Here is a 57671-nt window from a genome sequence, read left to right on the forward strand (position 1 = left end):
AGATCAGGACGAACGTACGATAGGAGAAATCTTCTATGTACTGTTACAGGAAATGGAAGACATTACATTCCAACATTCTCTTTTCATACTCGTAGAGGCTATGACTGCAAGTATAAAGAACATACTTCATATCACAGACGAACAGGTTGAAGAAATCTATAAGGATTTCTTTTTCAGATTGCCTGAATATATGCAGGATGCTCTGACAAGTGATTACAAAGTGGCGTAATTGTATTTTTATAGTCTAGAATATAGAGTTTTCAAGGTACGATGCCCACTATTTATGTGGGAAGTTTAAGAACCTTATAAAATCAATAAAACCACAAATAATACGGAAAACCAAAGAAAAACAGGGCGTAATATGGTATCATACATTCATAAGAGTCGTGATGTGCTGTAAATCAGATTGCTTTCATAAAGTCGTTAGAATTGTGTACCGGGCAATTGTGATTATCAGTACAATTTAAAAAATAACAGGGAGGCATGGTGGTTATGAAAGGCAGGATAAAAGTCGACCGTAAACTGGCTATTGTGGGCGTACTGCTCATTATATGTCTTGCTGCCGCACTGGTAATGTTCAAAGGAAACCCGGGAGGCAGCGTAGACGATGAAGCAGCTACCCGCAGCAGACCCAAAACCACACCGGCAGGTATGGTGGACCCAAATATAATCTCAAAGGGAACAAATTCGTGGCAGGGTCAGAATTATATTAATACCGCAAAAAGCGCACTTAATCTGGTGAACCAGCAAAGAGCCAACAACGGACTGGCCGCGCTCCAATGGGACGACAGCCTGGCAGCCTGCGCGATGATAAGGGCAACGGAGCTTCCGGCGGCCTTTTCCCATACAAGACCGGATGGCACCGACTGGTTTACCGTATGCCCGAATATCATGTATGGTGAAAACCTGGCACAGGGCTATACCTCTGCAGATGCCGCTGTAAACGCATGGATGAACTCTACCATGCATCGGGAAAACATTCTAAAGGCAGGCTTTGTGTCTTGTGGAATAGGCATATATGAAAAAGGCGGAAAGTGGTACTGGGTACAGGAATTTGGATACTACTAAAATAAGAAACAGAATATTCACACTGATAATAACGGCAATCCTTTCGACTGCCGTTTTATCGTGTACCTCTTGTTTTAAAAAAACTGTTGACGGAACAAAGGAAACAGGAACAGAAGAGGCTTCGGTCATAAAGACAGAGGGAAACGACACTTCAGGCGATTCTGTGGGAAGCTTCGATTTGCTTGTCTATATGATAGGCTCCGACCTGGAAAGCTTTGATGCTGCCGCAAGTAAGGATATACAGGAAATGCTCGGAGCGGCATCGGGCGACAAGCTGAACATTATAATCCAGACCGGCGGCTCAAAAAGCTGGCATCTCAACGGGATTGCGGGTGACAAGATAGGCAGGTACAGAATACGGAACGGAGAGTTAGAGACTATTGAACTCCTGGACAATGTAAGAATGTCAGAACCCGAAACACTCGCAGACTTTATCTCCTGGGCCGAAAAAAACCATCCGGCAGAAAGGTATGGACTGGTGCTTTGGGATCACGGCGGCGGAACTTTACTCGGTTATGGTCTTGATGAATACTATCCCGATGAAACAATGTGCATAGACCAGCTTCATGAGGCGCTCTCTGCGGGTGGACTGCATTTTGATTTTATCGGCTTCGACGCATGTCTTATGTGTACGGTTGAAACAGCTATGGCTCTGTCAGGACACGCCGATTATATGATAGCATCGGAGGAAACGGAACCTTCGACGGGCTGGTATTACACTGAATGGATAAAGCAGCTTTCCGGAAATCCCGGACTGCCCATTCCGGATCTAGCGGGAACCATAATTGACAGCTTTGTTTCCGGCCCTGATTTCAACAAATATGATTTTTATACACTGTCACTTGTTGATCTGAAAAAAATAGGCGGGCTTTACCTTGCATTAAGCGAATACTTTAAAGAAGAGGAGGCTGTCCTCAACGAACAGTACCAGAATACTTTAATAGCGAGAAAAACTACAAAAAGCTTCGGAAACGATGGCTATGAGCAGATAGATCTCTTTGACTACCTTAATTCTGCCGAAGAGGAATCACAAAACGAAAGAACCCGGAAAGTGATTGAAAAAGCAGAGGAGGCGGTCTGCTATTATAAGGGAACGGTAGCCGGCTCAAACGGCATAGCGCTATATTATCCTTATTTATATCCCGAACGTTTTGATCAGGTTATGGAAATGCTTTATGCTCTTGATTACGATGAAAGCTATTTTGATTTTTACAGACATTTTCTGAATGTTCTTGTAAAAACAAGGCTCACCGCATCGGAAGAAGGCGGCAAGGAGGAAAAAGCCGCATCAAATGTAAAGAAAATCCGTGATATTACCGTTGATTTGGGATTCAGCGAAGAGGATCTTTTAAAAACAAGTTGGTACGACCCGGACACCAAGCTTCCCGAAAACCTGCTTATACCGGATGTCAACGTGTTCCAGATGATAAAAAAAGATGATTTCGGCAAATTCGGACTGCATCTTCCGGATGAGCAATGGGAGCTGATATCAGATATATGGGTTGATTACTGGCTCGATTTGGATAATGGATGGCTGATAGACTGCGGAACCGACAAGTTTTACGAATGGGACTGGGACGACGACCTTACGATTGATTACGATGGCAAGTGGATGGCGCTGAACGGCGAGATCGTACCGTATTATTTAACCGGAGTCGTGCATGGCGAGACCTTTGCAGAGGACTACGCCTTTGGGTATGTTCCGGCAACACTGAACGACAAACCCATACAGATACAGATAGTCAATGATGCAGAAACTCCATATGGACGCTATGTCGGCTATAAATACAATTACGAAAAAGCTGATTCCAGATCCGAGAATGATCCAAAGATCAGTGCAAAGGGCCTGCACCAGTTTAAGGACGGCGATGAAATCAGAACGTATTATGCGAGATACAAAAAAGTGGACGGCATCGGTACAAGCACCTTTGACTCACTTGTTTATAACGGCGGCGATCCTATCATCTATAACGGCGGTCTCGAAGTAAGCTACGAGCCATTTGACAGGGATGGAAACAGGGATGTTCGTGTACTTGTGAATTTCCGTCTTAACGACATATACGGAAATACATACTATACCTATTCCATTGAATATAGCCTTTAAACATTATTGACTTAATAAAACATACCGCCACGATACCGTTTTATCCCGGTATTACGGCGGTGTTTTATTACAGTATCATTATCTTCCTGAATCTCACATTATCCCGACAGATCCCTTCGCCAGCTTATCTACAAGCTCATTAAATCTGACACCGGTATGGGCAGCGACTTTTTGGAAGCGGATTTCCATGCTGTTTCTCATTTCCGAAATAAAAGCCTTGTACTCAATGGTACCTTCTTTATTGGCTTTCCACTTATTGTCAGCCCACATTTCGATACCCATGTAATCGTAAAAAACAGTAATGCTTTTGATTCCCTGTTTTCCGGCTGCGCTGATTGCCGCCATGGATCCGTGAATCTCGCCGGCAACATTTCTCATGGATGCGAGAGATGCATCGGTACCGGAGCCCTGCAGAGTCTCAAAAGTTCCGTCTCTTCTCATGAGGATTCCGCCATAGCCGAATTTCTTTGATCTTATATTGTAGCTTCCGTCAACATAGGCAAGAGCTTCGGTGTCAACACCTGTGAATTCCGAAGTTATGTCCTCTGGTTTAATGTCACTGACGGAGTGAAACTGTGGACCCTGAGGAACCGAAACAGAAGCCGAAGTACCACCTGCTGTATTCCTGCATGATGATGCAGCAGATCCGGATGAACCTGCTATTCCGGATGATTCATATCTGTTGTTTCCAGCCGAACCGGTGCTTTTACTCGTTCCGCCTGCACTTCCGTATCCGCCGCCTGCTCCTGCAAATGCCTCTGCCTCCGCACGGGTGCTGAATTTCTTATATACTGCTCCGGAAAATCTCATAACCTGCGCTTTACAATCATTCCAGTTACTGTAGACTCCCGGTTTCTTTCCTCTTTGAACTGCGTAATAAAATGCCATATGTCACCTTCCATAAAATAAACTATAGTAATAATCAGTTCTATTCAGTTCATAATTTACTTGACTGATCAGAAACGGAAGAAAATGCAAGGGATGTGTGCCAAGGCTTGCGAGTTGAAAGAACAGCTGCGCAGACATGTACGAGACGGATGCACCTTGTGCATCAGGAACGAACATGTCGAGCAGGATGTACTTTCAACCGAGTGAGCCGGCACGCGCCCTGCATTTTCTGTGTTATATCCATACTGAACAGCAACTTATTCTACCCGAAAGTCCGGTTTAATACCACATAATCAGAAGTTAATGTTTTATAAAGATTTCAAATTCTCTTTAGATGACGTATATTACGTGTTATAATGCAGCAGACTTATAAATATGAAAGGACCTTCACTATGTCTCAAAAATTCAATGCAATTCTTTTAGACCTCGATGGTACACTTGTAAATACTCTTTACAGTCTTCAGGATACCATGAATAAAACCATGGAAAAGTTTAACTTTGACCCTATTTCCATGGAGCAGACAAAAAAATATGTCGGCGTTGGAAGCTACAGATTTGTTGAGCGTTCTGTTGAAGCTACCGCCAATCGTCTGTACAGAGAAGCTGAAAAGTGGGAAGAGAAGGACGAGGATAAGGCATTTGACCTTGATCAGCAGGCTGACGAGGTAATGGAGCAGATTGACGATGCCTATGAGACATACATGGAGATTTTCAGAGAAAACTGCACCTTTAAGGCTGAACCTTATCCCGGAATGAGAGAATCTCTTGATGCACTTAAAGCAAAGGGATGGAAGATTGCCTGCATTACAAACAAGCCTATGGAAGAGGCTGTTCTGGTTCTTAATCATGCCTTCGGGGAAGGATACTTTGATTACATATCAGGTGATGACGGAACACATCCTCTGAAGCCGGACACAGGAGTTGTGGATGATACATTGAGCCACATAGGCTGCAGCAAAGAAGAGTGTGTTTATGTAGGAGACACAAACACAGATATGGAGACAGCAAAGCGCGCCGGAATCAGATCCATCGGCTGCATCTATGGTTTCAGAACCCAGCAGGAGCTTGAAGAATCAGGAGCTGATGTTCTCATAAAGAGTGCAGAAGATATAGAGAAGGCAATCGGGTATCTTGAGGATAACTGAATGACTCGCTGTCACATGTAAAGCTGATAGGAACACCGGGCAAAGATTTATTCTCAATTCAGTTGTGTAAAACTGATTTTACAAAATTTTCATTATTTAAGCCATTTTATGGCAGTTTCGTCTGTTGACAATAAATTTTCATAAATCTATAATTAGCAATGCTGAATTCAGAGTGCTAATTTTGTATACACATTCTATCAGCCTGACCAGGTGGTGGTTTTTCCTCTTCCGGGATTAAGCTGTCATCATCGACATAGATTATTCTCATTACTGGAAGGAGTAATTATGACAAGTATAGATATCGTTTCCGGTTTCCTTGGAGCCGGTAAGACAACATTCATCCAGAGACTTCTGGACGAGGCATTGAAAACAGAAAAGGTCGTTCTCATCGAGAACGAGTTCGGTGAGATAGGAATCGACAGCGGTTTCCTCAAAGATTCCGGAATCCAGATCCGTGAGATGAACCAGGGTTGTATCTGCTGCTCACTTGTAGGTAATTTCGAGCAGTCTCTTACAGAGGTTGTTGAGACTTATCACCCTGACCGTATCATCATTGAGCCTTCAGGTGTAGGTAAGCTTTCAGATATCATCGGTGCAGTCAAGTCTGTTTCCGGAAATCTTGAGGTAGAGCTTCACGCTGCAGTTACTGTTGTGGATGCAAAGAAGGCAAAGATGTACTCAAAGAACTTCGGTGAGTTCTTCAACAATCAGATCGAGTACGCAGGAACAGTAGTGCTTTCAAGAACAGACATTGCTGACGAAGCAAAGGTTGGTGAGGCTGTTGCCATCATCAAGACCATTAATCCAAGAGCCACAGTTATCACAACACCTGAGGCTGAGCTCACAGGCGAGCAGCTGGTAAACATTATCTCAAAGAAGTATGATCTCGCTGATGAGATGCTTAAGGATGTTATGGAGCGTGTTCACGAGCACGAGGGTCATGACCACGAGGATGAGCATGACGAGGTAGAGACACTTCCTAACGGTGTTCAGATTCATCACAGCCATTCACATCATCACCATCATCACCATGATGAGCATGAGCATGATGAACACGATCACCACCACGAGGATGGCGAGGAGTGCTGCTGCCACCACCATGACGAAGATGAGCACGAGCACCATCACCATGACGAGCATGAGCATCACCATCATGAGGACGGTGAGGAGTGCTGCTGCCACCACCATGACGAGGATGAGCACGAGCACCATCACCATGACGAGCATGAGCATCACCATCATGAGGACGGTGAGGAGTGCTGCTGCCACCACCATGACGAGGATGAGCACGAGCATCATCACCATGATCACGAGCACCATCACGGATGCTGCTGCGGTCATGATCACGATGCCGATGAGATATTTACGACCTGGGGCGTTGAGACTCCTCATTCATTTGAGAAGGACAAGCTCTCCCATATTCTTGAAGAGATGGCTCATTCTGAGAAGTTCGGTAAGGTTGTAAGATGTAAGGGAATGCTTCCCACAAAGGACGGAGAGTGGATGTACTTTGATCTGGTTCCCGAGCAGACTGAGATCAGAACAGGCTCACCTGATTACACCGGCAAGGTTGTGGTAATCGGTGCAGAGCTTAACGAGAGTGCACTTCGCGAGGCATTCGCAGGAATGTAAAAATAACGACGGTGATTTCAATCACCGTCGATTTGTTATATGATGAATGAACCCTGATATTAATAAATGAATGGAGGCCCTATGGCTACAAGTGATAATTATGAATTAAATGACGATCAGATTCCCGTATTCCTCATTAACGGATTTCTTGAGGCAGGAAAGTCTGATTTTATAAAGTTTACCATGGCACAGGATTACTTCCAGACAGAGGGCACAACTCTTTTGCTTCTCTGTGAGGAAGGTGAATCTGAATATGATGACGCAACTCTTGAAAAGTATCATACCATTAAGATCCCTATGGAGAAGGAGACCGACTTTAACAAAGAGAATCTTCAGGCTCTTCAGGACAAGTACAATCCGGAGCGTATCATCATAGAGTGGAACGGAATGTGGAATCAGGATGATCTTCTGGACGGTCCTATGTCAGAGACTGCTCTCGCTGAACAGCAGGGACGTGCTCCTGAATATGAGCTTTCCATGCCTGAATCATGGGAAGTGTATCAGATCATTACTATCATAAATGGAGAGACGCTTGACCTTTATCTCGGAAACATGAAGAGCTTCATGGGTCAGATGCTTCGTAATGCAGAGCTTTGTATCGTAAACCGCTGCGATAACATCCCTAAGGAAAAGCTTGTGGATTACAGAAGAAAGATAAGAGCCATGGGTCAGAATGCCATGCTTGTCCTTGAGGGCAAGGATGGAGAGATTCCACAGGATACTCTTCCTGAGGACCTTCCTTATGACATAAATGAGCCGTCTATCGCTATCAGAAACGAAGATTACGGCACATGGTTCGTTGACTGCATGGATAATCCTGACAGATATGTAGGTAAGGAACTTTCATTCACCGCTATGATCTTAAACAGAAACGGAAGTCCCGAAAATGAAATCGTTCCGGGACGTATGGCCATGACATGCTGCGCACAGGATATGACCTTCCTCGGATATGTGGCAAAGGGCGAGCCTTCATTACTGTCCCAATTCAAGACCAGAGACTGGGCAAAGGTTACAGCTGTAGTAAACATGGAAGAAAGAGAAGAGTACGGCGGAGAGGGTCCTGTCCTTGAGATAAAGTCTCTCGTTCATACAGGTCCTATCGAAGAGACTGTGACTTTCTGATATAAATATCATAAGTCTGTCATCCACTTGTGCTTAGAACGCGCAGCGTTCCGATATAATCTTTATATACTCATATCATCAGAGTTCATTGTGTACATTCACACAATGAACTCTTTTTTTATCTCTTACATAACTCGTAGTAATGACGCAAAAAATTATCATAAATCCTTCTTGATATCCCTCTCCCCTTGGCATATAATAACCATAACTAGTACGATTTAAAGTGCTAAAGTAAAGTAGTGCTTTACTATCAAAAAAGAAGGGCGAAACAGTGTATAGGGTACTAATTTTCAGCACTGTTCGTGCCGCCGGAAAAGCGGTGGCGGAATGGAGAATATTATGAAGAGAATGACAAAATTAACAGCAGTTTCCATGGCAGCTGTAATTGCAGTTGCTTCACTGACAGCCTGTGGTTCATCCACTGCATCTTCTTCCACAGAGAAGGCAGCTGAAACCACTGCAAAGGCAGAAGAGGGTGCAAAGGATACAGCAGCAGCTCCTGCAGCCGAGTCCGGCGACAAGAAGTTCAAGGTTGGTATCTGCCAGCTGGTTCAGCACAGCGCACTTGATGCAGCAACAAAGGGCTTCGTTGACGTTCTCAAGGAGAAGTATGGCGATAATGTAGTCATTGACGAGCAGAACGCACAGGGTGACTCAGCAACATGTACCACAATCATAAACGGTTTCGTTTCCAATGAGTATGACCTTATCCTTGCCAATGCCACACCTGCTCTTCAGGCAGCCATGAATGCAACTCAGGACATTCCTATTCTCGGAACTTCTGTTACAGATTATGGTACAGCACTGGCTATGGACAACTTTGATGCCACAAAGGGAACAGGTATCAATGTTTCCGGAACTTCAGATCTGGCTCCTCTCGGACAGCAGGAAGATATGATTCTTGAACTGGTTCCTGATGTAAAGAAGGTTTCCATCCTTTACTGCTCAGCTGAAGCAAACTCAAAGTTCCAGGCTACAGAAATCGGCAAATACCTTAAGGAAGACGGAATCGACTACCAGGAATTCACATTTGCAGATTCCAACGATCTTCAGTCAGTAGTTCAGACAGCAGTGGCAGACTGTGATGCACTTTATATTCCTACAGACAATACAGCAGCTTCAAACATGACTGTTGTTACAAATATCGTTCAGCCTGCAGGTATCCCTATCATCTGCGGTGAGGAGAACATGATGATGTCCGGCGGACTTGCAACTCTTTCCATCAGCTATGAGGACCTTGGCCGTGCAACAGGTGAGCAGGCTATCGAGATCCTTTCAAACGGCGCAGATGTAAAGACCATGCCTATCGCTTACGCTTCCGCAACAACAAAGGAATACAACAAGGCATACGCTGATGCCATCGGAATCAAGATTCCGGATGACTACAAAGCAGTAGAGTGATATAGACATTATCACATATATGATAGTTCATCATGTATCTGAAATGATTTACCTTTAAATCAATTATACTCAGCACAGTGTTGTGTTTCTGATACTGTGCTGGGTTATTTTTACTTCAAAGCACACGGCCCTTTCATGCAGTACCTGATATTAACTGCTTACCGGGAATGAGGTGTCAGAGGTATATATTTTATATTTACGGAGATTTACAGATAATGGCAGCTTACTTTTCATCACTAAATCCGATAGCCTTATGGAATGCAGCACCCGGCGGTATTGCACAGGGTCTTATATGGGGTATCATGGCTCTCGGTGTTTATATTACCTTCAGAGTCCTAAACTTCGCTGATATGACTGTTGACGGTTCATTTTCACTGGGAGGCGCGGTTGCGGTCATGCTGATGCTTAACGGCGCTGATCCTTCCATAGTTCTTTTTGCCTCACTGGGTGCGGGACTCCTTTCCGGACTTATAACCGGAATACTTCACACAAAGCTCGGTATACCTGATATCCTTGCAGGTATTCTTACACAGATTTCCCTTTATTCCATAAACTTAAATATCATGGGTAAAGCAAATCAGGCTGTTCCTATAAACTCTGTACGGGTTTTCTTCACATCCAATATACGTTACCTCGGTCAGACACTTGCCCTTACGCTGGTTGTTGATATCATTATCGTTTCCATCATTTACTGGTTCCTGGGAACAGAACTGGGAAGCTCTATTCGTGCCACAGGTATAAACCCAGATATGTCAAGAGCACAGGGTATCGACACTAACAAAATGAAGATCATAGCTCTTATGCTTGGAAACGGTCTTGTAGCTCTTTCAGGCGGAATCCTTTCTGAGTATCAGGGATTTGCGGATGTCAAGATGGGACAGGGTTCCATCGTTATCGGTCTTGCCGCCGTAATCATAGGAGAGGTACTTGCCGAAGCACTGGTTGGAAAACGTCTTAATTTCGTAATGCGTTTAAGCTTCACCATCATCGGTGCCATCATTTACTACATGGTTTATGTCTTCGTTCTCTGGCTCAAGTTCCCTGCAGACGATATGAAGCTTCTCACAGCCATAGTGGTTGCAGCATTCCTTGCTGTTCCTTATCTTAAAGAGAAACGTATCAATTCATTTTCAGGACTCCAGAAGCGTAATGCGAAGCTTCAGGCAGAATCCTTAAATAACGATGAGGAGGCAGAATAATGCTGGAGATCAGAAACATTTGCAAAACATTTAATGCAGGCACCATCAATGAGAAGGTCGCTTTATCCAATGTAAGCATTACCCTTAATGATGGTGATTTCTGTACTGTTATCGGCGGTAACGGAGCCGGAAAATCCACCATCATGAACGCTGTCGCCGGTGTATGGCCCATTGATTCGGGAATGATCCTGGTAGACGGAACCGATGTTTCCGGTCTTTCAGAGTACCAGAGAGCGCCTTTCTTCGGCCGTGTTTTCCAGGATCCGAGAACAGGTACCGCAGGTGATATGCAGATTGACGAAAACCTGGCCCTTGCCGCAAGACGCGGACAGCGCCGAACTCTTCGCTGGGGCGTTACCAGAAAAGAGCAGGAGAAGTACAGAGATTATCTGAAAACTCTGGATCTGGGACTCGAGGACAGACTCACCGCCAAGGTAGGACTTCTTTCCGGAGGTCAGCGTCAGGCCCTGACACTTATTATGGCCACCATGAAAAAGCCAAAGGTTCTTCTTCTCGACGAGCACACAGCGGCTCTTGACCCGAAGACCGCTTCCAAGGTTCTTGCAGCTACAGACAGAATAGTGGAAGAGAATCATCTCACCACTCTTATGGTCACTCACAATATGCGTGATGCCATCATTCATGGAAATCGTCTCATCATGATGAACGAAGGCAAGGTTGCTTTGGATATCTCAGGTGAAGAAAAGAAGAAACTAACCGTTGAAGACCTTCTTCATAAATTTGAGGAAGTTACAGGCGGATCATTCGCAAATGACAGAATGCTGCTTTCGAAGTAAATGATAAAGAAAGAAAACATCACCCGCTTAAGAACACATATTCAGAAATTATATTGAATGTTCTTGAGGCAACTGTGCAGTTTATGTACAGTTGCCTTTTTTATGGTCGTGAAGTGAGTGTCTGAAACTGATATCACATCATAATTTTTTAATAATTACAGGAGAAACTATATGATATAATGATGGTTACGCAAAAATGTTATGTTGATTTCCAAGGAGTACCAATTAATGGAAAATTCTAAATTTAATTTTGATTTTCATATTGACCCCAAAAGAGACCGCGAAAGAAATATCATGTTTGTCGCGGCAGGTGTCCTTACGGTAATTGTTATCGGACTTGTGGCGGCCCTGGCGATAAACGGACAGAAATCCACCTATACAGAGTCTCTTGAACAGGAGACCGAAGTTCAGGCTTCTCAGGATGAAAGTTCTGCCGCTTCCGCCGAACCAAAGAAAGAGATGACCACTCTTGAAGAGGTTCAGGTCTTCACAAAAAATATCCAGATGGAAGCCATCATGAATTCCATCGCTCAGTACGGAAGCCTCGGAATCGTAAAGTGTGACAGTTACATAAACTTCCGAAGCGCTCCGAACCAGAATGACCTGACAACCATTGTTGGTATGCTTGCAAACGGTTCTGCGGTTGATGTACTGGAGGCTTCTCCCGAAGGAGCTGAAGGATGGATGCATGTCAGATCCGGCGGTATGGAAGGTTATGTTTCTTCAGCATATATAGTTACCGGTGACGAAGCCGTAACTCTGGCAGGCAGTCTCATAAAACCGAGAGCCACAGTTCTTGCCGATAAACTCCGTATACGTTCAACTCCTGAGATTATAGACGGCAATACCGTAGGTTCTGCCGCCAAGGGCGAAAAATACGAAGTGGTTAAGAGAGTCAGCAAAGACTGGATCATGATTGCCACCACCAACATTGACAATGTTGACCTCGCTTATATGTCAGCCTCCGATGAGAATGTCTCTCTCGGATACGGACTTGATGAAGCCAAGTCTCTGAATCTCAAGCAGAAGGTTCTCAATATGTACGATAACCTTGGTGTATCCCTTGCATCCGATTACATCAATGTACGCTCATCACCCAAGGAAGACGGAATAGCCAATATCATCGGTAAGTTCCCGGGCTACGGCGGATGTAATATCCTCGGTGAAGAGAACGGTTGGTATCATATCAAGTCCGGCGGCATCGACGGATACGTTCGCGCCGATCTTCTTGCAACAGGTCAGACAGCTCAGGATCTGGCTTTACAGAATGCCCACGTTATGGCCCTCATAAACACCCAGTCCCTTAACGTAAGATCACAGCCATCCACCGATTCGGAAGCCTGGACCCAGGTAACCAGCGGTCAGCGTTATGACGTACTGAATCAGCTGGACGGCTGGGTAGAGCTTGACCTCGGTGACGGTGATGACAGCGATTCATCTCAGGGTTCCTTCGTATCCACAAGAGATAACAATGTCTCCGTAACCTACGCTCTTCAGGAAGCCATAGAGTATTATCCGGCAGTAGAAGCTGCCAATGCAGCCGCAGCTTTCAGAAACAAGATTGTAAACTTCGCATGTCAGTACGTAGGTAATCCTTATGTATGGGGCGGTACATCCCTTACTCATGGTGCCGACTGTTCAGGTTTCGTTCAGTCAGTTCTCAAGAACTTCGGAATCTACGTTCCGCGAGTTTCCAGAGATCAGGCTCAGGCAGGCGTAAAGGTAACAAGCGAAAACATGAAGCCGGGAGACCTGGTATTCTATGCAAACAGCGGCGGAACCATCAACCACGTTGGTATGTACATAGGTAACGGTCAGATCGTAAATGCCGCTTCAAGAAAGTCAGGTATCAGAATTTACCGTTGGAACTACCGTACTCCTGTTGCCATAAGAAATGTAATCGGAGACTGATATACCTTTATACTGAATCTGACAGGAACTGGATCCTGCCGGATTTGGAATTCATTAACTGTTTAAAAAAAGCCGGATGGAAAACGTTTTTATGCATCGTTTCCACCCGGCTTTATGCTATAATGAAACAGTTTAGATTTTTTAATATTCAGGAGTCCTTCCTGAAGATCTTTATCTCACATAAAATGAAACTGATTGGAGATTATCATGAACGAATATATCATTAGCTGCTGTACTCCTATAGATACCTCTATGGAGTGGGTGGAGCAGAAGAAGGTTTATCCCTGCTACTTTCATTTGAGCCTTGGTACCGACGAGTACATTGATGATTTTGAACAGTCCATAACCACTGATGAGATCTACAGACGCATGCTTGCAGGAGAGAGATCAAAAACCTCCCAGGTCAATGTTCAGGAATACGAGGATCATTTCCGTAAGTTCTTTAATGAAGGAAAAGATATCATCCATGTGACTCTTTCCGGAGGAATCTCAGGAACCTACAATTCCGCAAGAATAGCAGCTGATAATCTGAGGGAGGAATTCCCCGACAGAAAGATCTTCATCATAGATTCCATAGGAGCCACCGGCGGCTATGCACTTCTTGTAGATAAGATGTGTGATTTAAGAGATGAAGGCATGGGCATAGATGAACTCGCTGCCTGGGCTGAGGAGCGTAAGCATTATATCCAGTCATGGTTCTTCACATCCGACCTTAAGTTCCTTATCATGGGCGGACGTGTTTCCAAGGCATCCGGTTTCATCGGCAATGTTTTAAACATTTGTCCTCTACTTGAGATCTGCTATGACGGATCCCTTAAGACAAGAGAGAAGATAAGAACCAAGAAAAAGGTAATGGAACGCATCCTGAAGAAAATGGAAGAAACCGCTGATGACCGTCTTATGTATTCTGATAAATGTTTCATCAATCAGGCAGGCTGTCTTGAAGACGGAGAAAAGATGGCTGCAATGATTGCAGAAAGATTCCCTAATCTCAAGGGCGGAAAGCCTTCCCTCTTTAAGGTTGGTCCTACCATAAGCTGTCATACCGGACCCGGAACCATCGCAGTATTCTGGTGGGGAGACAGGAGAATAGAAGATTAATATCAAAAAGACCCGTAACCGCCTTGGGGGAAGCATCACCTCAAAGCATTACGGGTCTTTTTTCATTATCACTTTAACTGACATAATCACCCGCTTTCAGGCAAGCCTGCTGTGGGTGATTATTCATTAATTGCAGTCACATAAGCGCATTTCTAAACTCTATGAGATTGAAATTATAGTAGTGTGTCGGTCTACCCTGTCTTACGGATTTGTCCTGAGCATCATTTTCGGTAAGCCTGATGATATTGAGATCCAGAAGCTTCGCAAGAATACGGCTGGCGGATCTCGGTGTGATGCCAAGTATAACTGAAAGCTCATGGGAGCTTATGATCTGCTTGTCATCCTGTTCAAACATACTTATGAGTTTCAGTATATTGGTTTCGTTGATTCCGTTCTCCCGTGAGAAGTTCAAAGCCTTCTCATTGGAATAGTTGTACATGAGCTGGGTGTCGGAACTTAGCGGTCCTGTCACCTTTCCTTCCTCACCGACAAAAAACGCATCATTTCTTCCGTATCTGTTGGCCTCCATGAGGGCATGCTCTGCAAAATATCTGGAACGTTCCTTTGAAGAGCTTACGCCTGCGCCTATTCTGAAAGCAAATCCAAGTTCTTTCTTCATTCTGAGAAGGAAAGGTCTCAGCTTATCAATCTCAAATGTTCCTGCCTCCAGTCTGTCATGTATCTCAAACTGGTTGAATCCCTGGGAAATGGAGAAATGCCGGTGTGTATCCTTACGATAATCCGCAAGCATCTTATACACAGTGGCCTCACGGTATTCCTGCTCCTCCTGTTCGATGTCTTCACCGAAAGGAAGTCTGATGAGAATGCTTATCTCGTCCTTCTGTTCGATCTGATTAAGTCTCAGCTCCTTCATGGCGGATCTTATGGACTTTACGATCATATCCTCTGAAGGAAATACTGCAACATAAGGAATATGAAGCTCATCCAGTCTTTTCAGATTGTTGATGGAGCGGGAGAGTATGTAGTCTATCTTTCCTTCATCCCAAAGCTTCTTTGCGTAAGCGGTAATATGCTTATAGTCATAATGGGTATCCTCAAAGAAATACGGACAGTCTTCCTTCCTTATATACTGTCTGATTCCCATGTAGTTATTTGTGGAAGTCAGGAAATCACAAAAGATACGGTTAAGAGAAGTTGCAGGATGCTCGATCTTGAACTGAAGGAGTATGGACAGCACATCTATAGGCTCATAGGCCGTAAAGGTACAGGGTATCCTGATATCCGGAAACTTATTCTTTATATAATGATATCCAAGCTCTCCCGAGAAGAAGATGACATCACATTTCCCCTTACAGTCCTGATATATCTCATCTATATCGGACATCTTCTTATAAATATATTTATAGAACTGACATCCGAAATCATGTTCGGCTATAACTTTGTCAACAGGCTCAAGGGAATGATCCGGGCTTACAATAGCAACATTTGTCATAGTGTTCTCCATGTTACTGATTATCTCAGCAGAATTAGTACTAAACCCATATAATTCAATATGGACACAAGCACCTCGGCATGCTCTGATCCCGGTGCTTTGTATTTAAAGACATGCAATTTTATGTCTTTAAGCATAAGGTATCACCCCAGGTTTTTAAAGTCAAATGAAACATGTTCAAATTTCATAAATACAATATAAAATCAAACTTTACACGGTGTCACATTTCATCAAAATAGAACATGAGTTTTTAGGAGATGGATTTTATGAATATTTTGGTCTATACTATATGAGTTATATTTTGCAATTTTAAGGTGGAATAAATGGGTAGACCAAAGGGTAGTAAAAATAAAACCAAGAAGGCCGCTTCAAAAAGCAGCCGTTCCAAAAAGAACACTTATGATGCGCCTATGATGGGTGATGAAGTTGCGATCATTATCACATTCGCAGTTTCTGCATTTTTATTTTTAGCTAATTTAGGACTTTGCGGACCCGTAGGAGCTGTACTCAAGAGTGTACAGCTTGGACTCTTCGGTATCATGGGTTTCCTTTTTCCTATATTATTAAGCTTCGTAGTTGTATTCATTCTGTCAAATCTTGACAATCCATACGCAACTTTTCGCATGACAACAGCCCTGTTTATGCTGATTTTTATCTCGGCTATTTTTCAGCTTACCTTCGGGGGCGGTGTCACCAATATGAGTCTCGCTGATTTTTACAAAGAAGGCTCCCAGCAGGGAACCGGCGGCGGAATCATTGGCGGAGCGCTTGCCATGGTACTTTTCACCATAGCAGGAAATGTAGGCTCCATGCTCATACTTCTGGCTGCCTGCTTCATATGTCTCATTTACATAACAGGCAAGCCTCTCGCAAGGATGCTTGCCGAAAGCTCAAGCCTTGCAGCACTTCGTGCCACAGAGCGTGCAAAGGAGGACTGGAACAATGTTACCGAATCTGCACGTATCCACAGAGAAGAGAGGAGACTGGCCAGAGAAGCACAGCAGCGTGAAATGGCGCAAAGACGTGTTGACTTTACTCTTACAGATCAGTCATCAGCTGCTCAGGAATCACCTTACACTCCGGAGACTCAGGAGAATACCGGCTATGATGATCTTCCGTATTTTGATGAGCCTACAGGTAATGAAGCTTCACAGTATGATGCCGGTTATCCTGAAACCGGGGAGCAGTATACTGATGATAAAAACCTTCTTGGGCCTGACGAGTACAGAGACAACACAGTGGAGCTTCCTCTCAATGTAAAGCACACGCCTGTTATGCTTATGAATCCGTCTCCGCTGCCGAAATCCAAAGCTTCAAAATACAACATCAAGCCTCGTCCGGAAACTCTTTCCGCAGCTTCTCCGGTTACATCAGAGGTTCCTTCAGATCCTGCTTTTGATGAAGAAGAGCTTCCTGACACAAACGGAAACACGGATTCCTACGATGAAGTTGAAGCAGCTCTTGACGCTGCATTTAACCGCATGTCATCTGTCACTACAGGGCCAAAGGCTGGGGATATAGACTCCGGGTCTTTTGGATCAGATCCTGTACCTTCACAGGAAGACAGGTCAGATATACAGTCCGCTGTAAGAGTTCCTCACTTCGGCGAAGATAATGAGCCTGAGATAACAGTAACAGATATCACCGACGATTTCTCTTCCGACATCGAAAAAGCGAATGTCACCTTTGAAGAGGAAAGTGCACCGAAATCCGAAGATTTTAACAGCTCTGTTTCCGGAAATATCATTTCGGGAGCATTTGACAACAGAAATACGGATTCCTATGAGTCGGATTATTACGACGATGAATCAGGGGACTCTGATGAGATTCCGGACAATATCCTCACCATAGCACCGGCAGAAGAGAGTATATCCATTGATTCTCCGGCGGATCATGATACTTATGATTCCGATGAAGAATACTATACAGAGGACTTTAAAGAAGCTCCTGAAGTTTCAGACAAACCTGCCGTATTATCAAGCGGCGATATGACTGAGGCCGGTACACGACGCATCGTAACTTCCGGCGGTCAGGTCATCGAAGTCGATGTTGAGCCTGTGATCAAGAAGCCTCAGACTCAGCTCGATCGTGAAAAGATAGAAAACACTCCGACAGAAGCAGACAACAGGAAGGTAGAGCAGGAGATAAAGCAGAAGAAGCCTCAGAAGCCTTATGTTATTCCTCCTCTCAGCCTGCTGTCTACAGGCGGAGCTCAGGATATGGATTCAAGAGAAGAAATCCGTCAGAATGCAGTGATACTTCAGGAGACTCTGAAGAGCTTCGACATCGAAGTGAAGATCACGGACATTTCTGTAGGACCTTCTGTTACACGATATGAAATCCAGCCGGATATAGGTGTCAAGGTCTCCAAGATCGTTTCTCTTACAGACGATATCAAAATGAGACTTGCAGCAACAGATATCCGTATCGAAGCTCCTATCCCCGGAAAATCAGCTGTGGGTATAGAAGTCCCCAACAAGCACAGCTCCGTGGTTCATCTCGGTGATGTGCTTAGAAGTCCTGACTTTGCCGACTCGAAGTCAAAGATTGCCTTTGGTGTAGGTAAAGACATTTCAGGAAAGACCATCGTTACAGACATTGCAAAGATGCCTCATCTTCTCATCGCCGGATCAACAGGTTCAGGTAAGTCTGTTTGTATCAACACACTTATCATGTCCATGCTCTTCAAGTACAAGCCTGAGGAGCTTCGTATGATCATGGTGGATCCGAAGGTGGTTGAGCTTAGTGTGTATAACGGTATACCTCACCTTCTCATCCCTGTAGTAGTGGATCCAAAGAAGGCTGCTGCCGCTCTCAACTGGGCCGTGGCAGAAATGACAGAACGATATAAGAAATTTGCCGAAACAGGTTCCAGAGACCTGAAGGGCTATAACGAAAAAATAGAAAGAATAATTAACGATCCTGAGATTCCTGAAGATCAGAAGCCTGAAAAGCTTCCTCAGATAGTCATCATTATCGATGAGCTTGCCGACCTTATGATGGTCTCAAGCCAGGAAGTGGAAGATGCCATCTGCCGTATCGCACAGCTTGCAAGAGCTGCGGGTATGCACCTTGTTATCGCAACCCAGCGTCCTACCGTCAATGTCATCACAGGTCTTATCAAGGCCAATGTTCCCAGCCGTATCGCATTTGCGGTATCTTCCGGAACCGATTCCCGTACCATCATCGATATGAACGGTGCGGAGAAGCTTCTCGGAAAGGGAGATATGCTTTTCTTCCCTCAGGGTATACCGAAGCCTATTCGTGTTCAGGGCGCCTTTGTTTCCGATCAGGAAGTATCAGCTGTAACAGAATACATCAAAAAGACCATGGGTGAAGTGGAGTACAGCGAAGACATTCAGGCAAAGGTACAGTCCGGCGGAGGTTCAGGAAGCTCAGGCGGAGCCCAGAACGACATGGACGAGCTTTTCCATGATGCCGGTCAGCTCATCATAGAGTCTGAAAAAGCATCCATAGGTATGCTTCAGCGAAAGTTCCGTATAGGATTCAACCGTGCCGCAAGAATCATGGATCAGCTTGCGGATGCCAATGTTGTCGGCCCGGAAGAGGGCACCAAACCCCGTAAGATACTTATGACTCTTGCGGAATTTGATTCATTGTTTTCATAATTTCTTACTAAGTGTTGATATAGAAGAAGGACTTAAGGGTAAGGGCCTCTGTATAGGTTCTTAACCCCGGTCCGGTCTTCTGCATCATAGATTTTCTGTTGTCTATCAAAGAGGAGAAAGAGGTAAAAAATGAAGTCTGATATTCAAATCGCACAGGAAGCCATGATGGAGCGCATCACAGATGTTGCGGCAAGATACAACATCGATGCCGATGATCTTGAGCAGTACGGAAAGTACAAGGCAAAGCTAAGCAACGAGCTCTGGTCAAAGATCAAGGACAGACCGGACGGAAAGCTGGTACTTGTCACAGCCATCAACCCTACACCGGCAGGAGAGGGTAAGACTACCACATCTATCGGTCTTGCAGATGCCTTAAATCATATCGGAAAGAAAACCGTAGTGGCATTGAGAGAGCCGTCTCTCGGACCATGCTTCGGAATCAAGGGCGGTGCCGCCGGCGGCGGTTACGCTCAGGTAGTTCCCATGGAGGACCTGAATCTTCATTTCACAGGAGATTTCCACGCTATAACCAGCGCCAACAATCTCCTTGCCGCACTCCTCGACAATCATATACAGCAGGGCAACGAGCTTCGCATCGACTTAAAGAGCATCAACTGGAAGAGATGTGAAGACATGAACGACCGTCAGCTCCGTAATATCATCATCGGTATGGGAAGAAAAACTGACGGTGTGGTAAGAGAAGACCACTTCGTCATAACCGTGGCATCAGAGATCATGGCAGTTCTGTGTCTTGCAGATAACATGGATGATCTTAAGGTACGCCTTGCACGTATCATAGTTGCATACGATGTAGACGGAAAGCCTGTAACAGCAGAAGATCTTCATGCCACAGGTTCTATGGCAGCTCTTCTCAAGGATGCCATCAAGCCTAACATCATTCAGACTCTTGAGCACAACATGGCCATAGTTCACGGCGGTCCCTTTGCAAACATTGCCCACGGCTGCAATTCAGTGCAGGCTACAAGATTTGCCATGAAGCTCGGCGAAATCGCAGTTACCGAGGCAGGCTTCGGCGCGGATCTCGGTGCAGAGAAGTTCTTCGACATCAAGTGCCAGATGGCAGGCTTCGTTCCAAACGCAGTTGTTCTTGTAGCAACAGTTCGTGCCCTCAAGTATAACGGCGGTGTTCCGAAGGCAGAGCTCGGCACTGAGAACATCGAGGCTCTCAAAAAGGGTATCGTGAACCTCGAAAAGCACATCGAGAATCTCCAGACCTACGGAATCCCTGTAGTAGTCGCTATCAATCAGTTCGCATCAGATACAGAAGCAGAGCTTCAGTTCGTTGAAAACTTCTGCCGTGATAAGGGTGCAGAGTTCGCTCTTTCAAAGGTTCACGGAGAAGGCGGAAAGGGCGGCGCAGAGCTTGCAGAGGCTGTAGTCAGAACTCTCGAAACAAAGGTATCAGACTTCACCCCTGTACAGAAGCTTTCCGATTCTCTTTACGATAAGATAGAAGCTGTTGCCACAAAGATTTACGGAGCAGACGGTGTTGACTTTGATGCAAAGGCAAAGAAAGCTCTTGACCGCCTTACAGAACTTGGATTCGGCAATGTCCCTGTATGTATGGCAAAGACCCAGTACAGTCTGAGTGATGACCCGAAGAAGCTCGGAAGACCTGAAAATTTCCGTATCACAGTAAGAGATGCTTATGTATCCGCAGGCGCCGGTTTCATCGTATGCCTCACAGGAGATATCATGACCATGCCGGGTCTTCCCAAGAAGCCTGCAGCCTTCGATATCGACGTAGTAGACGGAAAGATCGTAGGTCTGTTCTAAACAGGATAGTGTTTTGCTGCGGCAGCCTGAATATGTGTATGAGGATAAAAGCTATGCGACTGAAACGAGCATTGCGATTCCGAATATACATTCAGGATTGCTGAAGCGGGAAGCAAGAAGCAATCCTTACTATCAACTAAAATATTTTTCAAAAAGAAAGCGATATTTGTCATGGCTATTTTTTCAGATTGGCTTAAAGAATTATCATATGAAACTTTACACGGAGATACCTCTTCACAGGAAGTAACTGAAGTCGTATTTGACTCACGAAAGGCCGGACCCGATACAGTTTTTGTATGTATGAAGGGTGCCAATACAGATTCACACAGCTTTATTCCCGATGTAATCTCAAAAGGCTGTACTGCCATAGTTGTTGAGGATGAAGCTTCCGCTCTTCCCGTAGACATTTCCGAGATAAACGAGGATATAACCATCGTAAAGGTTTTCAACACCCGTGAAGCTCTTGCCTGTATCAGTGCTGCACGTTTCGGGTATCCTTCAAAGGAGATGACTGTTATCGGCATCACCGGAACAAAAGGAAAGACCACAACTGCACACATGATAAAGCAGATCATCGAAGCTGACGGAAAATCGGCAGGCTATATCGGTACAACAGGAGTGGAGTACTGCGGAAATCATATAGAGACAAAGAACACCACTCCAGAGTCCTATGATCTTCAGAAATATTTCAGAGATATGGTGAACGCAGGCTGCAGCTACGTTGTTCTTGAAGCCTCTTCACAGGCATTTAAACTCAACAGGGTTTCAGCCATCACCTTTGATTACGGTATCTTCACAAATATCGAGCCCGATCACATCGGACCTAATGAGCATGCGGATTTCGAAGAATACAAGTACTATAAGAGCTGTATCTTCAAACAGTCAAAGGTCGGAATCATCAATATGGATGCCGACTATGCCGCCGAGCTTATTGAAGGCTCGCCCTGCAAGATGTACACCTTCTCATTGAATAAGACTTCAGACTTTATGGCGGACAATCTTCATGCTGTCAACAGCGGTGATTTTGTGGGTATCGATTTCCATGTGCTCGGACATACAGAGCTTGATGTAAAGCTTGATCTTCCGGGTAAGTACAATGTCTACAATGCCCTTGCAGCCATCAGCTGTCTCACTCTTGCAGGCATAGATAAAAAAGCCATTCTCCGTGCTCTCCGAAAGGTACATGTTGCCGGAAGAACAGAGGTAGCATTTAAGAATGACAACATGTCTGTTCTCGTAGACTATGCACACAATGAGATGGCTATGGAGAACCTCTTAAGCACACTTAGAGAGTATGAGCCCAAACGTCTTGTTGTGGTATTCGGCTGCGGAGGAAACAGAGCCAAGGACAGAAGATACGGTATGGGAAAGGCTGCCGCAGAATTTGCGGATCTCAGCATCCTCACTTCCGACAACTCCCGTTTTGAAGAACCTCAGGATATCATCAATGATATCAAGTCAACCCTTGTTCCTGCAGGCGGAAAGTTTGTTGAGATACCGGACCGCCGCGAAGCCATCGAATATGCCATGACTCATGCGGAAAAGGGTGATATGATCGCCGTTATCGGAAAGGGGCATGAGGACTATCAGGAAGTAAAGGGCGTCAGAACCCATTTCCTTGACAGTGAAGTTATTGAAGAGACCGCTGAAAAATACCATTTATAATATAAGCGGTCCTATATCGATTTTTCATCAATTAATACTATAAAGAGGACGTTTTATGATAGCTGCAGATAAAAGCTTTGGATTTACAGATGAAGGGATCGGGGAGATAGTACTTGATTCCAGAAAAGAGATGCATAACGCACTGTTCGTTCCCATCATCGGCGAGCGCAGTGACGGACATGACTACATTGATATGGCTATAAAGAACGGAGCCGTTGCTGTACTTTCCTCCAGAGACATTGAACCTCTTAAGGAAAAGTATCCGGATGTAAAGTTCTATCAGGTTCCTGATACGAAAACCGCTCTTCAGGAAATAGGCTACATGGAGCGTCTCAAGTTCCGTGGAAAGGTCATCGGTGTCACTGGCTCCGTAGGAAAAACCACCACCAGAAACATGATCGCTGAAGCTCTCAGTGCCGGCATGAAGGTATTTCAGACTGCGGGAAATGCGAACTCTCAGGTGGGGGTTCCCATCACCATGTTCCAGATGGCCCGTTCAGGAGCTGATATCGCAGTTATCGAACTCGGTATTTCAGAGCCCGGTGAGATGACAAAGATTGCCAATGTTGCCTGCGTAGACATTGCCGCAGTCACAAACATCGGCATCGCCCATATCGAATATCTGAAAACCCAGGAAAACATCATGAAGGAGAAGCTTCATATTCTTGACGGTTCACAGGAGGATATCATTCTTTACACAAACGATGATGACCCGCTTCTCAGAACCCTTAGTGTGGAAAAGCTTCACGACTTCGGCATCGCTGTGAACAAGCATGTGGAAATCAGACATTATTCACTTAATGATTACTCCTTATCACTGCTCATGAAAGGTAATCACATGCTTCAGAATGCCTCTGCAGCCATGCATATTTCCGTGGATGTGGGAGTGGATTCCGAGGGGGCAAAGGCTAAGCTTGAATCCTTTACAGGGGTTCAGGGCCGCGGAGAGACTTTCCGTACCTCATCAGGTGTCACAATCATAGATGACGCTTACAATGCTTCTCCTGTTTCCATGAAGGCAGGTCTTGAAGCGTTATCACAAATCGAAGGCACGAGAAAGATAGCTGTCCTTGCAGATATGCTGGAGCTCGGCGACAAGACCCTTGACTACCACAGAGAGGTGGGAGAATACCTTGCGGGCCTTCCTATAGATGTGGTATTCCTTCTTGGAGAAAAAGCATCCTACATAGGTACAGGCATAAACTCTGTATTTGATTCTTCAGACAAGGACAACTCAAAAAAGCCTACCATCGAGTATTTTAATGACTTTTCAGAGCTTGATAACACCATTCATGCAGTTGCCAAGGACGGAGACGTTGTTTTATTCAAAGGTTCTAACAGTATGAAATTGTCTGAAATCGTCAAGGAGTTCAGACAGGAAAAAGTTTGATGTACGCACAGATAATAATTGATATTACAAGTGATGCTCTGGACAGGGCATACACTTATCGCATCCCTGAGGGGATGGAGGTTTGCACAGGGGATAGAGTTTCTATCCCTTTTGGTGTTTCAAACGCCATAAAAACAGGATATGTCGTAGGTCTCACGGAGCATGTGGACTATGATCCATCCAGAGTGAAGGAAATACACAGTGTCATGCATGATGCCATCTCAGTAAAGGAACAGCTCATACATCTTGCCTCATGGATGTCGGCGGAATACGGCACCACCATGAACCAGTGTCTAAAGACTGTTCTTCCTGTAAAGCGTGCAGTAAGAAAGAATTCCCGCCGCATCGATCCGCTTCTTCGATATGTTGACGAAAAGGATGAATACCATGAGCTGAATCCTGAACAGCAGGCGGCTGCAGACCGTATCATCGAAGGCTTCCGGAAATGCGTGGAGCAGATGGCATCCGGAGGCTTCCATGTAGCAGACACCTTCTCCGGAGACACTATTTCCATTCCAGCATCAGTTCGTTCAGGAATTTCATTATCTTGTGAGGGCTCAGGAGATTATATGCCGAAAGCTCATGAATCCGTTCCCCGCTACCTCCTTCACGGAATCACCGGTTCCGGAAAGACCGAAGTCTATCTTCATGTTATGGAAGAGGTCATTAAGGCGGGATATAAGGTGATAATGCTTATCCCGGAAATATCTCTCACATATCAGACAGTAATAAGAGTTTCCACCAGATTCAAAGGCCGGGTTGCCATACTTAATTCCCGAATGAGCATAGGTGAACGTTTCGAACAGTACATGAAATGCGAAACGGGAGAGGTGGATATCCTGGTGGGACCCCGTTCTGCGGTATTCGCCCCATTTGAAAAGCTGGGAATCATAATCATGGACGAGGAACACGAGGGTGCCTACAAATCGGAAACCGCACCGAGATATGAAACAAGGGATGTGGCATATCAGAGAGCAAAGCTCTGCCACTGTCCGGTACTTTACGGTTCAGCCACACCCTCCGTAAACATTTACACCAAGGCTTTAAACAATGAAGTCTCCCTCATAGAGCTTCATCGAAGGGCCAAATCCGGTTCCAGTCTGGCAGCTGCCGAAATCATAGATCTAAGGGCAGAACTCGAAAAGGGAAACCGCAGCATCTTTTCAGACCGTCTTTATGAACTCATTCGAGAAAAACTGAGCAAGCATGAGCAAATCATGCTCTTCATGAACAGGAGAGGATACAGTAATTTTGTTTCCTGCCGAAGCTGCGGCAAGGCCGTAAAGTGTCCCCACTGTGACGTATCTCTGACCCTGCACAGGGACGGTGTCATGAGATGTCATTATTGCGGATATGAGATCCCACTCATGAAAAAATGTCCCTCCTGCGGAAGTCCCTATCTGGCTCCCTTCGGTTTTGGAACCGAAAAGCTGGAGACCCTGGTAAAACAGACTTTTCCTGAGGCAGTGGTCCTCAGAATGGATGCGGACACCACAAAAAACAAGGGCGGACACGAAAAGATACTGGAACAGTTCCGTAACCATAAGGCAGATATCCTTATAGGAACACAGATGATAGTAAAGGGACATGATTTCCCGGATGTGACTCTGGTTGGTCTCATTGCAGCGGATCTCAGCCTTTCAGCACCGGATTTCCATGCATCGGAAAAAACCTTCCAGCTCATAACCCAGGCAGCGGGAAGAGCAGGCCGGGACAAGGATTCTGGTCAGGTCATCATCCAGACATATCAGCCGGATCATTATTCCATCGCCCTTTCCGCCGCCCAGAACTACAAACTGTTCTATGAGAAGGAGATCGGATTCAGAAAGCTCATGGGATATCCTCCTATGGAACATCTCATGACCATACAGCTTCTGTCCGGGGACGAGGATATGCTGAGTATGATAAGCGGCGCGGCGTCAGATGCATTTAAACCGGAATGTGAGGCTGAGAAGGCTGAATTTATCGGTCCTCTCAATGCAAGTGTATACAAGGTAAATGACATATACCGAAAAATCGTGTATATTAAACATCCCGAGCATGATATAATTATTCGGTTAAGGGACAAATTCACCGCTTCTGTCAGAAATATTGACAAGCGTGGATTAGTTATGCTTAATTATGACATACAATGAACGGATTCTGCCGGTTCCGGATAAATTCAGATCCGTTCTTCATTAATCAATATAAACCACAAATATCAGGGAGTATAAAAATGGCATTAAGAACAATCAGAGTAATCGGAGATCCTATTCTTGAGAAGGAGTGCAAGCCCATAAAGGCAGTATCTGACCGTACAAAGGAGCTCATCATGGATATGTTTGAGACCATGTATGATGCTAACGGCGTAGGTCTTGCAGCACCTCAGGTAGGTATCCTTCGTCAGCTTTTCGTTGTGGATATCGGAGACGGAAAGCGTTATGTATGTATCAATCCGACAGTAACAGCCATCGGCGAAGAAGAGCAGACCGGTGAAGAGGGCTGTCTTTCAGTTCCCGGCAAGGAGGGTGTGGTAACCCGTCCTATGAAGGTTCATGTAAAGGCTTATGACATCAACATGGAGCCCTACGAGTTCGATGCTGAGGGTCTTCTTGCAAGAGCCATGGCTCACGAGAACGATCACCTGCACGGAGTTCTTTACACCACAAAGGTTGAGGGCGAACTTGAGGACGTAACATACGAAAACCTTGAGGAGTATGATTTCGATGAGGAAGAAGAGGAAGCCTGAAACTTCTCATTCCTTTTATACCCCTTCGTATCTCAGGAATACTCAGTAACATAATGACACGTATCAAAGTGCTCAGTATATTTAGCCTATCAGGAGGATAGATATGAAAGTTATATTCATGGGAACACCTGATTTTGCGGTGTCAACTTTAGAGTATCTTTATAAGGCAGGTCATGAAATATCGCTTGTTGTAACACAGCCTGACCGTCCGAAGGGACGTCACGGAGAGGCTCAGAAGAGCGATGTAAGGATCGCTGCCGAAAAGCTCAACATACCTGTGATAACTCCCGTTAAGATCCGATCCGACGAAGAAGCAAAACAGCTTCTCAGGGAACAGGCTCCGGACGTTATCGTAGTCACAGCCTTCGGACAGATACTTCCTCAGGATATCCTGGATATCCCGAAGTACGGCTGCATAAATGTTCACGCATCACTGCTTCCGAAGTACCGCGGAGCCGCACCTATACAGTGGGCAGTGCTTAACGGTGATGAGGAATCCGGTGTTACAACTATGATGATGGATGCAGGTCTCGATACAGGAGACATTCTTATGACAAAGAAACTCCGCCTTGATAAAAAAGAGACCGGCGGAAGCCTTTTTGATAAGCTTGCCGCTCTTGGCGGAGAGCTTATAGTTGAAACTCTGGAGGCATTGGAAAAGGGCACACTTACACGTACCCCACAGGATGCTTCTCTTGCAACAAAAGTAGGTCTCTTTACAAAATCATCCGGTCTCATAGACTGGTCACGTCCGGCTGTTGAGATCGAGCGGCAGATCCGTGGTCTCAACCCATGGCCTTCAGCATACTCCTTCCTTTCGGGGAAACAGCTGAAGCTTTGGGATGCTGATGTGCTTACATCCGGGAATATAAAGGACTATGATCTTCAGGAGATCTCTGTTCTTACTTCTGACAGAGAAACAGATAAAGCAGATTCTGAAAAGTCAGCAAAGCTTTTCAGTGATAGAAAGAAGTATCTCATCGCAGCCTGCGGAGATGATTATTTAATGCTAAACGAGCTCCAGCTTGAAGGCAAGAAGCGCATGACTGCAGAGGATTTCCTCAGAGGTTATAGATTTTAACCCGGTTTCTGCGAAACAGGGTTGACGCATTTTTATTATGGGAGGATTTGCTATGTACGGTTACGGATATCCGATGTATTTGGATTGGACATATATTCTTGTTCTCATCGGTGCGGCTTTAAGCCTGATTGCCAGCGCCAATGTTAAATCGACCTTCGAAAAGTATTCAAGAATCCCATCCGGTTCAGGTCTCACAGGTGCACAGGCAGCCGAGATGATACTTCAAAGAAACGGCATAAACAATGTCAGAGTTCAGGGCATCGCAGGACACCTTACGGATAACTACGTGCCGAGTAAGAAAGTCCTGAATTTAAGCGATTCAACCATCGGCAGCACTTCCATAGCAGCCATCGGTGTCGCAGCCCACGAGTGCGGACATGCCATTCAGGATGCAAGAAGTTATTCACCTCTTGTTCTTACCAGGACCATTTCTCCGGCCTGCGCCCTCGCTTCAAAGTTTTCTATTCCTCTGATCATCTTTGGTATGATCATAGGTATGACACCTCTTATCAATTTCGGTATCATAGCTTTTGCTGTGGCTATCTCATTCCAGATTCTTACTCTTCCCGTAGAGTTTGACGCTTCAAGAAGAGCAGTTCAGACCCTTCAGGAAAACGGCATGATGACACCGGAAGAAATCTCAGGTGTAAAGGCTGTTCTTACTGCAGCAGCCCTTACATACGTTGCCGCTGCTGCATCATCGATTTTACAGCTTTTACGTTTGATCCTTATCTCAAAGGGAAGAAGCAGAAGAAGATAAAATAATTAAATGGATAATAAAAAGAAAAATATCACAGGAAGAACCGGACAGAAAAGCTTCGGTTCTTCCTATAAAAATACTTCCGGAAGCAGACGGAAGGACAAAAAACCGGATACGATTCAGAAAAAGACCGCAGTAACACCGCGGTCTATTGCCATTTCTGGTCTCATTAAAATTCTGGAAGAAAAGCAGTTCTCCCATATCATTCTGAGAGAACTGCTTCATCAATATACAAATCTGACAGAGCGGGACAGAGCATTTATCACCCGTCTCGTTGAGGGAACCATAGAGTACACCATTCAGCTGGACTTTATTCTCAACAAATTCAGCAAGACCCATACAAAGAACATGGATCCTCTCATAAGGACAGTTCTTCGCATGTCTTCATATCAGATCCTTTACATGGACAAGGTTCCCGACAGTGCAGCCATCAATGAGGCTGTCAAATTCATAAAAGAGCAGAATGAAAACAGTATTTTCTTCCTGTCAGGCTATGTAAACGGTGTTCTCCGTTCTGTTTCCAGAGAAAAGGAGAACATATTTGCAGATCTTGCCCACACAGGAAAGACTCCGGCATATATAAGACTCAGCACGCCTCTATGGCTCTATGACTATCTCCGTAAGATCTACGGAAAAGAAGAGACGGAAAAAATGCTTCAGTGGTTCCTCACCGGATCAAAGGAAAATTATGTCCGCTTTAAAGACGGTCATTCCGAAGTCATGGATGGCAATATCTCAAAGACAAAGCTGTTTAAGACCGGCGAGATAAGCATTCAGGATTATGCTTCCCAGCAGGTGGGCATAGAAGCTGCCCCAAAGGACAATGACTATATCCTTGATGTATGCGCAGCTCCCGGAGGAAAGAGCTGTCATGTTGCAGAACTCCTTAAGGGAACCGGACATGTGGATGCAAGAGACTTAACAGAGGATAAGGTCAGACTTATTCAGGAAAATATCGACAGACTGGGGCTTAAAAACATTTCAGCCAGGGCCTTTGATGCGAGAACCCCTGATGAGTCCCTCATTAATGAAAAGGGTGAAGGTAAGGCAGATATAGTGCTTGCAGACCTCCCCTGTTCCGGTCTCGGCATCATAGGCAAGAAGCCGGATATTCGTTTCGGCGCATCTCTTGATGGTATAAAAGAGCTTCAGGCACTTCAGAGAGAAATCCTCACCACTGTGGTACGTTATGTAAAACCGGGCGGAAAGCTGGTTTACTCAACCTGTACTCTCAGTAAAGAGGAAAATGAAGACAACAGGGATTTCATCCTGGAGCTTCCGGGATTCACCCTTTTGAAGGAGCGGAAGTTCCTGCCGGGTGAGCCTTCAGACGGATTCTACCTCTGTGTTTTCAGAAAAGATTGAAAATAAGTATGTGACCGGGCACAGAAGACTTCTATCTGCTTCATCACATCACTTAAACCATTACTATTAACAGGAAAAGAATGAAGAACTTACGAGATCTTGAATATAAAGATTTAGAAACACTTTTGGCGGAAATGGGCGAAAAGCCCTTCCGTGCAAAACAGATTTACCAATGGCTTCATGTAAAGCTGGTGGATGGCTTTGATGAGATGACCAATGTCTCAAAAAATCTCCGGGACAGACTTTCCGAGAACTACTCAGCTTCACTGCCAAAGGCAGTAGAGGTCCTTACTTCGAAAATCGACGGCACAAAGAAGTTCATTAACCGCATGCATGACGGTCATGTCATAGAATCGGTATGGATGAAATACCAGCATGGTAATTCTGTCTGTATCTCCAGTCAGGTGGGATGCCGCATGGGATGCAGATTCTGTGCTTCCACAATAGACGGACTGGCACGTAACCTTACTTCAGGAGAGATGCTGGGACAGGTCTACCGTATGCAGCGTGACACCGGTGAAAGAGTCGACAACATAGTCATCATGGGTTCAGGCGAACCTCTGGATAACTATGAAGAGTTCACCAGATTTATCCGTATGATATCAGATGAGAACGGGCTCAATATTTCAAGAAGAAACATTACCGTTTCCACCTGCGGTCTCGTGCCTCGTATAAGAGAGCTTGCAGATGAGAACTATGGCATAACTCTTGCCCTCAGTCTCCACGCCCCTAACGACGAGACCCGTAAGACACTTATGCCTATCGCAAATAAGTATTCTCTTTCGGAGATCATGCCTGCCATAGAGTATTATTTCGAAAAGACCGGCAGACGTGTCACCTTCGAGTATTCGGTAGTTGAAGGTGTGAACGATAACAAGGATGAGGCACAGCAGCTGGTCCGTCTCATAAGAGGCATGAAAAACCAGGGCAAACTTCAGTGCCATGTGAATCTCATCCCCGTAAACCCTATAAAGGAGCGTGACTGGAAGAGGCCTGACCGTACAAAGATCGAGGCTTTTCAGCATACTCTTGAAAAGAACGGTATCGCCGCTACCATACGCCGCGAGATGGGATCCGACATTTCCGGATCCTGCGGACAGTTACGACGTAACTACCTTGAGAATGAAACCTGATTAATCATTCTTCACCAGTGTTTCCGACATTAACTGATTATAGACTTGTATTTTTAAGGAGTGACCGATGGTCTTTTTTGCAAAAACTGATAAGGGCCGCAAAAGACGCATGAATCAGGATTATGTTTTTGCGACCGATCAATCTGTAGGTGCATTGCCCAACCTTTTCCTTCTTGCCGACGGCATGGGAGGCCATAAGGCGGGAGACTATGCATCACGTTTCGCTGTGGAAGAGTTAAAGCAGTACATTGCCGATGCTCCCGAAAACATCCCCTGCATTCAGCTCATACAGAACGGTATCCAGGATGTAAATGAACGTCTTTATAAGCTGTCTCAGGAGGATGAGAATCTCAACGGCATGGGTACCACTCTCGTTACTGCATTTTTTGAGGGCAGCAATCTGACAGTCAGCAATATAGGTGACTCCAGAGCTTATCTCATACACGGTAACAGTATCAGACAGATCACCAGAGACCACTCCTATGTAGAAGAAATGATCAGACGCGGATTTATGCGCCGTGGTTCTATGGACTACTTAAACTCCAGAAACATTATCACCCGTGCTGTGGGAATCGAGTCAAGGGTAACTGCGGATTTCTTTGAGGTGGAGCTTTCAGAGGGTGATTATCTTCTTATGTGCTCCGATGGTCTCACCAATATGGTGGACAACGAAAGCATACGTAATATAATCCGTGAACGCAGCTCTGTTCCCGAAAAGGTTCAGGCGCTCATAGATATGGCCAATATTAATGGCGGTAAGGACAACATAGGTATCGTACTTGTTGATCCCTTCAGAGAGGAGGCTGAATCATGATGGTTCGTGAAGGACAGGTTCTGGATGACCGTTATAGTATCACTTCCCTCATAGGTCAGGGAGGAATGAGCTATGTATACCGCGCAACCGATACAAAAATGGGGCGCGAGGTTGCCATCAAGGTTCTGAAGGAAGAGTACTGTGAGGATAAGGAATTTATCCGCAAATTCCAAAATGAAGCCCAGGCGGCGGCAAAACTCAATCACCCGAATATAGTCGGTGTATATGACATCATAGACAATCATAAGGATAAGCTTCACTATATAGTAATGGAGCTTGTGGAAGGCATCACTCTCAAATCCTATATTCAGAGAAAGGGCCGTATGGATTCCAAGGAAGCCATCGCCATCGCTCTTCAGGTGGTAGGAGGCATAGAGCAGGCCCATAAGAACGGTATAGTTCACAGAGATATCAAGCCTCAGAATATGATAGTCTCCGGCGACGGTACCGTAAAGGTGGCGGATTTCGGAATCGCAAGAGCTGCCACACAGCAGACTGTCAATACCACAGTCATGGGATCAGTACATTATATTTCTCCCGAACAGGCCCGCTCAGGTCAGGCTGATGAACGTTCCGATATTTACAGTTTCGGATGTACACTTTATGAAATGCTGACAGGAAAGGTACCTTACGACGGAAGCACCTCTGTTGCCGTTGTTTTCGCGCATTTGGAGAATCCCGTACCTAAGGTTTCAAAACTTGTGCCCGATGTGTACCCGGTTCTGGATATCATAGTTTCCAAATGTATGCAGAAGCTTCCTGAAAAACGTTACCAGCATGTAGATGAGCTTTCCAGGGACCTTCAGAAAGCCATAAAGGATCCTTCCGGTTCTTTCATGAAAGGACGCATTCCTGAGGATCTGGGTGAAACAAGAGTCCTTTCTCAGGAAGAGCTTTCGGATATAAAGGCTCTTCAAAAGAGTTCTGAAGCCGGAGACTCTGAAGTTCAGGATGAGCATAAGTTCATCAATGACAGAACTCTCATGATATACCGGATGATCGTCATTGCCTGCGGAATATGTATACTCATTATCATTCTGATCATAGCAAGGAACATGATCAGCTTTTTCCGGGAAGCCCATGCGCCTCTCGAAACAAGCACTGCTGCCGTAACCGAAGAGTCAGTCGAGACCAGCGAGGTAAATATCACCATCTCTGCTCTGGAAACACATCTCCAAAGTATAATCGGTCTTTCGATTGAAGATGCCAGGGAAGCGCTTCGTGAATATAACATAAACATCGTGGTTGAGAAGGAAGCTTACTCCGACAAATACAATGAGGGCCTCATAATCAGTTATCCTGACGGAAGTTATTCTGTAGGAGACACCATAGGTGTAACTGTGTCAAAGGGCGAATTCACCATAGTTTTCTATGATAAGAATGACCCTGCAACTCTCGATGCCCTCCATTCAATGAACATTCAGGATCTTAAGAAAGAGCTTTCGGACCGTGACATAGAGTACAATATCGTGGAAGCCTTCTCGGATACTATTCCTGCCGGATACATAATCAGCACCAACAAGCCTGATTCCTCCGGTCTTGATCCTCTTGAGATCTATGTTTCCAAGGGTCCTGATGCCAACATGGTCACTGTTCCGGATCTTACAGGTTATTCGGAGGCTGATGCTGTCACAACACTTTCCCTTCTGGATCTTGTGCCGGGAGACATAACTTACATTCCCGATGCGGAAAAAGAAGAGGGCAAAGTCATTGATCAGTCCGTAAAGGGCGGAACTCCGGCTCAAAAGAAAAGCACAGTAAATCTGACAGTTTCCTCCGGTCCTAACGGAGAGTCCAGTGTAAAAACTGCGGAAGTCCAGAACCCGACTAACGGTGCCTCCTCAGGGGATTCCTCCTGGTACGGTTCTGTCAACACAGTTGTTCCTCTGGGCGGAGCTTCAGAGCCTGGAGCCAGCGGAACCACACTTGTATCCATAAGACTCCGTCAGGATGTGAACGGAGAGGAGAGGTACAAGACCCTTCAGGGAGCGCGTTCTTACGAAGTAGGAACAGAGCTTCAGGTCGTATTCCCGAAGATCAAGGGAGAAGCAGGTGTACCTGTCGGTACTGTTGAAGTTGTGGATGCAGCCACCGATACAGTCATTGCATCATTTGTATGCAACTTCGCTCCGGCGGGTTAAAAAAACGGATAAAGAACCTTCACATTTTCTGTACATCCCGAAAGGTGGTTCTTTATCCCTTAAAGCTTAATGTAAAATGAGGTAAAAATGCCGTTAAAAGGAAAAATATACAAAGGAATAGGCGGATTCTACTACGTCCACACACCTGAGGGCGATTATGAGTGCCGTGCAAAGGGCATATTCAGAAATCGTAACGAAAAGCCCCTTGTGGGGGACGATGCTGAAATCGAGCCTGTTCAGGACAGCGAAAAGGAAAGAGAAGGCTCTGTCATACGCATTCTTCCCAGAAAAAATCAGCTGATACGCCCGGAGGTTGCCAATATCGATCAGGCTGTGGTGGTTTTCGCCCTTAAACATCCTGATCCAAACCTGAGTCTTCTGGACAGATTCCTGATCAACATGGAACAAAAGGATATACCTGTTGTGATCTTCTTCAACAAAGTTGATCTCATAGATTCCAAAGAGCCGGAAGAAGAACCGGAGGAAGATGATATTCCATCCTATAAAAGAAAAAAGAAAGACAGATCCCAGTTTATCCCCGAGATTCACTCGGATCATCCCGAGCTCATTCCTGAGATTTACAGGGCAGCAGGCTATAAGGTTCTTGAGATCAGCACCAGATCCGGTGACTGCTATAAACAGATCATGGAAATTCTACAGGGAAAGACAACTGTTCTGTCCGGTCCCAGCGGAGTGGGTAAATCCTCTATAACAAATCTTATTCACCCCGAAGCCAATATGGAGATAGGAGAACTCAGCCGTAAGATTGAAAGAGGAAAGAACACCACGAGACATACTGAGTTTTTTTACATAGATGACGACACCTATGTTCTGGACACTCCGGGTTTCACATCCCTCTACATTAACGATATAGAGCCTGACCGGCTCATGTACTATTTTCCGGAATTTGAGGACTATAGACATGACTGCCGTTTCAAGACCTGTATACATATCGGCGAAAATGACTGCGCCGTAAAAAGAGCTGTGCAGGAGGGACGCATTTCCAAAGAACGTTATGAAAGCTATGTCCTGCTCTATGACGAACTAAAATCACAAAGGAGATACTAATATTTATGAAGAGCTATCTGTCACCATCCATCTTATCTGCTGATTTCGGTAACCTGACAAAAAGCATCAAGGCTGCCGAGGAAGCAGGCGCAGCGTACATTCATTTCGACATGATGGATGGAACATTTGTACCCAATATATCCTTCGGCGCACCTGTTATAAAGGCTGTACGTAAGGATATCAAAAGCTTCTTTGATGTCCACATGATGGTGGAAGAGCCGGGAAGATATATCACTGATGTTAAAAATGCCGGTGCAGATGGAATCACAGTTCATCAGGAGGCATGTCTTCATCTTGATCGTACCCTGAACCAGATAAAGGAAGCAGGTCTCAAGGCAGGTGTGGCACTTAATCCCGCAACACCCATAAGCACCCTTGACTGTGTACTGCCCATGCTTGATCTCGTTCTCATAATGACGGTTAATCCGGGATTCGGCGGTCAGAAGTTCATTCCTTATACCCTTGATAAGATCCGTGATCTGAGAAAAAAAGCAGATAGCCTGGGGCTTCAGCTAAACATCGGTGTTGACGGCGGTGTAACCCTTGACAACATTGCTGCTATCAGGGATGCCGGTGCCAATTTCTTTATTGCAGGCTCTGCGGTATTTAAGCCTGAAGACAAGATTGCCGAGAATGTCAGGGCATTCAACAGGATACTTGAAGGATAATATTTCATATCAGCGTGAATTTATGAGGGTTTGATTTATAATTCCCTGAACATATATCTATATAATATCTATATCATACATGACCTATTCTGATCCGTTTTTCACCGGAAGGAATAGGTCATAAATCTATATTTAAAACGAAAATATATTATATTGGGAGAATGACCAGATAATGAAAAAATTAGCTATCATCAATGATCTCAGCGGTGTAGGCAGAAGCTCTCTTTCAATTCAGCTTCCGGTGGTATCCGCCCTGGGAGTTACAGCATGTCCCGTTCCCACCGCAATCCTCAGCAGTCATACCGCATTTACTGAAGTTTCAAAAGTAACCTTCAGTGATTACATGAAAGCCTACTTCGATGCCTGGAACAAAAATAGCTTTAAATTTGACGGAATACTCATAGGATATCTGGGGGATGAAAAAGAGCAGGAGATAATTGAACAATTTATATTAAGACAAAAAGAAATAAACCCTGATGTCAAGGTAATTCTTGACCCTGTTATGGCAGACCACGGGAAGCTCTACAGACACATGTCTGACAGAAACATAGAGGCCCTTCGTTCTTTGGCGCGTCACGCAGACCTGATTTGTCCGAACCTCACAGAGGCCGCTTTTTTAGTGGACTATGACTATGACGGAATAAGAGAAACATTGGACAGCTGCAGCCACGACTCTGCAAAGGCTATAGTTTTCAATGCCTTACTTTCAGCGCTCCATCACATAACGAATGGGACTGTGATCATCACCGGAGCAGAAGACATTTCGGAGAACAATGAGGACTGTCTTTTAAATATACTTTCAGAGTCTGATGGTGATGTACGATTCATCAGAAACCCGAAAACAGGACAAAACCGCCCGGGCACCGGAGATCTTTTCAGCTCCATTCTGGCAGCTGAATTTGTAAAGGGTATTGACACGGAAAAATCCTGCCGACTTGCATCCGACTTCATAGGCCGCGCCATAAAGCACTCGGAAGAAGCGCAGGTACCGGTTATAGAGGGTGTACAGTTCGAGGATTTGCTGAATCAACTGACTTTATAAAACAAAGGAAGCTTCATCGCCCTTGAAAAACCGATGAATTAACGCTATAGTAATTAGGTGTGTATTCTCATATACCTATTTTGTATATGATGATTTCTACACATACTTTTATTCAGATATTTCCGGGAGGAGAGAGGATCTTATGTTAGACATTAAATTTGTCAGAGAGAATCCTGAACTTGTAAAAGAGAATATAAAGAAAAAGTTCCAGGATGAGAAGCTTCCACTGGTTGATGAGGTTATCAAGTACGATGCGGAAGCCAGAAAGTGCCAGCAGGAGGCTGACGATCTTCGTGCAAAGAAGAATTCTGTTTCAAAGCAGATTGGTGCACTTATGGCACAGGGAAAGAAAGAAGAAGCTGAGCAGGTAAAGGCTGAGGTATCTCAGTATTCTGACAGACTTAAGGAGCTTGAGGAGTTACAGCCAAAGCTCAATGAAGAGATCACCAAGAGAATGATGGTGATTCCTAACATCATCGATCCATCTGTTCCTATCGGTCCGGATGACACACACAATGTTGAGAATCAGCGTTACGGAGAGCCGGTAGTTCCTGCATTTGAGGTTCCTTATCACACAGATATCATGGAGTCCTTCGGCGGTGTTGATATGGATGCTGCAGGACGTGTTGCAGGAAACGGTTTCTACTATCTTGTAGGCGACATCGCACGTCTTCACTCAGCAGTGCTCAGCTATGCCCGTGATTTCATGATCAACAGAGGCTTCACTTATGTCATCCCTCCATATATGATCCGTTCAAAGGTAGTTGACGGTGTAATGTCTTTCGCAGAAATGGATGCCATGATGTACAAAATCGAAGGCGAGGATCTTTACCTTATCGGTACATCAGAGCACTCAATGATCGGTCGTTTCATCGATCAGATCCTTCCTGCAGATACATTACCTCTTACACTTACATCATATTCACCTTGCTTCCGTAAGGAGAAGGGTTCTCATGGTCTTGAGGAGCGCGGAGTTTATCGTATCCACCAGTTTGAAAAGCAGGAGATGATCGTTGTATGTGAGCCTGAGGAGTCCATGAACTGGTACGAGAAGTTATGGCAGAACACTGTTGATTTCTTCCGTTCCATGGATATCCCTGTAAGAACTCTTGAGTGCTGTTCAGGAGATCTTGCAGACCTTAAGGTTAAGTCATGTGACGTTGAGGCCTGGTCACCACGTCAGAAGAAGTATTTCGAGGTTGGCTCATGCTCTAACCTTGGAGATGCTCAGGCAAGACGTCTCAAGATCCGTATCAAGGGCAAGGACGGCAAGATTCACCTTGCTCACACTCTTAACAATACCTGCGTAGCACCTCCACGTATGCTTATCGCATTCCTTGAGAATCACCTTCAGGCAGACGGCAGTGTTACCATCCCTGAGGTTCTTCAGCCTTACATGGGCGGAGCAAAGGTTCTCACTCCGAAGTGGAACTCAATCGAGGGCAAGAAGAAATAATCCTTTTCAGGCCTATGGTCAGTCAATCTGACAATAAGGTTCCGGGATATCATTCTCCGGACACATAATTTAAAATTTTACCTCCGAACACTTTAACCGGTGTCCGGAGGTTTTTTTAATTCTTTAGGTTTACTTCAGGTTTTTCAAAAATTCGTCCGTTGTATATTGGAAAGCCTTGTCCTATAATGAGAAAATAGTTTGAAGATGGGATACTCTTACATGATTTCACCGGAATATTTTCCACACTGAATCAATTTTCAATAGATGAATCCCGACTACAGTAAGAACTTCCATGTCAGATCATAAGTGAGTGTGAGATCCTGTTTACATTCAAATCATAAATTATTTCAAGAAAGAAGGAGCAATCTTGGAACCACTTATAAAGGTTAGAGACTTATATAAAATCTTTAATATTGGATCCAATAAAGTCTATGCTCTTAACGGAGTATCTTTTGATATATACAAAGGAGAATTCATAGCCATAGTCGGCACCTCCGGCTCAGGCAAGTCTACCTGCCTGAATATGCTGGCAGGACTGGAAGCACCAAGCAAGGGTGTCATCCAGATCGCCAACAAACGTATAGATCGTATGAACGAGGCTCAGCTGGTTAAATTCCGAAGGCAAAATGTCGGTTTTATATTCCAGAGCTATAATCTTATTCCTTCCATGAATGCCATAGAAAACGTAGCCATGCCGCTGATGTTCAGAGGTGTGAGCTATGAAAAGCGCATGAAAGCAGCAAAACACTATATGGAACTCATAGGCATAGGCGATCAGGGTAAGCACATGCCAAACCAGATGTCCGGTGGACAGCAGCAGCGTGTAGGCATTGCAAGAGCACTGGTTATAGATCCTCAAATCATCTTTGCGGATGAACCTACGGGAAATCTGGATTCCCATACCACAGATGATGTTCTTGACCTGATGAAAAAGATCGTTTCCGAGGAACAGCGCACCATGGTCATGGTCACTCATGATCCCCACATCGCATCATGGGCAGACAGACAGCTAAGAGTTGTGGACGGTCACATAGTTGAGACTGTTATAAACGATTCAAGCCCCATTGAAATAAAAATAAAAGAAGAGAACGGAGAGCCCCCATTCTGTGTAGTGACTCCCATAACATAGATAATTGACGATTCACCGTCAATCGCTCAATATTTTAACGGAAGCAACATTTGCCCGTATATCCTATGAATATTGGATGTTCCGAACAGTGATCTTCGGGCCATTCGGAGGAAGTATGAAATATAATAAATCAGAAAATTTCTTTAATATAAATTCTCATAGATTGAAATCAGTGCTTAGCTTATGTCTGAGCCTTTTTGTTATGCTTTGGGCGCTCATGGTGTTTGCACCGAAAACAGCAGAAGCATCCTACGTTGATACGAACCTTAACACCTTCGTTCATGATGCCGACCCGACACCTGAAGGCATAGTCGGTCAGGACATGCAGCTCACGGTCAGGATCGGATACAACGGCGTCAACGGTCTCTACAATCCGAACAGCAACGAGATCCACAACGTAAGAGTACGTCTTTCCCAGGATCAGAACCTCATAAACACAAACGGTATCGTTCCCAATGCCAACAGGACAAACCCCTATGATTCAGATGAAGAGTCTGCAGAATCAGAAGCCTACAATGAAGGTTATCAGGCCGGTGCTGCCCGTGCTTACAATGCTTCTCTCGGACTTACTTATCCTGTGGACGGCGGTACCTATCCCCTTGAGATCAATGCCTCTACCATGACTCAGGAGAAGAAACTGGGCACTCTTAAAAAAGGAGAGTATCAGGAGATCACCTTCAATGTTCACATAAGAAGTGACATCGAGCCCGGCTACTATGCTGTACCTCTTTCTATCTTTTACGATGTTCCTTACAACACATCAGGCTCCTACGGAAGCCTGAACAGAGCTGAATTCATAAACATTGCCGTTCTTTCCGCCGGTGATGTCAAGAATCCTGCCACTACAGAAAAACAGTCTGCATTTGCAGTCGGAGAGAATCAGACCACTCCTGCTGCAAATTATCCTGAACCCATGAACTACTCTGTGAATTTCAGGAATCAGACCAACCGTACTCTGTACGACGTTACCGTACATATAGAAAGCTCTCTGGATGACAGCTCGGAAATGCAGAACACAGCATTGGCAAAAACAGCAGCATCAAAGCAGTTTCCTTTCGAGATAACCCAGTCAAACTATGATCAGATATTTACATCCGTAGAACCTGATCAGACCATAAGCCCGGTCTATTCCATGAATATAAAGAGAAACGCAGCCAGCGGATATTATCCTATCAGCTATACTGTGACATATAAGAGCACTCCGGATGCAACTCTTTTATCCAAGGAAAAGCACATTTTCTACGTAAACATCAACAATCAGGGTATGAATGATACGGAAGATACAGACAGAACCAGAGAGTTCAATGCCAACGACCGTACCAAAGCCCGTCTTGTTGTGGGTTCCTATCATACAGAGCCGGAATCCGTATATGCCGGTCAGGCTTTCAAACTGGTAGTTGAGATACAGAATGCAAGCAGTGATATAAATGCCAGCAATATACTTCTTACCCTGGATTCGGAAAAAACAGACAATTCCGCAGTGTTCTCCACAGAGAACGGCGCAAACTCCATGGTCATAAATGAGCTTAAAGCAGGCGAGTCAAAGGAAGTATCCTGGACTATGATAGCTGCTGCAGGCGTGACTCCAAAGGCCTATGGTCTCACAGTTAATGAAAAGTATGATTCTCCCGAGTTCAAGAATGCGGAAGAGAAGGTAGCACTGGATATCATGGTTAAGCAGGTGGCACGTTTATCCTGCACCGGATACGATATTTCCCCGAATCCTGTGGATGCAGGAAGCGAGTCCAATGTTATGTTCAACATAAACAATACCGGAAAGGTCATCCTTTACAATGTCACAGTAGACTTTTCCGCTGACTCCATACAGAGCACAAGCACCTACGTCGGAAACATTAAACCGGGAGAATCCGGCTCGGTAGACGCCATGATCCAGGGACTAACCCCTACAGCGGATGACGGCACCGTCAATGTTCTCATAACTTACGAAGATATTAACGGTGAGCAGTCCACCCAGAACGAGACCATAAATCTCTTTGTGACGGAACCCATGGAGGAAGATATGAGCATGTTTGAGGAGGAAAACGATCAGGTTGAAACTCCCGGAGTTTTTGACCGCATAAAGATTCCTGGTGCAATCCTTCTTACAGCTGCTTTGGTAACCGGTGGTGTTATCTTTTACAAAAAGAAAAAGAAGTCTAAAGAGAAGGATATAGATGAGACTGTATGATTTATTCAAATTAGCTTTAAGCAATCTCACAAGGCGAAAGACCAGGACCTTTCTCACCATACTGGGTGTCGTCATAGGTACGGCATCCATTGTTGTCATGGTCAGTCTCGGTCTCGGAATGAGTCAGATGATGCTTAAGTCCTATCAGGACGAGGGATCTCTCACCATGATCCGGGTATACGAGAGCTATGAGCGGAGTGACAGCAACGATAAGAACAAGTCCCAGACCGAACTTACAGACGAAAACATGGAGCGTTTTAAGACTCTTGATCATGTAGTCGAAGTAAGTCCGGCTCTTGATGTGAGTGTTACCGCAAAAGCCAAGGGTGGTGAAGGTGACTTCACGATCAGAGGGGTTTCCCAGTATTATCTTTCACAGCTCAGCTTAAGAGACGGAGGCGAGATCCCGAAAAAGGATCAGAACGAGCTTAGTCTCATTTACGGAAACCAGCTTTTATACAATTCCTTTTACAAGCCAAAAAGCTACGAGAATATCGAAATAGACCCTCTAAAGGACACTGTTTTCCTCACTTTTCCGGCCTCAAGCTATTCTGACAAAAAAAACACTGTGGACACAGATGACCAGACAGCAAAAAAACAGAAGAAGTACATTATCCCGGTATCCGGAATCCTGAAAGGCGGAAGAGATGACTGGAACCAGAACAGCTACAACGCCTTCGCGGACATAGATACTCTGAAACGTTTTTTGCGAAAGATCTATAAAAAAGCTCTGGTCCCCAATCCGAGGACCACAAAAAACGGAAAAGCATATACCTACTATGTTTATGACACCATATACGTTTTTGTTGATGATATGAACAATGTCAAAGATGTTCAGAAGCAGATATCCGATATGGGCTTCAGCGTGAACTCCAATATGGAATGGCTGGAGTCTGCCCAGGAGCAGCTTGGTATGGTCCAGATGGTTCTTGGGGGAATAGGAGGCGTATCCCTTCTTGTTGCTGCCATAGGCATCATGAACACCATGATGATGTCAATTTATGAAAGAACAAAAGAAATAGGAGTTATGAAGGTTCTTGGCTGCGATATGTCCGATATAAGGAATATGTTCCTCTTTGAATCCGGTATCATAGGTCTCATGGGGGGAATAGCAGGACTTTTGGTAAGCTACCTTATATCATTTATCATTAACTTCCTGACCTCGGACAACGGCGGTGAATCTGTCTCCATGTTCATCGGATACACTGACGGCGGGGGTGCCCTTTCATATATTCCGTTGTGGCTTGCGGCATTTGCCATTATCTTTGCAATAGCAGTGGGCTCCATAGCGGGATATGTACCGGCAGTAAGAGCCATGAAGCTTAGTCCTCTGGCTGCCATAAGGAATGAATAAACGGCCCCTTTGGAATACCTGCTATATAAGATTGATACATAAGAAATGTTGTAAAAATATCTGTAAATGCTATAATTCGAAATAATATTTAAAAAAAGTTTTATAACAAAAACTGCATAGGATGAGGGAGTAATCATGATTAAAGTAGCAAAGTTCGGTGGAAGTTCATGTGCATCAGCAGAACAGTTTACAAAGGTAAAGAACATCATACTGTCTGACAAATCAAGACATTATATCGTTGTTTCTGCTCCGGGAAAGAGAAATTCCCAGGATACCAAGGTTACTGACATGTTGTATCAGCTTTACAATGCTGCTTCATCTGATCAGAACTTCACTCCTATTCTTACAAAAATAAAGGACCGTTATCAGGAAATAATCGACGGTCTCGGCCTTGATATCAGTCTGGATGAGGATTTTGATAAGATTGCCCACGATCTTCTTGACGGTGCAGGCAAGGACTATGCCGCATCAAGAGGAGAGTTCCTCAATGCAAAGCTTATGGCTGCATATCTTGGCTTCACCTTCATCGATTCAGCTTCCTGCTTTGTTTTCAAAAGTGACAGAAGCTGTGATTACGCAAAAACAGAGGCTGCCATCAGAGAAGCTCTTACTGATGTTGAGTATGCCGTTTTCCCGGGTTTCTACGGAGCAAACGAGGATGGTGATATCGTAACCTTCAGCCGCGGAGGATCTGATGTGACAGGTTCTCTCATTGCTGCCGCAGAGCATGTTGATCTCTATGAAAACTGGACAGACGTATCCGGATTCCTGGTTGCAGATCCCCGCATCGTAACAGATCCTGAAGTCATTGATTACATCACCTACAGAGAGCTCCGTGAGCTCAGCTACATGGGTGCAGGCGTACTTCACGAGGATGCGATTTTCCCTGTCCGTAAGGAAGGCATTCCTATCCAGATAAAGAACACCAACAAGCCTGATGACCACGGTACACTTATCGTTCAGGATACATTAAAGAAACCACGGTTTGTAATCACCGGTGTCAGCGGTAAAAAGGATTTCTGTGCTCTCAATATAGAAAAGGCCATGATGAATGCAGAGATCGGTTTCGGAAGAAAGGTTCTTACAGTTCTTGAGGATAACCATATTTCCTTCGAGCACCTTCCTTCAGGTATCGACACCATGACTCTCGTTATCCATCAGGAAGAACTGGAGTGCTGTGAGCAGAAAGTTCTGAACGGAATACAGCGCGCGGTAAATCCGGATCTCATTGAGCTCGAGTCCGACATCGCACTTGTGGCTGTAGTAGGCCGCGGCATGAAATCATCAAGAGGTGTTGCCGGAAGAATCTTCTCAGCACTTGCACATGAATATATAAACATTAAAATGATCGATCAGGGATCCAGCGAGTACAACATCATCATCGGTGTACGAAACGAAGACTTTGAAAAAGCAATTAAAGCAATATATAATATGTTTGTTTTAAGTGCTCAGAATAAATAATCAGGCGATAAAAGTATCCGGGCTTTAAAACCCCGGGTACTTTTTTGTTTTATTGCATGATACAAGTGTCATGACCTTTGTGAGTTTTCGTCCTGACCGTTTACAAGTGACTGAAAGCCATGCTAGAATGTCACTCTTGATACCGGTACGCTTCTGATTATCTCAGATGAATATTGCCGGTTTTTAACACCCAACACTTTTTACAGAAAGGTAAATCCTTGAAAATATATGTAATCGGCGGTGGTGCCGCAGGCATGCTGGCTGCCATATCCGCAAAGGAAACCAACCCTGATGCCGAAGTGCATCTCCTTGAAAAAAACGACAAGCTCGGAAAAAAGATATTCATTACAGGAAAGGGCAGAGGAAACATGACCAATGCCCAGAGCATAGAAGAGTTTTTCAAAAACTATGTCAATAATCCCAGATTTCTTTATTCTGCCCTTTATGACTTTACCAATCAGGATATCATAGACCTGCTGGAAAACAACGGCTGCCGGACAAAGACAGAACGCGGAGACAGGGTTTTTCCGGTTTCTGACCATGCCTACAGCATAACAGATGCGCTGAAGCATTATCTGAAGAAGCTCGGAGTGGAGATACATTACAAAACCGAAGTGAAGCGTCTCGTGATCCAGAACGAAAGAGTACGTGGCGTCGAGACTTCACACGGAAGATTTCCGGCAGACCGCATCATAGTTGCCACCGGCGGTCTTGCCTATCCGTCCACAGGATCCACGGGAGACGGCTACAGATTTGCAAAAGATGCGGGAATGAATGTTACGGAAACATATCCTTCCCTTGTCTGTCTCAATGTTCACGAGCCGGATATATACAAGTTAAAGGGGCTCAGCCTCAAAAACATAAGCATTGATGTCACAGATGAAGACGGAAAGAGCTATTACAGGGATTTCGGGGAACTTGACTTTATCGAAGAAGGCCTGAGAGGTCCTGTGATCATTTCCGCTTCTGCCGTTATCACAAAGTATCTCAATGCCTATGACCACAGTAAAAGAAAAATCCTTACAGTACATATAGACCTGAAACCCGCCCTTGACGATTCCCAGCTTGACGAAAGACTCCTCAGGGACTTCCATGAGTTCAGGAATAAGGAACTGAGAAACGCCTTTACAAATCTGCTTCCTTCCCGGATTATTTCCGTATTCACGGAGAGGCTTGAAGCGAAAGGGGTAGACATTAACAAAAAGGTTACTGAAGTTGATAAAAACTCCAGAAAGCAGATACTTACTCTGATTAGAAACTTTGATTTCACATTGAGCGGAACAGGCAGCTTCAAGGAGGCTATCGTGACTCAGGGCGGAGTTTCCGTAAAAGATATAAGTCCAAAAACTATGGAGTCAAAGAAGATATCGGGACTTTACTTCGCCGGGGAGGTTCTGGATGTTGACGGCTTCACAGGAGGTTTCAATATGCAGATGGCTTTCTCCACAGGACATCTCGCAGGATACTCTGCGGCTGTCAGTAAGTAATGAATGCATTATCAGATTATTAAAACAGCCGACATTTACAGAAGGTTCTGCTGTCTTATTTCTGACAGTGGCTGAACTTATGATCATAAACAATTGAATGCCGGTTTTATATTATATATAGAAAAGAGGTTAATATATTATGCCATACAGTATAGCTATCGACGGTCCTGCAGGTGCCGGAAAATCAACAATTGCAAAAGCAGTTTCCAAAGAACTCGGATATGTATATATAGATACAGGAGCCATGTACCGCACTGTGGGACTTTACTGTCTTTTGAACGGCATTTCCATAACTGATGAGGATACTGTTGTTGACAGGATAAAGGATATAGACATTTCCATCGCCTACGATGATGAGGGTGTACAGCAGGTATTTCTCAACGGTGAAAATGTAAGCACAAAGATCCGTACTCAGGAAGTAGGAGAGGCTGCATCCACAGTTTCACAGTATCAGCCTGTACGTGACAAGCTCGTGAGCCTCCAGCAGAAACTCGCTTCCACAACTTCCGTAGTAATGGACGGAAGAGACATAGGATCCAAGGTACTTCCAAATGCAGACACCAAGATTTATCTTACCGCTTCCGTAAAAGAGCGTGCCAGAAGACGTGCCAATGAGCTCAGGGAAAAAGGTGAGACCTGCGACATAGAAGAAGTTGAGAAAGAAATAGAAGAGCGCGATTACAGAGATATGCACAGAGAAAACTCACCTCTTGTACAGGTTCCCGATGCCGTTCTTGTTGACAGTTCAAACCTTACAATAGATGAGACCATAGACAAAATTCTTGACATTGCCATGCATCGTTAAAAAAGGAAACAAATTACAAATGAATGTAACATTAGCAAAAACCGCCGGATTCTGTTTCGGGGTACAGCGGGCAGTTGATACAGTCTACGAAATAATCCACAGAGAATTACAAAAGCCGGAATCACAGCGTAAACAGATTTACACTTACGGTCCTATAGTTCACAATGAAACTGTAATCGATAAAATAAGCTCCTTCGGTGTTAAGATCCTGAATGATGAAGAGGACCTGAAGGCATTAACTGACGGCATAGTCATCATAAGAGCCCACGGAGTACCGAAGCTGGTCTACGAGATTTTGAAAGAAAGAAATATAGAGACCATTGATGCATCCTGTCCTTTCGTACAGAAAATACAGAAGCTTGCGAACAAACATACATCTGAAAAAGAAAAAGTTTTTATCGTCGGAAATCCGGATCATCCTGAGATAATCGGAATCATGGGATGGGCTGAAGGCAGTATTTACGCTGTTCCCGATATAGAGTCTGCCGAAAAACTCCCGGAGGGAAACGGAGAGAAAATCGTTGTTCTCGCACAAACAACATTCAACACAGACAAATTTAAACAAATCATTGAAATTTTGAAAAAAAAGTTTTATGATGTTAATGCTATTAATACGATTTGTAACGCGACTTTCGAGAGACAGGCAGAAGCAAAGGAGCTGGCAAGACGCTCCGATGCCATGATTGTCATTGGAGGAAGCAGTTCATCCAACACGAAAAAGTTATATGAGATTTGCAAAGACCAGTGTCCAGTTACCCAGTTGATACAGACGGTTCACGATCTTAACTTTAGTTACGATGGCGCGATTCAAAACGTAGGTATTACGGCTGGGGCAAGCACCCCGAAAGAAATTATTGAGGAGGTTCAAAATTATGTCAGAAATGAGTTTTGAACAGATGCTCGACGCATCATTAAAATCTATTCATGCAGGGGAGATTGTTACTGGTAAGGTTATTAGTGTTAAGCCAGATGAGATTGCACTCAACATCGGGTACAAGTCAGATGGTATTATGACAAGAAGCGATTACAGCGCAGACAATACATTAGACCTCACCACAGTAGTCAATGTCGGCGACGAAATTGAATGCAAGGTCAAGAAGGTAAACGATGGCGAAGGCCAGGTTGCACTTTCTCACAGAGAGGCTATTGCATCTAAGGCATCTGAGGAGCTTAAGGAAGCTTTCGAGAACCAGACTGTTCTTACAGGAAAGGTTGTTCAGGTTGTCAAGGGTGGTCTCAATGTTGAGGTAAACGGCGCAAGAGTATTTATTCCTGCATCACTTGTTTCAGATACATTTGAGAGAGATCTTACCAAGTACCAGGGACAGGATGTCCAGTTTGTTATCACAGAGTTCAATCCGATGAAGCGCAGAGTAATCGGTGACAGAAAGCAGCTTATGACTGCTACAAAGAAGGAGCAGCACGACAAGCTCTTCTCAGAGCTCCAGGTTGGCGATATCCGTACAGGTGTTGTTAAGAACCTTACAGATTTCGGTGCATTCATCGATCTTGGCGGTGCTGACGGTCTTCTTCACATTTCAGAGATGTCTTGGGGCAGAATTGAGAATCCTAAGAAGATCTTCAAGGCAGGTCAGGAAGTTACTGCTATGGTCAAGGAAATCAACGGTGAGAGAATTGCTCTTACACGTAAGTTCCCTGATGAGAATCCTTGGAAGGATGCAGAGGTTAAGTTCGCTGTAGGTACAACTGTAAACGGTACAGTTGCACGTATGACAGACTTCGGTGCATTCGTAGAGCTTGAGAAGGGTATCGATGCACTTCTTCATGTTTCTCAGATTTCAAAGGAGCATGTAAACAAGCCATCAGATGTTCTTACAGTTGGTCAGGACATCGAGGCAAAGATTGTTGATCTTGATATCGACAACCATAAGATTTCACTCAGCATGAAGGCACTTCTTCCGGATGCTGACGAGAACGCTGATGTAGCTGATGTTGACATCACAGCAGTTGCAGAAGCTGACGCAGAGTAATTTATATGGTTACAAAGAGCCGGACTTAAGCCCGGCTCTTTTATTGTATAAATTCCTGTCATGGGATGTTCCCAGGCATAGTATGGTACAATTCTTTTTTATTATCAGGAGACAATCATGGGCATGGAAATAGAACGCAAATTTCTGGTAAAGGAGCTTCCGGGAGATCTTTCAAACTATCCCGTAAGGCTGCTAGAGCAGGCATATCTAAACTTTACTCCTACAGTTCGAATAAGACATGACAAAAGCGCAGAACAGGACAAATACGAACTTACATACAAAGGAAAAGGTGATTTCTCACATGAAGAGTACAATCTCCCCCTGGATAAAGAATCCTATGAACATCTGATGGCAAAGCATGACGGCAATGTCATAAGAAAAAAGCGTTATATGATACCTGTGGGAAAGTACACCGCAGAGCTTGATATATTCGAAGGTGATCTTCAGGGTTACAGTCTGGTTGAAGTGGAATTTGAATCCATAGAAGAGGAGAATACATTTGTCCCTCCTTCATGGTTCGGAAAGGATGTTACGGCCGGCGGAGAATACAGCAATGCAAGGCTCGCAAGAGGGGTCCTGCCCGGATCAGTCAGCGGTAAATGATCCTGCATCCGGGGGGCATCATCCTGTCTTTCAAAGCGAAAAACCTTGCTATAAAAGATAGTACGTGTTATACTCTGTCCTCGGACGTGTTTACTTACGGGAGAAGTATGCGCATTTCCCCTGTGGGTTACATATAAAAATTAAGAAACGATAAGTTTTGGAGGTACTCTTAATGAGCGTTAAAGTTGAAAATCTTGAGAACAATATGGCCAAGCTGACCGTAGAGGTTGATAATGCTGAATTCTTAAAGGCCATTGACACAGCATATAATAAGAACAAGGGCCGTTTCAATCTTCAGGGCTTCCGTAAGGGCCATGCACCAAAGGCAATGATCGAGAAGATGTATGGACCACAGGTATTTTTCGAGGATGCACTTAATGTGATTCTTGACAGCACATATCCTGCAGCTGCAAAGGAGTCAGGTCTTGAGATCGTATCCCGTCCTGAGATCGGTGTTGATCAGATCGGCACAGACAAGAACCTTATCTACACTGCTACAGTTGCTGTTAAGCCTGAGGTAACACTCGGTGAGTACAAGGGTGTAACAGTTGAGAAGGCTGATACAACAGTTTCAGCAAAGGAAGTAAACGAGAAGCTTAAGCAGGAGCTTGAGAAGAACGCACGCGTTATCGACGTTGACCGCGCAATCAAGAAGAACGATATCGCAACTATCGACTTCGTTGGTTCAGTAGACGGCAAGGAGTTCGAAGGCGGCAAGGGTGAGGATTATCCTCTTACTATCGGTTCAGGTACATTCATCCCTGGCTTCGAGGATCAGCTTATTGGTCACAAGGCCGGCGAGACAGTTGATGTCAATGTTACATTCCCTGAGGAGTACGGCGCTAAGGATCTTGCAGGTAAGGCAGCACTTTTCAAGACAACTATCAAGGTTGTAAAGGAGAAGCAGATTCCTGCAGCTGATGATGAGTTCGCATCTGAGGTTTCAGAGTTCGATACTCTTGATGAGTACAAGAAGGATCTCAAGAAGTCTCTGAAGGAGCTCAAGGAGAAGTCAGCTACAACAGCCAATGAGAACAGCGTAATCGCCAAGGTTGTTGAGAATGCTTCAGTTGTAATCCCACAGCCTATGATCGATGCACAGCTTGACAATATGGTATATGACTACCAGATGAGACTTCAGCAGCAGGGCATCCCAATGGATCAGTACTTAAAGATCACAGGACAGACTGTTGAGCAGGTTAGAGAGCAGATGAAGCCAAGCGCTGAGAGAAACATCAAGACATCTCTTGTTATCGAGGCTGTTATGAAGGCTGAGAACATCACTGTTTCTGACGAGCGTGTAGATGAAGAGTTCAAGAAGCTCGCTGAGCAGTACAAGATGGATGTAGCTGATCTTATGAAGAACGTTACTGATTCTCAGAAGGAGAGCATGAAGAAGGATCTTGCATTCCAGGAGACAGTAGACTTCCTGGTTTCTGAGGCAAACCTTGTAAAGGCTGAGAAGAAGTCAAAGAAGGCTGAGAAGGACGAAGAAGAGACTTCCGAGAACTAATCAGGAATATATTCAGGAGCGATGCAGTACTTTCCTGCATCGCTCTTTTTAAATGTATAAAGCCCGGTCGCAAAGCAATCCGTAGGGCTTTATATATTATCGGCACTCATTTTGGTATGAGCAAAAAGCTGCCAGAACACAGTGAGAGGAGCTTTTTGTGAAGTGCCGCTTTATTGTTTTCAATTTCAGATAATAGTACAATGAACTCACAATGGAGGATGAAAAAGTATGAATTTTAGTGACATCACAACAATTCCTTATGTTATTCAGTCAACATCCAGAGGCGAGCGTTCCTATGATATTTTTTCAAGACTTTTAAATGAGCGTATCGTTTTCCTCGGAGATGAAGTAAATCACGACACAGCTTCTCTCGTAGTTGCTCAGCTTTTATTCCTTGAGTCAGAGGATCCGGACAAGGATATCAGTCTTTATATCAACAGTCCTGGAGGTGTTATCACAGACGGTATGGCCATTTACGACACCATGCAGTACATCAAGTGTGATGTATCAACCATCTGTGTAGGTATGGCAGCTTCCATGGGTGCATTCCTTCTTGCAGGCGGAACCAAGGGCAAGCGTATGATTCTTCCCAATGCAGAAGTCATGATTCATCAGCCATCAGGCGGAGCACAGGGACAGGCAACAGAGATTCAGATCACTGCAGAGTGGATTCTCAGAACAAAGAAGCACATGGCCGAAATTCTTGCCGCAAACTGCGGACAGCCATTCGAAAAGGTTATGGCCGACACAGAGCGTGATCACTGGATGACAGCAGAGCAGGCCCTTGAATATGGCATTGTAGACCATATCTTCAAGTCACGTGATCAGGGTCTTGCAAGCAAGAAATGATTTCCGGATAAGCATATTAGGATATGAAGAGGTAGAAATATGGCAATGAAACCAGAAGACAAGATCCGCTGTTCCTTTTGCGGAAAGTCTGCCAAGCAGGTTCACAAATTAATCGCCGGTTTAAACAACACATATATTTGTGACGAGTGCGTTGACTTATGCCAGGAGATACTCGACGAGGAGAACGGCACTGACGAGACAACCACAGATACATCCGATATCCGCCTTCTTAAGCCGAAGGAGATAAAGGAATTTCTTGACGAATTTGTAATTGGACAGGATGAGGCCAAAAAGGTCCTTTCCGTTGCGGTATATAACCACTATAAGAGAATTACATCTAAGATCAAGGATATCGATGTTCAGAAATCCAACATCCTTATGGTAGGACCAACAGGTACAGGTAAGACATATCTCGCCCAGACACTTGCCAAAATACTTGGTGTTCCTTTTGCCATTGCCGATGCAACAGCATTGACAGAAGCCGGATACGTTGGAGAAGACGTAGAGAATATCCTTCTGAAGCTCATTCAGGCTGCGGATTATGACATTAAACGTGCTGAAATCGGTATCATCTACATCGACGAGATCGATAAGATAACAAAGAAGTCTGAGAACGTCTCCATCACAAGAGATGTTTCCGGTGAAGGCGTACAGCAGGCCCTCCTCAAGATTCTTGAAGGAACTGTTGCCTCCGTTCCGCCTCAGGGCGGCAGAAAGCATCCTCAGCAGGAGCTTATACAGATCGACACAACCAATATTCTTTTCATTTGCGGCGGTGCCTTTGACGGACTTGAGCATATCATTGAAAAGCGTATAGCTTCAGGTTCCATCGGATTCGGTGCAGAGATCGTTGAAAAGAACAAAGAAAATTACGACGATGTACTCAAGGAGGTTCAGCCTGAGGATCTCGTTAAATTCGGTCTGATTCCCGAATTCATCGGAAGAGTGCCTGTTGATGTTACACTGCAGTCTCATGACGTAGATACCCTTAAGCAGATCCTCACCACTCCAAAGAACGCGCTTATCAAGCAGTATCAGAAGCTGTTTGAGATTGACGGTGTAAATCTTGAGTTTACAGAGGAGGCTGTCACAGCCATTGCCCAGAAAGCAGTAGCACGAAAGACAGGAGCTAGAGGTCTGAGATCCATCATGGAAGATATGATGACAGATATCATGTATGAGATCCCTTCAGAGCCTGATATCTCAGTAGTTGAGATCACTGAGGACGTGGTCAACAACAACGGAAATCCTGTGGTGACACATAAGGATGAGGATTTAACAAAGGCGTCTATCGCTCATAACGGTTCTCCGTTCTTTGACAAGGATGAAGATCAGTCAGCGTAATACCGCCTTCTGAAATAAAGGAGATAAGATTGAAAATAATATCAGTCAACCTTGAACAGGTATTGGGAGTCAAGTCAGAACTTCCTTCAACAGGAAAGCCGGAGTTTGTTATGGCCGGAAGATCGAACGTTGGTAAATCATCCTTTATCAATGCTTTCATCAACCGTAAAAACTACGCCCGTACCAGTTCTACTCCGGGAAAAACACGAACTATTAACTTTTACAATATAAACGAACGTTTCTATCTTGTAGATCTTCCCGGTTACGGCTATGCCGCTACCGGTGCGGTGGAACAGGAAAAATGGGGCCGTATGATCAACAAGTATCTCGAGACCTCGGAAGATATCGAGGAAGTCATCCAGTTCGTTGACATCAGACACGAGCCATCCAAACAGGATATTCAGATGTTTGACTTCGTCAAGCAGTCCACAGGTTTCGAGCCCATCGTCATACTGACAAAGGCAGACAAGATTAAGCGTTCTCAGATCAAGAAACAGACAGATGTCATCAGAAAGTGTCTGAATGCAACAACAAATTGTGTCATGATTCCGTTTTCTTCGGAGACAAAACAGGGCCTTCAGGAGATTTACGCTATAATAGATGACATCATAGATACTCCGGAAAAATCAGAGGAGTAAAATCCTGTCAGTTTATCTCATAATTATTGAAAAACTGATATATCCTCCTGCAGGAGGAGTAAAATCAAGGACTTTCAGAAATATGCTTGACACATTATTCGTTCAGTGCTATCATTCTAAAGTCGTTTAGACACAGGAAAGTAGGTATCCACCTCACCTCGGCAGTCCGATACTGACCCGGGTTCATATTTGATTATTACTTCGTGTATATTCATTATGGTGGATTTGGCTTACAATCCACCATATTTTTGTATATATAGATGTACCATGGAGAGGAGTTTATGGCTATTAAGAAAAACGCAGACATCGAGATAAACGAGCAGATCAGAGACAAAGAGGTAAGAGTAATTGGAGCCAACGGAGACCAGTTAGGTGTCATGTCTTCCAAGGATGCTTACATGATGGCAAAAGAAGCAGACCTTGATCTCATCAAGATTGCTGCCAATGCTACGCCACCTGTCGTTAAGATTGCTGACTTCGGTAAGTATCGTTATGAGATGATGCGCAAAGAAAAAGAAGCCAAGAAGAATCAGCATGTAACTGAGATCAAGGAGATTCGTATGACACCGAACATCGATACCAACGATCTCAACACAAAGTTGGGTGCTGCAAGAAAATTCCTTGAGAAGGGCAACAAGGTTAAGGTTGCTCTCAGATTCAGAGGTCGTGAAATGTCACGTATGAATCAGTCCAAGTATATTCTTGATGAGTTTGCAGAGAAGTTAAAGGACATTGCTGTTCTTGACAAGCCTGCAAAGATCGAAGGCAGAAATATGGCGATTGTTATAAGCCCTAAAAAGTAAATTCACAGGAGGCTAATATGGCACAGTTAAAGCTTAAGACAAAGAAAGCCGCTGCTAAGCGCTTTAAGGTTACCGGAACTGGTAAGCTCGTAAGAAACAAGGCTTATAAGTCCCACATCCTTACAAAGAAGACAACCAAGCGTAAGAGAGGTCTTCGCAAGGATACTGTAGTTGATTCAACAAACGTAAAGACAATGAAGAAGATTCTTCCATATCTTTAATTTGTAGGCCTTAGAGGAGGAAATTAAAATGAGAATTAAGGGCGGATTAAACGCTAAGAAGAAGCATAATAGAGTACTCAAGCTGGCTAAAGGCTACAGAGGATCTCGTTCAAAGCACTATAGAGTAGCTAAGCAGAGCGTAATGAGAGCTCTCACAGAGTCTTACAGAGGACGTAAGGAGAGAAAGAGACAGTTCAGACAGCTCTGGATTGCTCGTATCAACGCAGCTGCAAGACTTAACGGTCTTTCATACAGCAAGTTCATGTTCGGTCTCAAGTCAGCAGGTGTTGACATGAACCGTAAGATGCTTTCTGAGGTAGCTATCGCTGATCCAGAGGGATTCGCAAAGCTTGCAGAGACAGCAAAGGCTCAGCTTAACAAGTAATTTCAAATTGCTTTTAACCCCCCGATGTTTATACATCGGGGATTTTTATTGTCAGCTGAGAGAGGTCATTTTCACTAAGTACAGAAATGTGAGTCCGGACCTTACAGTACTCTGATACCGGACTTATACATTAAATTTCATGTTGACTGAGATGTTTCTATGTGCTAATATTTAGAAGTTCGCGGAGGTGGCGGAACGGCAGACGCGCACGGTTCAGGTCCGTGTGAGGTAACACTCTTGAGGGTTCAAATCCCTTTCTCCGCAGTATTCAGGCATCGGTTCAGACCGGTGCTTTTTTTGTCCGTTAATCCACTAGCAAAGCCGTGATCACCGGGAATATAATTCCCACTGTGCTCCGCTGAAATCTGTATTTTCTCAAAACAAAAAGAGCCCACAGCCTATAAAGCTGTGAGCGCCTGAATTATTTTTTCTTTAAATAATGTTTCCCAGAATTCCGTAAGAAACAACCGACATGATAACCGATGCCATAAGTATACCTGTAAGTATGGCCGGAACGGACTTTCTCCGTGGCATGTGAAGAAGACCTGCCACCAGGGAACCTGTCCAGGCTCCCGTTCCCGGAAGAGGTATACCCACAAACAGGGTAAGACCCCAAAAATCATATTTTTCTATAGCAGCCTGATTCTTTTCAACCTTTTTTCTGAGCCACATGGCGATCTTTTTTGTAGGTCCGAACTTTTCCATAAGGAGAACTATTTTTTCAATAAAAAACAGTACAAAAGGTATCGGAAGAAGATTGCCTATGATGCATATCATAAGAGCCTTCAGATAAGCAACATCCAAAAGTGATGCTGCCAGCAGTCCCCCTCTGAGCTCCAGAACCGGCATCATGGAAATGATGAAGACCACTGACTCTCTGGAGAGAATACTGCTCATATTCTCGGTCAAAACATTCACTAAACTATCCATTTATCCTCCTAAATACAATCGTTTCACGCCTCATAATCAATGCTTAAATTTTTATTACTGCATGTTTCGGGAAGACCATCTTCCTTGAATGCAAAAATAAGATGTGCTAAACTTAATAGATGACTTAATGTCTGATAGTGTACCTTTACGTACTCAGCAGATTCTAAATGAAACATCAATATGTGTCAAGAACAGCATTATCATACTTTATGAAGCTGTAATCATCCTTAAAAGAAAGAAATATATATGATTAACTACGAAGAAGAAATAAAGCGTTTTAAACCAAGTCTCGATGTGGATCAGATAGAAGATGCCATAGTCAAAACAGATTTAACCGATATGCATGAGATCATGACAAAACTGATTGAAGATGCCATCGAACTTAAGAAGGACAACGACAAATGAACTACGATATAACTCTCGATCGTATTGCGAACTGCTACTACAATCTCGGTCTTGAGCGAGCAAAATTGCGAGATTTAAGCGGGGCAGCAGAGCTTCTTAAAAAGTCCCTGCTTTTCAATAAATACCAGATTGATGCCAGAAATCTTTTGGGACTCATATTTTTTGAGTGCGGCGAAACAGCAGATGCTTTGACACAATGGGTCATCAGTAACAACCTCATGAGCGAGAACAATATCGCCGACTATTATCTTGAAGAGATTCAGCGTAAGCCTGCCATACTCCGTATCTGCACGGACAATGTAAACAGGTACAATCAGGCACTTATCTACGCTCAAAGCAACAACGAGGACCTGGCCATAATGCAGCTCAACCAGGTAATTCAAGACAGCCCTAACTACGTAAAGGCCCATATACTACTTTCTCTTCTTTATATGAAGAGAGAGCAATGGGTCAAGGCCGGAAGAAGTCTTTATAAGGTTTTAAAGATAGACAGAAACAATCCCAAGGCTCTGGTTCTTATGGATGAGGTAAAACAGAGAACCGGCCGTAAAGAGGTTGAACAGAGCAAGCTGAGAAACGCTTTCTCCCATCGTAAGATGACTGACGATGACGTCATAGTCCCTCAGGAAGTAAAGGAAGTTTCACCATGGATGGTGGTTTTTTATATATTATCCGGTGTTGTCCTTTCTCTGTTCACTTTCAACCTGCTGATACTTCCGGCAAAGACACGTGCCCTCAATGCGAGCAACAATCAGGAACTCATTTCCTATACAGATAAGCTTGATCTTGCAAACAGAGAGATAAAGGACCTGAACGAACAGTACAGCACCTTGGAAAAGCAGTATCAGGAAGCTGCACTTCAGATCCAGCAGTTCCAGAATGCCAACGAATCCTTCATGGGGCAGTACCGTGCACTTACCCAGATAAATCAGGCTTATGACAGCGGAGATATAGTTCTTGCGGCACAGCTTTATACCGGTCTTAATCCTTCACAGATAGTTGATGAT

The 57671-nt window shown here is 44.6% G+C and carries 47 protein-coding genes, 1 tRNA gene and 1 pseudogene (1 of these 49 running past the window's edge); 46 read left to right on the forward strand and 3 right to left on the reverse strand.

The genetic code is table 11. From position 1 onward, the window contains the following. From T515_RS17615 to T515_RS09920, 3 genes and pseudogenes are all read left to right on the forward strand, one after another. Positions 1-229: pseudogene (locus T515_RS17615) on the forward strand (IS4 family transposase); the annotation flags it as partial. Positions 230-492: 263 nt separating this feature from the next. Next, positions 493-1068, forward strand: a complete 576-nt coding sequence (locus tag T515_RS16675) for a CAP domain-containing protein (RefSeq protein WP_051671626.1) — start codon at positions 493-495, stop codon at positions 1066-1068. After that, positions 1019-3172, forward strand: a complete 2154-nt coding sequence (locus T515_RS09920; RefSeq protein ID WP_081832769.1) for a clostripain-related cysteine peptidase — start codon at positions 1019-1021, stop codon at positions 3170-3172. Before T515_RS16675 ends, T515_RS09920 begins: the two co-directional genes overlap by 50 nt. A 93-nt stretch (positions 3173-3265) precedes the next feature. On the opposite strand, the gene T515_RS09925 is transcribed toward T515_RS09920, so the two are convergent. Then, complete coding sequence (locus tag T515_RS09925; protein WP_036610506.1) at positions 3266-4060, reverse strand: ribonuclease H family protein; 795 nt, start codon at positions 4058-4060, stop codon at positions 3266-3268. 392 nt (positions 4061-4452) lie between these two features. On the opposite strand from T515_RS09925, the gene T515_RS09930 reads away from it, so the two are divergent. The 8 genes from T515_RS09930 to T515_RS09965 all read left to right on the forward strand — a co-directional run bounded on the left by T515_RS09930 (position 4453) and on the right by T515_RS09965 (position 14368). Continuing rightward, complete coding sequence (locus tag T515_RS09930; protein ID WP_036610507.1) at positions 4453-5205, forward strand: HAD family hydrolase; 753 nt, start codon at positions 4453-4455, stop codon at positions 5203-5205. Positions 5206-5490: 285 nt separating this feature from the next. After that, on the forward strand, positions 5491-6837 hold the full coding sequence (locus T515_RS09935; protein WP_036610510.1) for a GTP-binding protein: 1347 nt from the start codon (positions 5491-5493) through the stop codon (positions 6835-6837). Positions 6838-6918: 81 nt separating this feature from the next. Next, positions 6919-7959 (forward strand): TIGR03943 family putative permease subunit, encoded by a 1041-nt coding sequence (locus T515_RS09940; protein ID WP_036610513.1) that lies wholly within the window; start codon positions 6919-6921, stop codon positions 7957-7959. A gap of 339 nt (positions 7960-8298) precedes the next feature. Further along, entirely contained in the window at positions 8299-9360 is a 1062-nt protein-coding gene (locus T515_RS09945) for an ABC transporter substrate-binding protein (RefSeq protein WP_197026422.1), read from the forward strand. Positions 9361-9575: 215 nt separating this feature from the next. Continuing rightward, positions 9576-10559 carry an ABC transporter permease gene (locus T515_RS09950; protein ID WP_036610518.1) on the forward strand — a complete coding sequence of 328 codons (984 nt, stop codon included), beginning with the start codon at positions 9576-9578 and terminating at the stop codon, positions 10557-10559. After that, positions 10559-11356, forward strand: coding sequence for an ABC transporter ATP-binding protein (locus T515_RS09955; RefSeq protein ID WP_036610521.1), 798 nt, complete (start codon positions 10559-10561; stop codon positions 11354-11356). Before T515_RS09950 ends, T515_RS09955 begins: the two co-directional genes overlap by 1 nt. 228 nt (positions 11357-11584) lie before the next feature. Beyond that, positions 11585-13267: a C40 family peptidase gene (locus T515_RS09960; protein ID WP_051671627.1), complete on the forward strand. Its 1683-nt coding sequence runs from the start codon at positions 11585-11587 to the stop codon at positions 13265-13267. Positions 13268-13474: 207 nt separating this feature from the next. Continuing rightward, positions 13475-14368 (forward strand): DegV family protein, encoded by an 894-nt coding sequence (locus tag T515_RS09965; RefSeq protein ID WP_036610524.1) that lies wholly within the window; start codon positions 13475-13477, stop codon positions 14366-14368. A gap of 136 nt (positions 14369-14504) precedes the next feature. Here T515_RS09965 and T515_RS09970 read toward each other — a convergent pair whose 3' ends face one another. Next, on the reverse strand, positions 14505-15821 hold the full coding sequence (locus T515_RS09970; RefSeq protein WP_036610527.1) for a hypothetical protein: 1317 nt from the start codon (positions 15819-15821) through the stop codon (positions 14505-14507). Positions 15822-16144: 323 nt separating this feature from the next. Between T515_RS09970 and T515_RS09975 the strand changes: the two genes are divergently transcribed. The 33 genes from T515_RS09975 (at position 16145) to T515_RS10135 (ending at position 55593) form a co-directional block, all read left to right on the forward strand. Further along, positions 16145-19450, forward strand: a complete 3306-nt coding sequence (locus T515_RS09975; RefSeq protein WP_051671628.1) for an FtsK/SpoIIIE family DNA translocase — start codon at positions 16145-16147, stop codon at positions 19448-19450. Positions 19451-19579: 129 nt separating this feature from the next. Beyond that, on the forward strand, positions 19580-21247 hold the full coding sequence (locus T515_RS09980) for a formate--tetrahydrofolate ligase (RefSeq protein WP_036610529.1): 1668 nt from the start codon (positions 19580-19582) through the stop codon (positions 21245-21247). A 171-nt stretch (positions 21248-21418) separates the two neighbouring features. Next, positions 21419-22912, forward strand: coding sequence for a UDP-N-acetylmuramoyl-L-alanyl-D-glutamate--2,6-diaminopimelate ligase (locus T515_RS09985; protein ID WP_036610532.1), 1494 nt, complete (start codon positions 21419-21421; stop codon positions 22910-22912). Positions 22913-22967: 55 nt separating this feature from the next. Continuing rightward, entirely contained in the window at positions 22968-24302 is a 1335-nt protein-coding gene (locus T515_RS09990; protein ID WP_036610535.1) for a UDP-N-acetylmuramoyl-tripeptide--D-alanyl-D-alanine ligase, read from the forward strand. After that, positions 24302-26437, forward strand: a complete 2136-nt coding sequence (gene priA, locus T515_RS09995) for a replication restart helicase PriA (RefSeq protein ID WP_036610537.1) — start codon at positions 24302-24304, stop codon at positions 26435-26437. The genes T515_RS09990 and priA overlap by 1 nt, the downstream gene beginning before the upstream one ends. Before the next feature lie 80 nt (positions 26438-26517). Beyond that, positions 26518-27030 carry a peptide deformylase gene (gene def / locus T515_RS10000; protein ID WP_036610540.1) on the forward strand — a complete coding sequence of 171 codons (513 nt, stop codon included), beginning with the start codon at positions 26518-26520 and terminating at the stop codon, positions 27028-27030. Between the two features lie 103 nt (positions 27031-27133). Further along, positions 27134-28111, forward strand: a complete 978-nt coding sequence (gene fmt / locus T515_RS10005; RefSeq protein ID WP_036610543.1) for a methionyl-tRNA formyltransferase — start codon at positions 27134-27136, stop codon at positions 28109-28111. 52 nt (positions 28112-28163) lie between these two features. Further along, positions 28164-28871: a zinc metallopeptidase gene (locus T515_RS10010; RefSeq protein ID WP_036610547.1), complete on the forward strand. Its 708-nt coding sequence runs from the start codon at positions 28164-28166 to the stop codon at positions 28869-28871. Positions 28872-28880: 9 nt separating this feature from the next. Continuing rightward, positions 28881-30236, forward strand: a complete 1356-nt coding sequence (locus T515_RS10015) for a transcription antitermination factor NusB (RefSeq protein WP_051671629.1) — start codon at positions 28881-28883, stop codon at positions 30234-30236. Between the two features lie 80 nt (positions 30237-30316). Next, positions 30317-31369: a 23S rRNA (adenine(2503)-C(2))-methyltransferase RlmN gene (rlmN, locus tag T515_RS10020; RefSeq protein ID WP_036610551.1), complete on the forward strand. Its 1053-nt coding sequence runs from the start codon at positions 30317-30319 to the stop codon at positions 31367-31369. Positions 31370-31436: 67 nt separating this feature from the next. Continuing rightward, entirely contained in the window at positions 31437-32183 is a 747-nt protein-coding gene (locus T515_RS10025; RefSeq protein WP_036610554.1) for a Stp1/IreP family PP2C-type Ser/Thr phosphatase, read from the forward strand. Continuing rightward, complete coding sequence (gene pknB / locus T515_RS10030) at positions 32180-34324, forward strand: Stk1 family PASTA domain-containing Ser/Thr kinase (protein ID WP_036610557.1); 2145 nt, start codon at positions 32180-32182, stop codon at positions 34322-34324. Before T515_RS10025 ends, pknB begins: the two co-directional genes overlap by 4 nt. Before the next feature lie 87 nt (positions 34325-34411). After that, positions 34412-35392 (forward strand): ribosome small subunit-dependent GTPase A, encoded by a 981-nt coding sequence (gene rsgA, locus T515_RS10035; protein WP_036610560.1) that lies wholly within the window; start codon positions 34412-34414, stop codon positions 35390-35392. A 5-nt stretch (positions 35393-35397) separates the two neighbouring features. Then, a complete protein-coding gene (gene rpe / locus T515_RS10040; protein WP_036610563.1) occupies positions 35398-36060 on the forward strand; it encodes a ribulose-phosphate 3-epimerase in 663 nt (220 codons plus the stop codon). A 172-nt stretch (positions 36061-36232) separates the two neighbouring features. Continuing rightward, the gene (locus tag T515_RS10045; RefSeq protein WP_036610566.1) at positions 36233-37102 is read left to right on the forward strand and encodes a pyridoxamine kinase; all 870 of its coding nucleotides are present in this window, start codon (positions 36233-36235) and stop codon (positions 37100-37102) included. 142 nt (positions 37103-37244) lie between these two features. Further along, positions 37245-38558, forward strand: coding sequence for a serine--tRNA ligase (gene serS, locus T515_RS10050; RefSeq protein WP_036610569.1), 1314 nt, complete (start codon positions 37245-37247; stop codon positions 38556-38558). 367 nt (positions 38559-38925) lie between these two features. Then, positions 38926-39687 carry an ABC transporter ATP-binding protein gene (locus tag T515_RS10055; protein ID WP_081832772.1) on the forward strand — a complete coding sequence of 254 codons (762 nt, stop codon included), beginning with the start codon at positions 38926-38928 and terminating at the stop codon, positions 39685-39687. Positions 39688-39802: 115 nt separating this feature from the next. Next, a complete protein-coding gene (locus T515_RS10060; protein WP_051671630.1) occupies positions 39803-41875 on the forward strand; it encodes a COG1361 S-layer family protein in 2073 nt (690 codons plus the stop codon). Beyond that, positions 41862-43229: an ABC transporter permease gene (locus T515_RS10065; RefSeq protein ID WP_036610571.1), complete on the forward strand. Its 1368-nt coding sequence runs from the start codon at positions 41862-41864 to the stop codon at positions 43227-43229. Before T515_RS10060 ends, T515_RS10065 begins: the two co-directional genes overlap by 14 nt. A 135-nt stretch (positions 43230-43364) precedes the next feature. After that, a complete protein-coding gene (locus T515_RS10070; protein WP_036610573.1) occupies positions 43365-44690 on the forward strand; it encodes an aspartate kinase in 1326 nt (441 codons plus the stop codon). 218 nt (positions 44691-44908) lie between these two features. Next, complete coding sequence (locus T515_RS10075; RefSeq protein WP_036610575.1) at positions 44909-46177, forward strand: NAD(P)/FAD-dependent oxidoreductase; 1269 nt, start codon at positions 44909-44911, stop codon at positions 46175-46177. A 139-nt stretch (positions 46178-46316) separates the two neighbouring features. Then, positions 46317-46982 (forward strand): (d)CMP kinase, encoded by a 666-nt coding sequence (gene cmk / locus T515_RS10080; RefSeq protein ID WP_036610577.1) that lies wholly within the window; start codon positions 46317-46319, stop codon positions 46980-46982. A gap of 19 nt (positions 46983-47001) precedes the next feature. Next, positions 47002-47874, forward strand: a complete 873-nt coding sequence (ispH, locus tag T515_RS10085) for a 4-hydroxy-3-methylbut-2-enyl diphosphate reductase (protein ID WP_036610578.1) — start codon at positions 47002-47004, stop codon at positions 47872-47874. Further along, on the forward strand, positions 47855-48973 hold the full coding sequence (gene rpsA / locus T515_RS10090; RefSeq protein ID WP_036610580.1) for a 30S ribosomal protein S1: 1119 nt from the start codon (positions 47855-47857) through the stop codon (positions 48971-48973). The genes ispH and rpsA overlap by 20 nt, the downstream gene beginning before the upstream one ends. 123 nt (positions 48974-49096) lie before the next feature. After that, a complete protein-coding gene (locus tag T515_RS10095; protein ID WP_036610655.1) occupies positions 49097-49576 on the forward strand; it encodes a CYTH domain-containing protein in 480 nt (159 codons plus the stop codon). A gap of 172 nt (positions 49577-49748) precedes the next feature. After that, a complete protein-coding gene (gene tig, locus T515_RS10100; RefSeq protein ID WP_036610582.1) occupies positions 49749-51089 on the forward strand; it encodes a trigger factor in 1341 nt (446 codons plus the stop codon). Positions 51090-51332: 243 nt separating this feature from the next. After that, entirely contained in the window at positions 51333-51938 is a 606-nt protein-coding gene (gene clpP / locus T515_RS10105) for an ATP-dependent Clp endopeptidase proteolytic subunit ClpP (protein ID WP_031548494.1), read from the forward strand. A gap of 39 nt (positions 51939-51977) precedes the next feature. Then, positions 51978-53282, forward strand: a complete 1305-nt coding sequence (gene clpX, locus T515_RS10110) for an ATP-dependent Clp protease ATP-binding subunit ClpX (protein ID WP_051671631.1) — start codon at positions 51978-51980, stop codon at positions 53280-53282. Between the two features lie 29 nt (positions 53283-53311). Continuing rightward, a complete protein-coding gene (yihA, locus tag T515_RS10115) occupies positions 53312-53920 on the forward strand; it encodes a ribosome biogenesis GTP-binding protein YihA/YsxC (protein WP_036610585.1) in 609 nt (202 codons plus the stop codon). A gap of 281 nt (positions 53921-54201) precedes the next feature. Next, on the forward strand, positions 54202-54723 hold the full coding sequence (gene infC / locus T515_RS10120; RefSeq protein ID WP_036610588.1) for a translation initiation factor IF-3: 522 nt from the start codon (positions 54202-54204) through the stop codon (positions 54721-54723). A gap of 17 nt (positions 54724-54740) precedes the next feature. Then, the gene (gene rpmI, locus T515_RS10125) at positions 54741-54944 is read left to right on the forward strand and encodes a 50S ribosomal protein L35 (RefSeq protein WP_036610591.1); all 204 of its coding nucleotides are present in this window, start codon (positions 54741-54743) and stop codon (positions 54942-54944) included. A 28-nt stretch (positions 54945-54972) separates the two neighbouring features. Beyond that, positions 54973-55329 carry a 50S ribosomal protein L20 gene (rplT, locus tag T515_RS10130; RefSeq protein WP_036610594.1) on the forward strand — a complete coding sequence of 119 codons (357 nt, stop codon included), beginning with the start codon at positions 54973-54975 and terminating at the stop codon, positions 55327-55329. A gap of 181 nt (positions 55330-55510) precedes the next feature. Continuing rightward, positions 55511-55593: transfer RNA gene (locus T515_RS10135), tRNA-Leu, on the forward strand. 168 nt (positions 55594-55761) lie between these two features. Here the strand turns inward: T515_RS10135 and T515_RS10140 are convergent. Beyond that, on the reverse strand, positions 55762-56259 hold the full coding sequence (locus T515_RS10140; RefSeq protein WP_036610597.1) for a COG2426 family protein: 498 nt from the start codon (positions 56257-56259) through the stop codon (positions 55762-55764). A 246-nt stretch (positions 56260-56505) separates the two neighbouring features. Between T515_RS10140 and T515_RS17620 the strand changes: the two genes are divergently transcribed. Together T515_RS17620 and T515_RS10145 are read left to right on the forward strand one after the other, a co-directional pair. Then, the gene (locus T515_RS17620) at positions 56506-56664 is read left to right on the forward strand and encodes a hypothetical protein (protein ID WP_197026423.1); all 159 of its coding nucleotides are present in this window, start codon (positions 56506-56508) and stop codon (positions 56662-56664) included. Then, a protein-coding gene (locus T515_RS10145; protein ID WP_036610599.1) for a tetratricopeptide repeat protein crosses the window boundary here: on the forward strand, positions 56661-57671 show its 5' portion. It continues 291 nt past the right edge of the window; only the first 1011 of its 1302 coding nucleotides appear in the window; its start codon is at positions 56661-56663; the stop codon falls past the right edge of the window. The genes T515_RS17620 and T515_RS10145 overlap by 4 nt, the downstream gene beginning before the upstream one ends.

The organism is Oribacterium sp. P6A1, from assembly GCF_000702885.1.
Lineage (GTDB): Bacteria > Bacillota > Clostridia > Lachnospirales > Lachnospiraceae > Oribacterium.

Excerpts from the sequence above, each read along its gene's own strand:
- T515_RS16675 (WP_051671626.1), top strand. The coding sequence starts at position 493 with ATGAAAGGCAGGATAAAAGTCGACCGTAAACTGGCTATTGTGGGCGTA.
- T515_RS09920 (WP_081832769.1), top strand. The coding sequence starts at position 1,019 with ATGAAAAAGGCGGAAAGTGGTACTGGGTACAGGAATTTGGATACTACT.
- T515_RS09925 (WP_036610506.1), bottom strand. The coding sequence starts at position 4,060 with ATGGCATTTTATTACGCAGTTCAAAGAGGAAAGAAACCGGGAGTCTAC.
- T515_RS09930 (WP_036610507.1), top strand. The coding sequence starts at position 4,453 with ATGTCTCAAAAATTCAATGCAATTCTTTTAGACCTCGATGGTACACTT.
- T515_RS09935 (WP_036610510.1), top strand. The coding sequence starts at position 5,491 with ATGACAAGTATAGATATCGTTTCCGGTTTCCTTGGAGCCGGTAAGACA.
- T515_RS09940 (WP_036610513.1), top strand. The coding sequence starts at position 6,919 with ATGGCTACAAGTGATAATTATGAATTAAATGACGATCAGATTCCCGTA.
- T515_RS09945 (WP_197026422.1), top strand. The coding sequence starts at position 8,299 with ATGAAGAGAATGACAAAATTAACAGCAGTTTCCATGGCAGCTGTAATT.
- T515_RS09950 (WP_036610518.1), top strand. The coding sequence starts at position 9,576 with ATGGCAGCTTACTTTTCATCACTAAATCCGATAGCCTTATGGAATGCA.
- T515_RS09955 (WP_036610521.1), top strand. The coding sequence starts at position 10,559 with ATGCTGGAGATCAGAAACATTTGCAAAACATTTAATGCAGGCACCATC.
- T515_RS09960 (WP_051671627.1), top strand. The coding sequence starts at position 11,585 with ATGGAAAATTCTAAATTTAATTTTGATTTTCATATTGACCCCAAAAGA.
- T515_RS09965 (WP_036610524.1), top strand. The coding sequence starts at position 13,475 with ATGAACGAATATATCATTAGCTGCTGTACTCCTATAGATACCTCTATG.
- T515_RS09970 (WP_036610527.1), bottom strand. The coding sequence starts at position 15,821 with ATGACAAATGTTGCTATTGTAAGCCCGGATCATTCCCTTGAGCCTGTT.
- T515_RS09975 (WP_051671628.1), top strand. The coding sequence starts at position 16,145 with ATGGGTAGACCAAAGGGTAGTAAAAATAAAACCAAGAAGGCCGCTTCA.
- T515_RS09980 (WP_036610529.1), top strand. The coding sequence starts at position 19,580 with ATGAAGTCTGATATTCAAATCGCACAGGAAGCCATGATGGAGCGCATC.
- T515_RS09985 (WP_036610532.1), top strand. The coding sequence starts at position 21,419 with ATGGCTATTTTTTCAGATTGGCTTAAAGAATTATCATATGAAACTTTA.
- T515_RS09990 (WP_036610535.1), top strand. The coding sequence starts at position 22,968 with ATGATAGCTGCAGATAAAAGCTTTGGATTTACAGATGAAGGGATCGGG.
- priA (WP_036610537.1), top strand. The coding sequence starts at position 24,302 with ATGTACGCACAGATAATAATTGATATTACAAGTGATGCTCTGGACAGG.
- def (WP_036610540.1), top strand. The coding sequence starts at position 26,518 with ATGGCATTAAGAACAATCAGAGTAATCGGAGATCCTATTCTTGAGAAG.
- fmt (WP_036610543.1), top strand. The coding sequence starts at position 27,134 with ATGAAAGTTATATTCATGGGAACACCTGATTTTGCGGTGTCAACTTTA.
- T515_RS10010 (WP_036610547.1), top strand. The coding sequence starts at position 28,164 with ATGTACGGTTACGGATATCCGATGTATTTGGATTGGACATATATTCTT.
- T515_RS10015 (WP_051671629.1), top strand. The coding sequence starts at position 28,881 with ATGGATAATAAAAAGAAAAATATCACAGGAAGAACCGGACAGAAAAGC.
- rlmN (WP_036610551.1), top strand. The coding sequence starts at position 30,317 with ATGAAGAACTTACGAGATCTTGAATATAAAGATTTAGAAACACTTTTG.
- T515_RS10025 (WP_036610554.1), top strand. The coding sequence starts at position 31,437 with ATGGTCTTTTTTGCAAAAACTGATAAGGGCCGCAAAAGACGCATGAAT.
- pknB (WP_036610557.1), top strand. The coding sequence starts at position 32,180 with ATGATGGTTCGTGAAGGACAGGTTCTGGATGACCGTTATAGTATCACT.
- rsgA (WP_036610560.1), top strand. The coding sequence starts at position 34,412 with ATGCCGTTAAAAGGAAAAATATACAAAGGAATAGGCGGATTCTACTAC.
- rpe (WP_036610563.1), top strand. The coding sequence starts at position 35,398 with ATGAAGAGCTATCTGTCACCATCCATCTTATCTGCTGATTTCGGTAAC.
- T515_RS10045 (WP_036610566.1), top strand. The coding sequence starts at position 36,233 with ATGAAAAAATTAGCTATCATCAATGATCTCAGCGGTGTAGGCAGAAGC.
- serS (WP_036610569.1), top strand. The coding sequence starts at position 37,245 with ATGTTAGACATTAAATTTGTCAGAGAGAATCCTGAACTTGTAAAAGAG.
- T515_RS10060 (WP_051671630.1), top strand. The coding sequence starts at position 39,803 with ATGAAATATAATAAATCAGAAAATTTCTTTAATATAAATTCTCATAGA.
- T515_RS10065 (WP_036610571.1), top strand. The coding sequence starts at position 41,862 with ATGAGACTGTATGATTTATTCAAATTAGCTTTAAGCAATCTCACAAGG.
- T515_RS10070 (WP_036610573.1), top strand. The coding sequence starts at position 43,365 with ATGATTAAAGTAGCAAAGTTCGGTGGAAGTTCATGTGCATCAGCAGAA.
- cmk (WP_036610577.1), top strand. The coding sequence starts at position 46,317 with ATGCCATACAGTATAGCTATCGACGGTCCTGCAGGTGCCGGAAAATCA.
- ispH (WP_036610578.1), top strand. The coding sequence starts at position 47,002 with ATGAATGTAACATTAGCAAAAACCGCCGGATTCTGTTTCGGGGTACAG.
- rpsA (WP_036610580.1), top strand. The coding sequence starts at position 47,855 with ATGTCAGAAATGAGTTTTGAACAGATGCTCGACGCATCATTAAAATCT.
- T515_RS10095 (WP_036610655.1), top strand. The coding sequence starts at position 49,097 with ATGGAAATAGAACGCAAATTTCTGGTAAAGGAGCTTCCGGGAGATCTT.
- tig (WP_036610582.1), top strand. The coding sequence starts at position 49,749 with ATGAGCGTTAAAGTTGAAAATCTTGAGAACAATATGGCCAAGCTGACC.
- clpX (WP_051671631.1), top strand. The coding sequence starts at position 51,978 with ATGGCAATGAAACCAGAAGACAAGATCCGCTGTTCCTTTTGCGGAAAG.
- infC (WP_036610588.1), top strand. The coding sequence starts at position 54,202 with ATGGCTATTAAGAAAAACGCAGACATCGAGATAAACGAGCAGATCAGA.
- rpmI (WP_036610591.1), top strand. The coding sequence starts at position 54,741 with ATGGCACAGTTAAAGCTTAAGACAAAGAAAGCCGCTGCTAAGCGCTTT.
- rplT (WP_036610594.1), top strand. The coding sequence starts at position 54,973 with ATGAGAATTAAGGGCGGATTAAACGCTAAGAAGAAGCATAATAGAGTA.
- T515_RS10140 (WP_036610597.1), bottom strand. The coding sequence starts at position 56,259 with ATGGATAGTTTAGTGAATGTTTTGACCGAGAATATGAGCAGTATTCTC.
- T515_RS17620 (WP_197026423.1), top strand. The coding sequence starts at position 56,506 with ATGATTAACTACGAAGAAGAAATAAAGCGTTTTAAACCAAGTCTCGAT.